Consider the following 50,681-nt stretch of genomic DNA (forward strand, 5'->3'; position numbering starts at 1 on the left):
TGGTCGTCCGCGGTGCGGGGGGGGGGCGCGGGGCGCCGGCGGGGCCGCCCGGCCCGACCCCGACCCGGCGGCCGCTGGCCCCGAGGGTCGGCCGGCGGAGCCCGACCGGGGTACGCCGAGGCCGGACGCCGCCGCCGACCGGGCGCCCCGGGTGCCGGCGCAGCCCGGCCCGGCATCGACCGAGGTGCCCGCCGGCTGAGCCGGATACGCCTTCACGTGCGCCGACGGCGGGTGCGACGCCGCTGCGGGGCCGGGGAGGTGTTACCGTGGAATCCCGTGGATCGCGTGATCACTTGGCTGATCGGCACGGCGGTTCGCACGACCGCTACGGACGACACGGGAGCAGGCCTTGGCCCCTTCAGCACGGACGACCAGGCACATTTTCGTCACCGGGGGCGTCGCCTCCTCGCTGGGTAAGGGCCTCACCGCCTCCAGCCTCGGCAATCTGCTCAGCGCGCGCGGGCTGCGCGTGGTGATGCAGAAGCTCGACCCGTACCTCAACGTCGACCCCGGGACGATGAACCCGTTCCAGCACGGCGAGGTCTTCGTCACCGAGGACGGTGCCGAGACCGACCTCGACGTCGGCCACTACGAGCGGTTCCTCGACCGGGACCTGTCCGGCAAGGCGAACGTCACCACCGGGCAGATCTACTCGGCGGTGATCGCCAAGGAGCGGCGCGGCGAATACCTGGGCGACACCGTTCAGGTCATCCCGCACATCACCAACGAGATCAAGGCCCGGATCCTCGGCATGGCCGACCCGGACGCGGACGGCCAGGTCCCCGACGTGGTGATCACCGAGGTCGGCGGCACGGTCGGCGACATCGAGTCGCTGCCGTTCCTGGAGGCGATCCGCCAGGTCCGGCACGACCTGGGCCGGGACAACTGCTTCTACCTGCACGTGTCGCTGGTGCCTTACCTGGCGCCGTCCGGCGAGCTGAAGACCAAGCCGACCCAGCACTCGGTGGCCCAGCTGCGCAGCATCGGCATCCAGCCGGACGCCCTGGTGCTGCGCTGCGACCGGGAGATCCCGGACAAGGTCAAGGAGAAGCTCTCGCTCTACTGCGACGTCGACCGGGAGGCGGTCACCGCCGCGCCGGACGCGCCGAGCATCTACGACATCCCCAAGGTGCTGCACCGCGAGGGCCTCGACGCGTACGTGGTGCGCCGGCTCGGCCTCTCCTTCCGGGACGTGGACTGGACCCGCTGGGACGACCTGCTCGACCGGGTGCACCAGCCCCGCCATACGGTGACCGTGGCGCTGGTCGGCAAGTACGTCGACCTCCCCGACGCCTACCTGTCGGTGAGCGAGGCGATCCGGGCCGCCGGCTTCGGCCACCGGGCCCGGGTGCAGCTGCGCTGGGTGCCCAGCGACGACTGCGTCACCCCGGCCGGCGCGGCGGCGGCCCTGGCCGGCGTCGACGGCATCGTGATCCCCGGCGGCTTCGGCGTCCGTGGCATCGAGGGCAAGATCGGCACCGCCCGGTACGCCCGGGAGAACGGCATCCCGCTGCTCGGGCTCTGCCTCGGCCTCCAGTGCATGACCATCGAGGTGGCCCGCCACCTGGCCAACCTGGACGGGGCGAACTCGCTGGAGTTCGACGAGGAGGCCACCCACCCGGTCATCGCCACCATGGCCGACCAGGAGGACATCGTCGCCGGCAAGGGCGACCTGGGCGGCACCATGCGGCTCGGCGCGTACCCGGCGAAGCTGGCCGAGGGCTCGCTGGTCGCCGAGGCGTACGGCAGCACCGAGGTCAGCGAGCGGCACCGGCACCGGTACGAGGTGAACAACGCGTACCGCGACCAGCTCACCAAGGCCGGCCTGACCATCTCCGGCACCTCGCCGGACGGCCGGCTGGTCGAGTTCGTCGAGCTGGACCGGAACCTGCACCCGTTCTTCGTGGCCACCCAGGCGCACCCGGAGCTGAAGAGCCGGCCGACCCGGCCGCACCCGCTCTTCGCCGCGTTCGTGAAGGCCGCCGTGGCGTACTCCGAGTCCGACCAGCTCCCGGTCGACCTGGACGCCCCGGCGGAGGCCGCGGCGGCGAAGAAGGCGGCCCGCAACGGCGGCGCGGCGGCGGCGAAGGCCGCGGCCGCCTCATGAGCGCGGTCGAGCACCGGTACGAGGTGACCGGGCACCGGGAGATCTGGTCCGGCCGGATCTTCTCGGTGGTCAGCGACGACGTCACCATGCCCGGCGGGGGCACCGCCACCCGCGACTACGTGACGCACGTCGGCGCGGTGGCCGTGGTGGCCCTCGACGACGCGGGCCAGGTGGTGCTGATCCGGCAGTACCGGCACCCGGTGGGCCGGCACCTGTGGGAGCTGCCGGCCGGGCTGATGGACGTCCGGGGCGAGGACCTGGCCGCCGCGGCGGCCCGCGAGCTGGCCGAGGAGGCCGACCTCACCGCCGGCCGCATCGACGTCCTGGTCGACCTGCACAGCTCGCCCGGGTTCAGCAACGAGGTGCTCCGGATCTTCCTGGCCCGCGACCTGGCCGACGTGCCCGCCGAGCTGCGCCACGACCGGCGCGACGAGGAGGCCGACCTCCAGGTGGTCCGGGTCGACCTCGACGAGGCGGTCCGGATGGTCCTCGCCGGCGAGATCACCAACGCCTCCTGCGTGGCCGGGCTGCTCGCGGCCGCCCGCGCCCGGGAGACCGGCTTCGCCGAGGTGCGCCGCCCCGAGGCGCCGCTGCCCCGCTAGCCGGAAGGAACGATGAAGGGGCCGCGCGGTGCGTACACCGCGCGGCCCCTTTCCGCTGTTGTCGGCGCTCAGTCGCGCAGCGGGCGCCCCTGCCCGTCGACCCCGCCGTTGACGAGGATCAGGATGCCGTCGATGAGGCCCCAGATGCCGCCGAGGCCGCAGGTCACCAGGCTCACCACGAGCTGGAGCACGCCGGTCTTGGTGTCACCCATGTAGAACCGGCCGGCACCGAAGGTGCCGAGCAGGATGCCGAGGATGCCCGCGATGGTCTTGCTCTTGTCCGAGACGCCCTGCGGGTACTGCTGGTAAGGAGGAGTGGTCATGAGCGGACACCTTAGTGATCCACTGCCGTCCTGTCCGCACCGCAGCCCTCACGGTGGGAGGATATTTACCGAACATTGTCCTGACGGCTGAGGCGGTCTCCACCGCTCAGCCCGCTCGATGCCTGACACACCGTCAGCACGACCGGGCACCGGATGTCACTGTGTTGGCCTCCGTGGGGTTCCCACGCGCCTAGACTGCCGCCGGCGGGACCGGTGGACCGCGTCGGCAAAGGGGCCGTCGCGGCGCCGCGCGTCGGGGGTGAGCTGCCCCGGAGGAAGGTGTCTGCATCGTGAAGGTCGGAATCCCACGCGAGGTCAAGAACCACGAGTACCGCGTGGCGATCACGCCCGCGGGCGTCAACGAGTTCACCCGCCACGGCCACGAGGTCTTCGTCGAGTCCGGCGCGGGCGTGGGCTCCAGCATCACCGACGACGAGTTCGCCGCCGCCGGCGCGAAGATCCTGGCCACCGCCGACGAGGTCTGGGACACCGCCGAGCTGGTGCTCAAGGTCAAGGAGCCGGTCGCCGAGGAGTACCACCGGATGCGCGAGGGACAGGTGCTCTTCACCTACCTGCACCTGGCCGCCTCGAAGGAGTGCACCGACGCGCTGCTGGACCGGAAGGTCACCGGCATCGCCTACGAGACCGTCGAGCTGCCGGACCGCTCGCTGCCGCTGCTCGCCCCGATGTCCGAGGTGGCCGGCCGGCTCGCCCCGCAGGTGGGCGCCTTCTACATGATGCGCACCGGCGGTGGCCGGGGCGTGCTGCCCGGCGGCGTCTCCGGCGTGTACGCGGCCAAGACCGTGGTCATCGGCGCCGGCGTCTCCGGGCTGAACGCCGCCGCCATCGCGCTCGGCCTGCAGTCCGAGGTGCTGCTGCTGGACAAGAACGTCGCCCGGCTGCGCCAGGCCGACGCCATCTACCGGGGCCACCTGCAGACCGTCGCCTCCAACGCGTACGAGATCGAGCGCGCCGTCGTCGACGCCGACCTGGTCATCGGCGCGGTGCTGGTGCCCGGCGCGAAGGCCCCGAAGCTCATCTCCAACGAGCTGGTCTCCCGGATGAAGCCGGGCAGCGTGCTCGTCGACATCGCCATCGACCAGGGCGGCTGCTTCGAGGACTCGCGCCCGACCACGCACGCCGACCCGGTCTACAAGGTGCACGACTCGATCTTCTACTGCGTGGCGAACATGCCCGGCGCGGTGCCGAACACGAGCACCTACGCGCTGACCAACGTCACCCTGCCGTACGCCCTCGAACTGGCGAACCAGGGCTGGCGCGGGGCGCTGCGCAACGACCCGGCGCTCGCCCTCGGCCTGAACACCCACGCCGGCCAGGTCGTCTACGGCCCGGTCGCCGAGGCGCACGGCATGGACGTGCTGCCGCTGGCCGAGGTGCTGGCCTGAGTTCAACCACGGAACGGGCCGGTGCGGGCGTGGAGCCCGCGCCGGCCCTGCGCCGTGCCGTCCGGGGCTACCTGGACCACCTCACCGTCGAGCGGGGACTGTCCGCGAACACCCTCGCCTCCTACCGTCGGGACCTGGACCGCTACCTGTCCACCCTGGCCGCCGCCGGGGTGACCGACCTGTCCGCCGTCGGCGCCACCGAGGTCGAGGCGCACCTGGCCCGCCTGCGCGCCGGCGACGCCGACCACCCGCCGCTCGCCGTCTCCTCCGCCGCCCGCGCGGCCAGCGCCGTACGCGGCCTGCACCGCTTCGCGCTCCGCGAGGGGATGGCCGGTGCCGACCCCAGCCGCGACGTCCGCCCACCCACCCCGTCGCGCCGGCTGCCCCGGGCGCTGCCGGTCGACGCCGTGGTCCGGCTGCTGGAGACCGCCGGCCCGGTCACCACCACCGGCGAGGCAGCGCCCCGCGCGCTGCGCGACCGGGCGCTGCTGGAGTTCCTGTACGGCACCGGGGCGCGCATCTCCGAGGCGATCGGCGCCGCCGTGGACGACCTCGACCTCGACGCCGGGACCGTGCTGCTGCACGGCAAGGGCGGCAAGACCCGGCTCGTGCCGGTCGGCGGGTACGCGGCCGAGGCGCTGCGCGCCTGGCTGGTCCGGGGCCGCCCGGCGCTGCTCGCCGCCGGCCGGGGCACCCCGGCGGTCTTCGTCAACGCCCGTGGCGGCGCGCTTACCCGGCAGGGCGCCTGGACCGTGCTGCGCGCCGCCGCCGAGCGGGCCGGCCTGCCGGTCGACGGGGCCGACGCGGTCTCCCCGCACACCCTGCGCCACTCGTACGCCACCCATCTGCTCGACGGCGGCGCCGACGTGCGGGTGGTGCAGGAACTGCTCGGCCACGCCTCGGTGACCACCACCCAGGTGTACACGTTGGTCACCGTGGAACGGCTGCGGGAGGTCTACGCGACCGCCCACCCCCGGGCCCACGGGTGAGCGCGAGGAGTGAGCCGGGGTTGCGAGCCCCGCAGTCGCGAACGAAACAGCGTCTCGGCTGAGCACCCGCTCCGACACGCCGACCCGCTACCGAACGCGCTGCTGGCGCGTGGCGTACAGTCGGCATCGGCGCGGGCCTCCAGGGGTGACGGACCGGGGGTGCGCAGCGGCGCCGCGAGGGACGTCGGACGGCTCCGACGCCGGGTGGTCGTCGGGAGGGGGCAACGAGGACATGGCAGGAAACGGTGACCGTGCCGAGACCTGGACGTCGGAGCTCCGCGAGCAGCAGGCGACGCTCGGCGCCGATCTCGGCCCCGCCGACCCGGCCGCATACACCATGCGCAAGCCGATCCCGGAGCCGATGCCGACCGACCGGCACGGCCCGGCGCGGATCATCGCGATGGCCAACCAGAAGGGTGGCGTCGGCAAGACCACGACCACCATCAACCTGGGCGCCGCGCTCGCCGAGTACGGCCGCAAGGTGCTGCTGGTCGACTTCGACCCGCAGGGCGCCCTCTCCGTCGGCCTCGGCGTCAACCCGCACAACCTCGACCTGTCGGTCTACAACCTGCTCATGCAGGACGACGTCACCGCCGAGGACGTGCTGATCAAGACCGACGTGGCCGGGCTGCACCTGCTGCCGGCCAACATCGACCTCTCCGCCGCCGAGATCCAGCTGGTCAACGAGGTCGCCCGGGAGATGGCCCTGGCCCGGGTGCTCCGCACGATCCGCAAGGAGTACGACTTCATCCTGATCGACTGCCAGCCCTCGCTGGGCCTGTTGGCGATCAACGCGCTGACCGTGGCGCACGGCGTGCTCATCCCGCTGGAGTGCGAGTTCTTCAGCCTGCGCGGTGTCGCGCTGCTGCTGGACACCATCGACAAGGTGCGCGAGCGGCTCAACTTCGACCTGGAGCTCGAGGGCATCCTCGCCACCATGTACGACAGCCGCACCACCCACTGCCGCCAGGTGCTCCAGCGGGTGGTGGAGGCGTTCGGCGACAAGGTCTACCAGACGGTGATCACCAAGACCGTGAAGTTCCCCGAGTCGACGGTGGCCGGCGCCCCGATCACCACCCTCGACCCGGCCTCCTCCGGCGCGCGCAACTACCGCCAGCTCGCCCGCGAGGTGATCGCCGCCCAGGCGGAGCGGTAGGCCGCACGCCGGGTGTCCCCGTCGTGGACTACGGTTTGCCGGTGACCGCACCGCCCCTCGACCCGCCGCACGGCGCCGCCGACCCGGTGGCCGCCGCCGAGCTGGCCGCCGAGGTCGACGGCGTGGTGCCGGCCGACCCGGCCACCGTCGAGGAGACCAGCGGCTTCACCGTCCGGCTGGACAACTTCACCGGCCCGTTCGACCTGCTGCTCCAGCTCATCAGCAAGCACAAGCTCGACGTCACCGAGGTGGCCCTGCACAAGGTCACCGACGAGTTCATCGCCTACCTGCGGGCCATGGGCGACCAGTGGGACCTGGACGAGACCAGCGAGTTCCTGCTGGTCGCCGCGACGCTGCTGGACCTCAAGGCGGCCCGGCTGCTGCCCGCCGCCGAGGTGGAGGACGAGGAGGACCTGGCCCTCCTGGAGGCCCGGGACCTGCTCTTCGCCCGGCTGTTGCAGTACAAGGCGTACAAGGAGGCGGCGGCGCACATCGCCGAGCTGGAGTCGGTCGGCGGCCGGCGCTACCCGCGGGCGGTCACCCTGGAACCCCGGTACGCCGAGGCGCTGCCCGACCTGGTGCTCGGGATCGGCCCGGAGCGGCTGCTCAAGCTGGCGCTCAAGGCGATGACCCCGAAGCCGGTGCCCGAGGTGTCCATCGCGCACGTGCACATGGTCCGGGTCAGCGTCCGCGAGCACGCCGAGATCATCTCCGAGCGGCTGCGCCGCGCCGGCATCGCCAGCTTCTCGCTGCTCTGCGCCGACTGCGAGATGACCCTGGAGGTGGTGGCCCGCTTCCTCGCGCTGCTGGAGCTCTACCGGCAGGGGCTGGTGGCCTTCGTTCAGGAGCAGGCGCTGGAGGAGTTGACCGTGCGCTGGACCGGCTCCGCCGACGGTGGCACCGAGCTGACCATCGACGAGTACGCCGGCAACCCCGAGCCGGCCACCCCGCCCGCGGACGCCCCTTCCGCTGCGGCGGACGACGTCGCGCCGACCCAGGAGTGACCCGATGAGCGACGAGGAACGCCGCGACTCGCTGGCCGACCAGGCCGCCGCCTGGATCCCCCCGTGGGAGCGCCCCGCCCCGCCGCCGTCGGCGACGGAGCCCGAGCCCGCCACCGACGCCGAGGCCGCCGCTCCCGCCGGCTCCGCCCCGGACGCCGAACCCGTCAGCGCGCCGTCCGAAGACGCGGCGCCGGAGCCCTCGGCAGATCTTGGAAAGGAATGGCCCCCGGAGGGGCCGGATCCTTCCAAGATCTCCCCACCGAGGCTGGAGGCTGGCCCCGATCTTGGTACGGGCGTGCCCCCTGAGGGGCCGGACCGTACCAAGATCTCCGAGGAGACCGCGGTCGGTGGCGACGGCCGACCCGGCGAGCCGGAGGGGGAGGGCGGCGCGGGCGGCGTACCCGGGAAGCGGGGGCGGCGGGCGGCGCCGCCGCCGGAGTCCGCGCCCGTCCTGGCCGACGCGGAGCTGCGCGGCGCGCTGGAGGCCATCCTGCTGGTGGTGGACCAGCCGGTCAGCGAGCTGACCCTGGCCCAGGTGCTGGAGCAGTCCCCGGAGCGGATCGGCCCGATGCTGGACGAGATCGCGGCCGGCTACACGGCCGCGGGGCACGGCTTCGAGCTGCGCCGGGCCGCGGGTGGCTGGCGTCTCTACACCCGCCCGGAATACGCGACCTACGTCGAGCGGTTCGTCTTGGAGGGCCAGTCGGTCCGGCTGACCCAGGCCGCGCTGGAGACCCTCGCGGTGATCGCCTACAAGCAGCCGGTGACCCGGTCGCGGATCTCCGCCATCCGGGGTGTCAACTGCGACGGGGTGATCCGTACGCTGGTGTCCCGGGGCCTGGTCGAGGAGTGCGGCACCGAAGCGGACAGCGGTGCGTTCCTCTACCGGACCACCACGATGTTCCTGGAGAAGCTGGGGCTGAACTCGGTGGACGACCTGCCGCCCCTGGCCCCCTTCCTCCCCGACGACGTAGAAGAGCTTGCCGATGCGACGTGATGACCGTGCCCCGAAGCCCGACGCCCCCGTCTATGAAGGTGCCGAGCGCCTCCAGAAGGTGCTCGCCGCCGCGGGGGTGGGTTCGCGGCGCGCCTGCGAGGACCTGATCTTCCGACGCCGGGTCACCGTCAACGGCCGGGTGGCCCAGCTCGGCGACAAGGCCGACCCGGCGCGCGACGTCATCCACGTCGACGGCGAGCGGCTCCAGGCCGACGTCCGCCTGGTCTACGTGGCGATGAACAAGCCGCGCGGGGTGGTCACCACCATGGCCGACGAGAAGGGCCGCACCGAGCTCGCCGACTTCATCGGCGCGCGGCTGGAGCAGCGGGTCTACCACGTCGGGCGGCTCGACGCCGACAGCGAGGGCCTGCTCCTGCTCACCAACGACGGCACCCTTGCCCACAAGCTCATGCACCCGTCGTACGAGGTGCTCAAGACCTACCTCGCCGAGGTGGCCGGGCCGATCCCGCGCAACCTGGGCAAGCGGCTGACGGCCGGCGTCGAGCTGGAGGACGGGCCGGTGAAGGTCGACTCCTTCAGAGTGGTGGGCACCCTGGGCAAAACCGCCCAGGTGGAGCTGACCCTGCACGAGGGGCGCAAGCACATCGTCCGGCGCCTGATGGGCGAGGTGGGACACCCGGTGTCCCGGCTGATCCGTACCTCGATCGGTCCGATCAAGCTCGGCGACCTGCGCACCGGGCGGCTGCGCCGGCTGACCAACGCGGAGGTCGCCGCCCTGTTCAAGGCCGTGGGTGACTGACCCCGACGATCGGGGTACGGCTCCCGGTAGGCTTCGACGCGGCCCGCGGGCGCCTTCGGTGGCATGGCGCGCGGCCGACCCGCGCGGCGCGGGATGATTGACGAGGAAAGACAACCGCTCAACGGCGCCGGAGATCACGGCGACCCGCGAGGTACGGGCTGAGGAGGACAACGGTGGAGCAAAACGTACGGGCCGGGCGCTGCGTGGTCGCTGTGGACGGGCCGTCCGGTTCGGGTAAGTCCACCGTGTCGCGGCGGCTCGCGGTCAGCCTCGGCGCCCGCTACCTCGACACCGGCGCCATGTACCGGGCGCTCACCTGGGCGGTGCTGCGCTCCGGGGTCGACCTGACCGACACCGAGTCGGTGGCCAAGGTCGCCGGCGAGGTCGACCTGCGCATCGGCACCGACCCCCAGGGGTACGGCGTGACCGCCGACGGCGTCGACGTGGCCAAGGAGATCCGCGGTCCCGAGGTGACCGGCGCGGTCTCCGCGGTGGCCGCCGTGGGCGCGGTCCGCGAGCTGCTGGTCGCCCGGCAGCGGCAGGTGATCGCCGACGCCGGCCGGATCGTGGTCGAAGGCCGCGACATCGGCTCGGTGGTGGCGCCCGACGCCGACCTGAAGGTCTACCTGACCGCCTCGGAGGCGGCCCGCGCCCAGCGGCGCAGCGCCGAGGACGCCGCCGACGTCGTGGCGACCGCCGCCGACCTGGCCCGCCGGGACAAGCTCGACTCGACCCGCAAGGTCAACCCGCTCCAGCAGGCCGCCGACGCGGTCGTGCTGGACACCACCGAGCTGGGCATCGACGAGGTCGTCGCCCGGCTGCGCGCGCTGCTCAGCGAGCGGGGTGTGGCATGAGCGAGGACTTCGGCGGCTGGGTCGAGCTGCGCGAGCCGGAGGTCGAGCCCGGTGAGCCGACCGGCCCGCAGCCGGTGGTGGCCGTGGTCGGCCGCCCCAACGTGGGCAAGTCCACGCTGGTCAACCGGATCATCGGCCGCCGGCAGGCGGTCGTCGAGGACATCCCCGGGGTGACCCGGGACCGGGTGCCCTACGACGCGCAGTGGAACGGCCGCGCGTTCACCGTGGTGGACACCGGCGGTTGGGAGCCGGACGCCAAGGACCGGGCTGCGGCCATCGCCGCCCAGGCCGAGACGGCCGTCGTCACCGCCGACGTGGTGCTCTTCGTGGTCGACGCCATGGTCGGCTCGACCGATGTGGACGAGGCCGCCGTGAAGATGCTGCGGCGCAGCGCCAAGCCGGTGATCCTGGTCGCGAACAAGGCCGACAACACCGCCATCGAGATGGAGTCGACCGCGCTCTGGTCGCTCGGCCTCGGCGAGCCGTACCCGGTCTCCGCCCTGCACGGCCGCGGCTCCGGCGACCTGCTCGACGCCATCATGGAGGCGCTGCCCGAGGCGCCGAAGATCGTGGAGAATCGCCCGCGCGGCCCGCGCCGCGTAGCCCTGGTCGGTCGTCCCAACGTCGGCAAGTCCAGCCTGCTCAACCGCTTCTCCGGTGAGGAGCGGGCGGTGGTCGACGCGGTCGCCGGCACGACCGTCGACCCAGTGGACAGCCTGGTGGAGATCGGCGGGGAGACCTGGCAGCTGGTCGACACCGCCGGCCTGCGCAAGCGGGTCGGCAAGGCCAGCGGCACGGAATATTACGCCAGCCTGCGCACCGCCTCGGCCATCGAGGCGGCCGAGGTGGCCGTGGTGCTGCTCGACTCCAGCGAGGTGATCAGCGAGCAGGACCAGCGCATCCTCACCATGGTGGTGGAGGCCGGCCGGGCCCTGGTCATCGCCTTCAACAAGTGGGACCTCGTCGACGGCGAGCGCCGCTACTACCTGGACAAGGAGATCGACCGGGAGCTGCGCCGCATCCCCTGGGCGATCCGGCTGAACCTGTCGGCGAAGACCGGCCGGGCGGTCGACAAGCTCGCCCCGGCGCTGCGCAAGGCCCTGGCGAGCTGGGAGACCCGCATCCCGACCGCCCAGCTCAACCAGTGGCTCACCGCGCTGGTCCAGGCCACCCCGCACCCGGTACGCGGCGGCCGCGCCCCCCGAATCCTCTTCGCCACCCAGGCGGGCGTGTCCCCGCCGCGCTTCGTGCTCTTCACCACGGGCCCGCTCGACGCCGGCTACCAGCGGTTCGTGGAGCGCAAGCTTCGCGAGGAGTTCGGCTTCGAGGGCAGCCCCATCGACATCTCGGTTCGCCCCCGCAAGAAGCTCGGCCCGGGCGGCCGCGGCAAGGCCCACGGCTGACCCATCCGCAGAGAAGCCGCCGGGGACCCGTCCCCGGCGGCTTCTTTCCTAGGACGCTCTAGGGGGAGTGGCATGCGGCGCTGGTGGGGCCTGTGCGCGGGTCTGAAGATCTTGCGCTAAGCTGTACCGGCTGCCGCGGGGAACACCGCGCGGGGGCATCGGGACGTGGCGCAGTTTGGTAGCGCACTTGACTGGGGGTCAAGGGGTCGTCGGTTCGAATCCGGCCGTCCCGACAGCATAAAACAGCAGGTCAAAGGGCTGGTCCGAGACATCGGGCCGGCCTTTCTGGCTTCCTGGGGACCACGCCGGTCAAGAACACGGATGGTCCATCGTTACCCTGCCACCGGCCGGTGATCGGTTGCCCACCGGAACGGCACTCCACTCCGGCACGGGCGCTGGCCTGGCGCAGAGCGGCAGCTCGCGGCACCGCGTCAGGCCGGGATTCGCTTCGATCAACCGGACAGGCAGCGCCACCGTACCGTCGGCGGCTGTAACCAGGGCGCCCTCAGCGGTGTGTATATCTGTGACGGCCATGGAGAGGGACGGTGCGGATGGGTGCGGCCGACGACTTTGACGCCTTTTACACAGCGACCTCGGCGCGCGTTGTGCACCAGGTGTATGCCGTCTGCGGCGACCTCGGCGAGGCCCAGGACGCCGTGCAGGAGGCGTACGCCCGCGCCTGGATACGGTGGTCGTGGCTGTCGGGCTACGAGGACCCGGAGGCGTGGGTACGGACCGTGGCGTGGCGGGTGGCGGCCAACTGATGGCGCAGTGTCCGGCGCTGGCTGGCCGCGCGGGCCAGGCTCGGCCCGCCCGTGACGGCTGCCGAACCGACGCCGGACCGGATCGCGGTGATGGCGGCGCTACGCCGGCTGCCGGAGGCGCAACGGCGGGTCGTGGTCCTGCACTATCTCTGCGACCTTCCGATCGCCGAGATTGCCGAGACCACCCGCATGCCCGCCGGCACCGTCAAGGTCTACCTGGCCCGCGCGCGGGCGGCGCTCGCTCCGCTGCTCGGTACCGACGACGAAGGGAAGGTTTCCGATGTCAGCACACATCCGTGAGGCAATCGCGGGCCTCAAGCACGACACCGCCGCCCTGAAGCTGGCGCCACCAGCGCAGGTTCGCGCCCGCGGAGAGACCTTGCGCCGGAAGCGTGTGGCTGGCGGCGTGGCGGCGGCCACCGTCCTCACCGCCGTTGGGGTGTTCGCTGCCGTCTCGGCCACGGCCGACCGCGGGACGAACCCATCCCCGCCACCCGTGGGTGCGAACGCGGCGGGGAAGTCGGCGGCTGAGTTGGACTGCGGCAGCCACCTGCTGCGCCAGTCCGAAGGCCTGCCGGATGCGGCGATCACCTGCTTCCTCGACGCGGTGGAGGCACGCCGGCCCGCCCGCCTCGCCGAGACCCGGCCGACGACCGAAGGTGACCCGATCCGCACCGCCTACGTCGCCGATGCCGCAGGTGCCGTGCAGGTCACCATCGATAGCCGGCAGGACAGGTTCGGTAGCCGGGGTATCACCCGGCAGACGTGCACCGGGCCCGTCGTCGACCACAGGCACATCGGCTTCACGCAGTGCTCTTCGCCGGAAGCCGTCTGACCTGCCGGATGAGGCGCGCCATATCGTCGGTTCGAATCCGGCCGTCCCGACGCAGCTCAGAGGGCGCATTCAATCGATGGATGTGCCCTCTTGTCGTAGCTGGGTGAAGCTGTCGCAGTTCGCGATGAGTCCAGTCGCGCGGGTCAAGGCCCGCTTTGGCGACGACCGGGCGGAAGGCCCGCAGCACCGTTGTGCCGATCGCGGGGGAGTCGGACAGCCGGCCGCCGGCGAGGTCTGCTCTCAGGACCTGCGTGACAGCTTGGAGGTAGCTGGGCGATCAATCACGATGAACGAGTGATCGAGCGGGGGATCGAGCAGCGACCGATGAACATCGTGCGTCGGCGGGTGATGGCAGTCGTGCTCACCGGGCTGGTCGTCGTTGCTGTGTCAGCCGTGCTCGTTGCCTGGCGCAATCCGTGGCACTACGTACACCTCATGCCGTTCGGCCGCTCGTCAGTCGTGGCGGCTGTGCTGTTCGCCGCATCGGTGCTGCTCGGCATCGCGGGGTGGCTTGTTCTGCGGCCCGCACTGGCGCGGGCGGCGGTTGTGGTCGCGACCGTGTTGGCGTTGATGGCGGCTTGTAGTGGCGTCGAGTTCTTGGGGCCGCCGCTCTACGGCGCGGAGCCAGACGGGGATGAGGTGGTAGCCCTTTCCCCAGGCGGTTCGTTCGAGGTGGTCCTGCTGCACTACCCCGAATTCATGGCGGGCTTCGATGTCTTACGTATCCGGTCCCGGGAGGGGCTGAGGAGGCGGGAGGCCAACCAGGACCTCGCATGCTTCGCCACGCCATTCGATGGGCTTGGCCCCGAGGGCACCTTCGGTACCGCTCGATTCCTGAGCGACCACGAGATCGAGGTCCGCACCGAGGCAGGCCAGCCCTGGACGACCCGGTTCGACCCGCGCACTCTCCTGGCCGTCTCCACCCTGTCCCACGGCTGCCAGTAGGCGGATCAGGCGGCGGCGCTCCCCAAGAGGGGTTTGGGTCAGCCGGGGGCGAGGAGGCAGAACTCGTTGCCTTCCGGGTCGGCGAGGACCGTCCACGGGACATCGAGGTCGATGTCGGTGGCGCCCAGCGTCCGCAGTCTGGCCGCCTCGGCCTGCAGGTCGTCACCTGGGTATGGGCGAAGGTCGAGATGGACGCGGTTCCACACGGTCTTCACGTCGGGTGTGCGGGTGAACTGCAGATAGGGGCCGACGCCCTTGGCGGAGCGCAGTAGCGCGTTGTGGTCGGTCACCTCGTGCAGGGTCCAGTCCATGGCTCTGCCCCAGAAGCGGGCCATGGTTCGCGGATCCGCGCAGTCGACCATTACCGCGGCGATCGGTCCGGTGTCTCGGATCGGGTCGTGCCAGTCCAGCACGCAGAACTCGTTGCCCTCCGGGTCGGCCATGACCGTCCATGGGACGTCGCCCTGGCCTACGTCGGCGGGTGTTGCGCCGAGATCCTTCAGGCGCGTGACCAGCTCCGCGTGATGGGCCGCCGAGGTGGTGGCGAGGTCGACGTGCACACGGTTCTTCACCGTCTTGGGTTCCGGGGAGGCGATGAGGTCGAGGCAGACGGCGGCGGGATCGGGGTAGACGAAGCCCTCAGGTTCGAGGTTGGTCACGCCGGGTCCCTCGCTGGAAACTTCCCAGCCAAGCGCCTCCGCCCAGAAATTACCCAGCGCGGAGTCGTCCCGAGCCTTCATGTTGATTTGCACAAGCCGCGTTGCCATGCCGACGATGCTAAGGCTTGTCGCTTCCTGAGAATCAGGCCGGACCTCGGGCGGCGCCGGTCAGGACAGGGCAGCCAGCTACCGCTCGGCGTCGAGAGCGGCGCAGCCGGTGCCGGCGGTGGCGATGGCCTGTCGGTAGGTGTGGCCGAGGTGAGCCGCCCGCCGGATGGGAACAGGCGGGCGGCAACGAGGGCGAGGTCAGGCGGTGGGGCGTAGCTCGGTGAGGAGCTTCTCCACGCGGGTGCGGATCTCGTCGCGGATGGGCCGGACGGCGTCTACGCCCTTGCCGGCGGGGTCTTCTAGCTTCCAGTCCTCGTAGCGCTTGCCGGGGAAGACGGGGCATGCGTCGCCGCAGCCCATGGTGACGATGACGTCGGAGGACTCCGCGGTCTCGTACTCCAGGAGCTTGGGGGTCTGGTCGGTGATGTCGATGCCGACCTCGCGCATGGCCTCGACGGCGGCGGGGTTGACCTGGTCGGCGGGCGCGGAGCCGGCGGAGCGGACCTCGACGGTGTCGCCGGCGAGGTGGCGCAGCCAACCGGCGGCCATCTGGGAGCGGCCGGCGTTGTGGACGCAGACGAACAGGACGCTGGGCTTGTCGCTCATCGGGTGCCTTCCGTGCGGTGCGAGGGCCGGTTGACCGGCTTGTCGGAGGGGGTCGGGGAACAGGTGGACCGGGTCGCTGGTGCCGTGTGGGCGCGGTGTTGTCACGAGCGGCGGCCGACGGCGGCGTCCTCGTCCGTGGGGACGACGACCTGGTCGGCGGCGGCGCCCGCGTCGGGGTAGAGGGCCGCGAGCAGGCCGACGCCGACGACAAGGCCCACAAACTGGGCCAGGACGAAGCCGGGCACCGAGGTCGGGGCGATGCCGGCGAAGGTGTCGGTGAACGCGCGGCCGATGGTGACCGCCGGGTTGGCGAACGAGGTCGACGAGGTGAACCAGTAGGCGGCGCCGATGTAGGCGCCGACGGCGGCGGGTGCGACCGCGGCGCGGCCGGAGCGGGCGAGGGCGAAGATCAGCAGGATCAGGCCGGTGGTGGCAACGACCTCACCGAGCCAGAGGTGACCGGCGGCGCGGTCCTTGCCGGAGAAGTCGACGGCGGCGAGGTCGAACATCAGGTTCGCCAGCACTGATCCGGCGATCGCACCCAGCACCTGCGCCACGACGTAGCCGCCCAGGTCTCGGGCGGTGAGGCCGGTGCCGGCGCGGCGGCCGAGAAACCAGTCAGCGGCGGAGACGACCGGGTTGAAGTGCGCGCCGGAGACCGGGCCGAAGATCAGGATCAGCGCGCCGAGGGCGAACGCGGTGGCGGTGGAGTTCTCCAGCAGTTGGAGGCCGACGTCGCCGGGGGAGAGCGTGGTGGCCATGATGCCGGAGCCGACCACGGCCGTGACCAGCAGCGCGGTGCCGATGAACTCGGCCAGCAGGCGCCGCCGAAGTGCGATGGTCATCAGTCTGTCTCTCCCATGGTGTTGCTGTCCCGGATCGTCGGGCAGGTTGGGTTAGCGGGTGGCGGGGACGTTCAGCTCGTCGAGCAGGCGACGGACGTGGCGCTCGATCTCGTCGCGAATCGGCCGCACGTCGGCCAGGTCGAGCCCGGCGGGGTCGTCCACGGTCCAGTTCTCGTAGCGGGTGCCGGGAAAGACGGGGCAGGCGTCGCCGCAGCCCATCGTGACCACGACGTCGGCGGCGCGGACCACCTCGTCCGTCCACGGCTTGGGGAACTCTTCCGAGATGTCGATTCCACGTTCGGCCATCGCCGCGGTCGCGGAGGGGTTGATCTCGATGCCGGGCTCGCTGCCACCGGACCAGGCGAGCGCGTGGTCGCCGGCCAGGTGGGTGAAGAATCCCAAGGCCATCTGGGAGCGGCCGGCGTTGTGGGTGCACAGAAACAGCACCACCGGGCGGCCGTCACGGTGGTGTCCCTCGACCCGGGCGAGGGCCCGCAGTCGCTGGCGGGCGAAGCGCTCGGCGAGCAGCGGCAGGTAGTTCGCGATGCTGGCGGCGGTGGCGAACTGGTCGTAGCTGGTCTGCAGGAACCGCTCGATGGTCTCGGTGCCGTAGATGCCGTCGAACTCCTCAGCAAGTCGGGTCGCGGCGGTGTGCAGGGCGACCTGCTGGTCGAGGGTGATCTCCTGGGGATGGGCGGTGGTGTCGGTCATCGGGGACCTCCGGGCAGGATGGCGGGCGCGAGCCGGTCGACGCGGTCGGCCAGGTCGGCGTAGGCGGCCTCGAACGCCTCGTCGGTGTCCACGCGCACCGGGTCCGGGACCGACCAGTGCAGGCGGGGGCGGATCGGGCCGGTCAGTTCCTCGTGGGCGTTGTCACAGACGGCGATCACCAGGTCGTCGCGACGGACGACGTCGGTGACGTGGGCGGTGGCGGTCGGGTCGAGGTCGAGGTGGTGGCGGTGGGCAACGGCTACCGCGCGGGGGTGCACCCGGGTGGCGGGCTTCGTGCCGGCGGAGGCGACATCGCCGTGGGCGCGCTGCTTCCACAGCGCGGCGGCCAGCTGCGAGCGGGCCGAGTTGTGGGTGCACACGAACACCACCCGGCCCACACCGGCCAGCCGGGGAGTGGCGAGAGCGGCCAGCGTCTCGGGGCGTAGCCGCAGGTAGGTGCGGCGCCGGTCGCCCTCCGAGCGGCCCTTGATGACCAGGCCGGCGTCGGTGAGGACCTTGACGTGGTGGGCGACCAGGTTGGTCGGCAGGTCGAGGGTGTGAGCGATCTCCCCGGGGGAGGCGTCGCCCAGGGTGAGCGCGTCCACGATCGCCAGGCGCACCGGATCGCCGAGGGCGGCGTGGATCCGGGCCCGCGCGGCGAGGGAAGAATGCTCAACGTTCATTGAGTCAACTATCGCTGACTCATTCTGCCGAGTCAAGCCGGTCTCGAGAAGACCTTGATCTCACCGGTGCCGGTATGGGTGCCGGCTGGTCAGCAGCAGGTCGCCAGGTAGGACTGCAGATCCGTCAAGGCGGCGAGGGCGCCCTCGCGGTCAGCCCGGTAGAACACCGTCTTGCCGTCGCGCCGCGAGGCGACCACACCGCCGCGCCGCAGCAGCGTCAACTGCTGCGACGCCGTGGCCTGGCTGACGCCGACCCGCTCGGCCACCTCGCCCACGGACATCTCGGCGCCGCGAGCGAATAGCATCATGATCCGCTGGCGGGTAGGGCTCCCGAGGGCCTTGAGGAACTCCTGCGTCTGCGGCGCGAGCCCCGAAGCGGCGCTCTGCGGCCCGCCCGGCTGGTCGGCGGCGGTCTGACTCATGGTCACACCCTTCCCTGCCGTCATCATATTGTCATTCAATGAAACGACGATATGATCGTGTCGTGAACGATCAAGTCGATCCCGTGATCATCATTGGCGGCGGTCAGTCCGGCCTTGCCGCGGCCCGCGCCGCACTGCACGCTGGCCTGCGACCCGTGGTCGTGCACTCCGGCGCCGAAGCGGTGGGCGCCTGGCCTGGCTACTACGACAGCCTCACGCTGTTCTCGCCGGCCCGCTACAGCACCCTGCCCGGCATGCCCTTCGACGGCGACCCGGACCGTTACCCCCACCGCGGGGAGGTGGTCGCCTACCTCCGCCGCTACGCCGACGCCCTGGACGTCGAGATCCGCACCCGCACGCGAGTCGTCGCCGTGCGTCCCGAGCGCAGCGGGGGATACCTCGTCGGCACCGACACCGGAGACGAGCTGCCTGCTGCCGGGGTCGTTGCCGCTACCGGCTCGTTCGGCAACCCGTACCTGCCGACCCTGCCCGGGCAGGGCGAGTATGCCGGGGACCTGCGGCACGTCGCCCGATACCGCCGCCCTGAGGCCTACGACGGCAAGCGTGTCGTGGTCGTGGGGGCCGGCAACTCCGCCGTCCAGGTCGCCTATGAACTCACCGCACACGCCCGGGTGACGCTGGCGACCCGCGAACCGGTCCGGTTCCTGCCGCAGCGCATCCGCGGTCGGGACCTGCACCACTGGCTGCGCATCACCGGCGCTGACCGACTCCCGCGCTCGGTCGTCACCCGGCTCATCCGGCACGCCACGGTGCTCGACACCGGCCGCTACCACGACGCCATCACCTCAGGTGAGCTGCCCCGGCGCGAGATGTTCACCCGCTTCACCGCTGATGGCGTCGTCTGGGGCGACGGCACGACAGAAGCCGTCGACGCCGTCATCTTCGCCACCGGCTACCGCCCGGACCTCGACTACCTCGCCCCACTCGGCGCACTGGACCAGGGTGCGCCCCGACAGGTGGGCGGCATCTCCACCATCCATCCCGGCCTGCTCTACCTGGGGCTGGAATTCCAGCGATCCTTCGCCTCGAACACCCTGCGCGGCGTGGGACGCGACGCCGCGCACGTCATGGCCGTCCTCGCCGCACGCGTGGCCCGGCGTCCGCGTTTCTTCCGTCAGGTGCCTCCCACGGCATCCGGTGCCCAGCGGTCGACGTCGCCCCCGCACAGGGATGGGGCCACGGACGGCGCCGGCGGCTGACGGCGATGGGGGAGCGAGGTCAGGCCCTGGCCGCGGCCGCCGGCTCGATCGACAGCAGTGCGGCGAGCTGGCGCAGGATCTGCGGCCGGGCCCGGTAGTAGACCCACGTGCCTCGCCGCTCGGCGTCGACCAGGCCCGCCTCGCGCAGCGTCTTGAGGTGGTGGGAGATCGTCGGCCCGGTCAGGTCGAACGCCGGCGTCAGGTCGCACACGCACGCCTCGCCGTCCTCGGCGGAGGCGATCATCGACATCAGCTGCAGCCGCACCGGGTCACCAAGGGCTTTGAACGCGGGAGCGAGGACCGCGGCCGTCTCGGCCGGTACCCGACGCTGGGCCAGCGGAGGGCAGCACGGCGTATCGGCGTTGAGGTCGACGACGGGGAACGACACCTGTTGCTTTGACATACCTCTAGGTTGACATCTCTCTAATCAGCGTGCAAGTCTTTGATTCGACGGACGTCAAGACAGGCGTTCCGAGGAAGTGAGGACGAGCATGTTCGGCTCCACCCGCCGCTCGCGCAGCCCCCTGCCCGGTGTCCGCTTCTGCGACTCCTGCGCCCAGCTGTCCACCCCCGCGCAGCGCGCCGAGCGCCGCTACGACACCACCCGCACCGCCGTCTACACGCTGATCAGCCCCCGTTGAGGAGAGGACCCGGCATGAGCGAGAACACCGCCGGCGGTTTCACCGGCGACCCCGCCGCGGCCCTGCAGATCACCGGCTCCGGCGCCTGCTGCGGCAGCCCCGCCCAGGCCGTCGGCGGCATCCTCCCGCCGGCCGGCGAAGCCGCCAGCGGTGACCCGTGCTGCGGTACGCGGCAGGCCGTCCAGGCGGCCGAGTCGTGCTGTGGCACCGAGGCGAAGGCCGACGCCATCGCCACCGGACCGGGATGCTGCTCATGACCAGCCCAAGCAATCTCGCTGACCTGCTCGAGCAGGTCAGCGCCGACCGGATGACCGCCACCATCGCCACCCTCGCCTCCGACCCACTGGCCGGACGGCGTGTCGGCTCGACCGGCGGGGCGGCCGCCCGCGCCTGGCTCGTCGACCAGCTCACCGCCCTCGGTGCCGACGTCCGCACCGAGGAGTTCCCGGTCCGCGCCGTGCCGCAGGTGTATGAGGCGCCGACGGTCACCTGGGGCGATCGGGGCGGCACCGAGGAGCTGGCGTTCGGGCGGCAGGTCGCGATTCACCCGGCCTCCGCCGACACGTCCGACATCCGTCGCGGCGCCCTCGGCGTCGCCGGCAAGGACGACCCGGTGGGGCGGTGGTTGGTCGTGCCGGCCGACATGAGCCTGTTCGACGCCTACCGCGACACCCAGGGCGCCACCGGGTTGCTGGTCCGCCGCCCGGTCGACGCCGAGGGCTGGCAGTTCACCATGCTCGCCGGCCCGGACCCGGGGCCGCTGCCGGTGCTGACCCTCGACCCGGACACCCACCACGCCGTGCTCACCGCCGCCACCTCAGCGGACAGTTGGCTGGCCGGCGCCACGCCGCTGCGCCGCGACGACGTCACCGGCACCAACATCCACGCCTGCCTCCGGCAGCGTGTCCCCGCCGGCGCCGACCTGCTGCTGACCGCGCATTACGACGGCGTTGGCGATCACCCCGGGCTTCGCCTGCCCGGCGCCTCGGACAACGCCACCGGCGTCGCCGTGGTCCTTGAAGCCGCCCGCATTCTCACCGCCACACTGCCCGTCGGCGCCGGACTGTCCGTCGCCCTGCTCGACGGGGAGGAGGTCGGCGCACTCGGCTCCGCCCACCACGCCGGTCAGCTCGGCGCCGCCGGTGTTGCGCCGTCGGTCATCAACGTCGACGGCGCCGGCCGCCTGGAGGGGGCGGCCGCGGTTGAGGCCGGCGGCCCCGCCCACCGCCTCCTCGCCCTGCTCGATCAGGCCGGACGCCACACCGGCATCCCCTTGTCGGCGGGTCCGGTGGCGTCGGACAACCGCCGCTACGGCGCTGCCGGTTTCGCCGCCGTCGGCATCGGTGCCGGCATGGGCGGCTACCACAGCCCCGCCGACACCCCCGACAAGGTCGAACCCGCCACTCTCGGCGCGGTCGCGCGTCTCGTCGTCGCGACCGCCCACCTCGCGGCGGCGGCGTCCACTACACTTTCATCGTCAATCGGCGATAGGCGATAGAGCGAGTGGTGGTGGGCGGACGCCGCCGCACAACTGCACCTTCTTGATTTGACAATTTTCAACACAGAGGAGTTCCGATGAGTGTCCTGGACGAGCTGCCCGTCGTGGTGATCGGCGCGGGCCCGGTGGGTCTGGCCGCCGCCGCCCACCTGCACGAGCGGGGCCTACCCTTCCGTGTTCTCGAGGCCGGCGACACCGCTGGCGCGGCGGTGCGGCAGTGGGGGCACGTGCGGGTGTTCTCCCCGTGGCGCTACAACGTCGACCCGGCCGCGCGCCGGCTGCTCGACGACGCCGGCTGGGTCGCCCCGGCCGAGGACGCGCTGCCCACCGGCGCGGAGCTGGTCGCGGACTACCTCCAGCCCCTCGCGGAGCTGCCGCAGCTCAAACCCCACCTGCGCTACGGCGCGCGGGTGGAGGCGATCAGCCGGCTCGGCCTGGACCGGCTGCGCACCGCCGGCCGCGAGCAGACGCCGTTCGTGATCCGCCTGGCCGACGGCGACGAGCTGCTGGCCCGCGCGGTCGTCGACGCCTCCGGCACCTGGGGCACCCCCAACGTCCTCGGCGCCTCCGGCCTGCCCGCCTCCGGCGAGAAGGACGCGGCAGCGTTCCTCGAGCACGCCCTGCCCGACGTGCTCGGCGAGGACCGGCGCCGCTTCGCCGGCCGGCACACCCTCGTCGTCGGTGCCGGCCACTCCGCCGCCAACACCCTGCTCTCCCTGGCCGAGCTGGCCGCCGCCGAGCCGGACACAGCGGTGACCTGGGCGATCCGCTCGGCCAGCCCGGCCCGCACCTACGGCGGTGGCGACGCCGACGCCCTGCCCGCTCGCGGTGCGCTCGGCTCCCGGCTGCGCGAACACGTCGACGCCGGCCGAATCCGGCTGCTCACCGGCTTCTCCGTGCACGCCCTCACCCCGACCGACGGCCGCGTCGCCGTGGTCGTCCGCCATGCCGACGGCACCGACGAGTCCGTCACCGTGGACCGGATCGTCGCCGCCACCGGCTTCCGCCCCGACCACACCATCGCCGCCGAGCTGCGCCTGGACCTCGACCCGGTCATGGGCGCCACCCGCGCCCTCGCCCCGCTGATCGACCCGAACGAGCACTCCTGCGGCACCGTCCCCCCGCACGGCGCCGACGAGCTCGCACACCCCGAAGTCGGCTACTACGCCGTCGGCATGAAGAGCTACGGCCGCGCGCCGACGTTCCTCATGGCCACCGGCTACGAGCAGGTCCGCTCCGTCGTCGCCGCCCTCGCCGGCGACTGGGACGCCGCCCGCGACGTCCAGCTCGACCTGCCCGAAACCGGCGTCTGCAACAGCAACCCCGCCGACTCCACCGGCACCGACAGCTGCTGCGGTCCCGCCCCTGCAGCCCAGCCGGCCGGCAAGGGGCTGGCGACCGGGATCTCCGGCGGCCTGCTGTCCGCGCCGCTGAACCTCATCAGCCTCGACACCCCGACCAGCGGCCAGACCGGCGGCTGCTGCGCCAGCTGATGACCACCACGACGGCGCCCGCCGACCCCACCGTCGGCGGGCGCCGCGGGTGGCGCATCGTCACCGCCCTCGCCGTCACCTCCACCATCGGCTACGGCACCCTCTACTACGCCTACTCGGTCCTCCTCGGTCCCATGGCCGCCAGCCTCGACGCCTCCACCACCGCGGTCACCGGCGCCCTGACCGCCAGCGTCCTCGCCGGCGCTCTCATGGCCATCCCGGTCGGCAGGTGGCTCGACCGGCACGGCGGACGAGCCCTCATGACCGCAGGCTCGATCACCGCCACCGCCCTTCTGGTCGCCTGGTCCCAGGTCCAGACCATCGGGCAGCTCTACGCCGTCATGATCGGCATCGGCAGCACCGGCGCGATGATCCTCTACGAACCCGCCTTCGCCGTCATCGTCTCCTGGTTCACCCCCGACCGACGACCCACCGCCCTGCTCGCGGTCACCGTCGTCGCCGGGTTCGCCAGCACCATCTTCATGCCTCTCACCGGCATGCTGGTCGCCCACCTCGGTTGGCGCGACGCACTACTCACCCTTGCCGCCATCCACGGCACGGTGACCATCCCCCTGCACGCCCTCACCATCCGCACACCGCCGCACGTCACACCACCCACCCCCGCGGCGCCACCTGCCCACGCCCCGCGACAGGCGGCGGCCCGCGCCGCGATGCGCGACCCCCGCTTCTGGATCCTCGCCGCCGCCCTCATCGCCCACGGCGTCGCCACCAGCACCATCGGCGTCCACCTCGTCGGCTACCTCACCAGCCGTGGCCACCCCGCCACCTTCGCCGCCACCACCGCCGGCCTCCTCGGCGTCCTCTCCGTCACCGGACGACTCGTCCTCACCAGCGCCCGTCGCCGCCTCCCGGTCACCACCATCGTGGCCACGGTCTTCGCCATCCAGGCGATCGCCGTCCTCGCCATGCCCCTCACCGCAGGAAGCCGGGTGGGCGCCGTCATCACCGTCACCGGATTCGGACTCGGCTTCGGCATCGCCAGCCTCGCCACCCCAGCTCTCCTCGCCGACCGCTACGGCACCACCGCGTACGCCACCATCGCCGGACGACTCACCGCCCCCGTCACCACCGCCAAAGCCGCCGCACCCCTGCTTGCCGCCGCGCTCCTACCGCACGGCGGCTACCACCTACTGCTCGCCGCCGTCACCACCGCATGCCTTCTGGCCGCCGTCGGAATGCGCGCCGTGGGGGAGAGCAGAAGTGACCGGGACCGGTACGACGACAAGCCCGGCTGACCGCCCTGAGGTTCGCCCCGCGCGCGACACGCTTGGCGCTACCCTGACCCCGACCGGGGATGCGTCCTCACCGATGAACCAGGGAGCTGCCAATGAAGGGCGCTGCGGGCTCGGAGGTGGAGGTGCTGGTGGTCGGCGCGGGGCCGACCGGCCTCACCATGGCGGGGCAGCTCGCCCGGCACGGCGTACGGGTGCTTCTGGTCGACCGGGCGTTGGACCGGGTGCACGAGTCGCGGGCGCTGGCGGTCCAGCCGCGCACGTTGGAGGTTCTCGCCGGGTTCGGGTTGGCCGACGAGATGGTGGCGGCCGGGAACCCGGCGGTCCGGTTGACCCTGCACGCGGGGCGGCGGGAGCGTTCGGTGCGGCTGTTCGACCTGGGCCTGCCCGACACCGCGTACCCGTATCTGTTGTTTCTGTCGCAGGCGGAGACCGAACGGCTGCTCGGCGAGTACCTCGCGACCGTCGGGGTGTCCGTCGAACGCGGCGTCGAACTGGTCGGGCTGGACCGTACCGATGGGACCGTGGTCGGGACGCTGCGCGACCGCGATGGCCGCGAGGAGCGGGTGTCGGCCCGATACGTGGTGGGTTGCGACGGCGCGCACAGCGCGGTGCGGCAGTTCGCCGGGATCGGCTTCGAGGGCGGCGCTTACCCGCAGACGTTCGTGTTGGCCGACCTGGAGGTCGACGGTGTCGAGCCGGGCGCGGCGCACGCCTTCCTGGCCGGGCGGGGGCTGCTGTTCCTCTTCCCGCTCGGACGCCCGGCCAGTTGGCGGATGGTGGCGATGCGACCCACCGGCGACCGGACCCCGCCGGGCGCGCCGGTCCAGCTCGCCGAGCTGCAGGCGCTGGCCGACGCATACGCAGGCGGCGCGCTGCGCTTGCGCGACCCGGTCTGGGCGACGAACTTCCGGCTGCACCACCGGGCCGCCACCGCCTACCGGGCCGGACCGGTGTTCCTGGCCGGGGATGCCGCGCACATCCACAGCCCGGCCGGCGCGCAGGGCATGAACACCGGCATCCAGGACGCGGTGAACCTCGGCTGGAAACTCGCTCAGGCGGTGCACGGCGACGCCGATCCGGCCCTGCTGGACAGCTACCACGCGGAGCGGGCGCCGGTCGGCCGGATGGTGCTCCGGTTCAGCGACCGGGCCTTCACCGTCGCCACGACCACCAACCCGCTGGTCCGCTTCGCCCGTACTCGGATCGCGCCCGCCCTCCTGCCGGCGGTCCTGGCACCCCGGTTCGTGCGGGCCACCGCGTTCCGCACGGTCGCCGAGCTTGCCATCCGCTACCGGCGCAGCCCGCTGTCCACCGACGGCACGCGGGCGCCGCGGACCGGTCCGCGAGCCGGGGACCGGCTGCCCGACGCCCCTCTTGCCGATGGTGGTTCGCTGCACCGGCTCACCGCCGCGCCCGGCTGGCACCTGCTGCTCTGCGGGGCAGCCGAGGGCTGGCCCGCGCACGAGATCGACGACCTGACCCGCCGTCACCGCGGCCGGCTCACCGCACATCACCTCGCCGGCCCGGTCGGGGCGGCGCCCGAGGCTGGCGCGCAGGTGCTGCGCCGGCTCGGCGTCACTCCCGGCGCGCAGGCCGCTTACCTGGTGCGGCCGGACGGGCACGTCGGTTACCGCGCGGGCGGCACCGACCTGACCGGCCTGCGTGCCTACCTGCGCCGCTGGTTCGGACCCTAGCCGCACGTCGCAGCGGAACTCAGATCATGCGTCGTAGCGCGGTCTCCACGGCATCGATCAGCGGATCACCCTCGGTCCGTGGGTGCCGTGCGAGACCGAGTTCGACGTCCGGCAGGGTGGGCAGGGCGTCCGGGTCGTGGCAGGCCATGGCCGGTTCGAGGTTCGTGGGCATGAGGGCCGCGACGCCGAGCCCGGCCCGTACCGCGGCGAGCACGCCGACCAGGCTGTTGCTCTCGAACGCCGCCCGCCAGCGCCGATCGGCGCCGTCCAGCGTTTCCAGCACCGCCGTACGCCAGGCGCACGTGTTCGAGAACAACACCACCGGCAGCGGGTCGGCAGCGACGTCCACACCCTGGCCGATCGCCCAGACCAACGGCCGGCGTACCGTCCAGCGTGGCGGCCCGGGGAGGTCCGGCACCTCGTCGAGCACCAGTTGGACGCGGCCCGCGTCGTAGGCCTCCCGCATCGCGGCGGTGGAGAGGCTGAGCACCTCCAGCGTCGCGCCGGGGTGCAGGCGGGCGAGGTCGGCGAGGGCCTGCGGAAGCTGGGACGCGGCGAGGTCTTCGAGCAGGCCGACGCCGCAGCGGCCGGTAAGCGCGCGCCCGGTCTCGGTGAGTGCCTGTGCCGAGAGCGAGAGAATCCGCTCGGCGTACGGCAGAAGCTCCTGACCCGCGCGGGTCGGCGAGACGCCGGACGGCGACCGGTACAGCAGCGGACGGCCGACGACACTCTCGAGCTTGCGCAACTGCTGGCTGAGCGCGGGCTGGGTTTGTCCGAGCGTGGTCGCGGCGCGGCTGATGCTGCCCGCGCGTACGGCCGTGACGAACGACCGCAGCAGCGCGGTCTCAAGATCTCTCGCCATAAGAATCCATTATGCCTGCTCCAACAAATTAAGCACTTCCTATGGCATCGCGGACGATCTAGCGTCATGCGGTGACGAGATACCGAGAAGTGCTCGCCGTGCGAGGGATGGCGTCGCTGCTGGGCGTTTCGCTGCTCGCCCGTGCCGCGATCACGGCTGACGTGATGGCGCTGACGATGTATGTCGTGCTGGGGCTGGACATGAGCTACGCCGCAGCGGGCGGTGTCGCGGCGACTCTGACCGCGGGGGTGGCGCTGGGCGGGCCGCTGCTCGGCCGCATGATCGACCGGCGGGGCCTGCGTACCGTCCTGCTGGCAACTGTCGTACTGCAGGTCGTGTTCTGGCTGAGCGTGCCGATCCTGCCGTACGGGGTCCTGCTGGGCGCCGCCTTCGTGGCGGGTCTGCTGATGGTGCCGGCCCAGGCGGTGACCAGGCAGGCGATCGCCGCGATGACGACGGCGGGACACCGCCGCGCCGCGTTCGCGCTGGAGTCGGTGCAGGGCGAGTTGTCGTACATCGTGGGCCCGGCGGTGGTGATCCTGGGCGCGGCGATGATGTCCCCCGGTGTGGTGGCGTGGGGGGTCGGCGCCGCGATCGCGGCCGGCGGAGCCGGGATCGCCTGGCTCAACCCGCCGCTGCGTGCCGAGGGCGAGGCGGATGCCGGCGCCGGACGGCCCCCGCGCCGCGAGTGGCTGGGCACCGGCATGATCGCCGCACTGACGATGGCGTTCGGCACCACGACCCTGCTCAGTGGCGTCGACCTCGCCATCATCGCCACGCTCGAAGAAGCGGGTCAGGTGTCCTGGGCAGCCGTGGTCGTAGCCGTGTTCGGCGTCGCGTCCGTCGCCGGCGGACTGATCTATGGCGCGCTGCCCCGGCCGCTGCCCACGTGGCTGCTGCTCGGCTTGCTCGGACTCGTGACGATCCCCGCCGGGCTCGCCCACGACTGGCCCTGGTTGTGCGCGGCCGTCGTCGGCGCCGGGCTCCTCACCGCGCCGACCCTTTCCACGGTGGCCGATGCGGTGAGTCGGCTGGCGCCGGCGAGCGTGCGGGGTGAGGCGACAGGTCTGCAATCCTCGGCGCAGAGCGCGGGTTTCGCGCTCGGATCCCCGATCGTCGGGGTGGCGATCGACGCCTCCGTGCCGGCGGGCGGCTTCGCGGCGGCCGGGCTGGCCGGCCTCGCCGCCGCGCTGACCGGATGCCTGCTGTCTCGCCGCTCGCCCGCCCGAACGCGGTCTCCGCTCAGCGACCTCGCTCCCGGCCTGGCACCTGAGTAGGCACCTCGCAGGCAAGGGCCTCGCCGCCAGCGACCCCTTACGTCGATGATCTATCGAGGCTGTCCCACCAGCGAATATCCAACTCAACGAATTGACTCAGCTGCCGCTCTGCATCACGTCAGGGATACGCGCGGCGTCTTCGACCAGCAAAATTGCATACGGCAGGAGTTATTCGACCCGATGACCGTTTTGCCCCCGTCTAATAACGACTGTCCGTTGAGCCGAGCCCTGGCCTCGCCCGCGCGACGTCGAATGAAACCCGTCGATGCCTCAAGTGGAGGATTCCCGCCTGCGCCTTGCCGTACGCGCCCGCCCGAGCCGTGCGGCGTGCGGGGCCGGCTCCGAACGCCTGACTGCGGGGTCAAGCACCTCGGGGTCGTCAGGGGCGAAGAGCGGCTGGCCCGCCAATCAGCCGAAAGTCGGAGATTCGAAGTCCGGTACATGGGCATTAGGGAGCTTTGCTACCTTCATTGGCATTGCGGGTAGTACGCCAGATATCCCCTCTGTGTATGCATCCGCATGGGCTTTCCCCGGCGGCTTTCTCCGTGCCACGTCCTGGTTGACGTGCCGGCTCCCGCACGGTGGTCGCTGCCTGGCAACAGGTGGGTTCGGATGGTTGGCGCAGGAGGTTCGCGTTTCCGTGAAGCAGGTCGAGCACAACGGTGTGTCCACGTCACCTGCGCGAGTCGAGCGTCTTCCGGACGCGGAAGTGCGCGTCGTCGTCGGCTCGCCGGCCGTCGATCCGGCGGCCAGTCCAGGCGACGAAGGCGGCGTCACGAGAACGAGGCGTCTGCACCACGTGTTCGAATCCGCGTGCGACCGGCATCCGTCGGCCGTCGCACTCGAGTGCGGCAGCGAGCGGCTGACCTACCGGGAGCTGGACGAGCGGGCCAACCGGCTGGCCCATCACCTGCGCGCCCTCGGTGTCGCGGGCGGCTCCCGGGTGGCCATCCTGCTGCAGCGCTCGGTCGAGACGTATGTGGCGTTGCTGGGCGTGGGGAAGGCGGGGGCGGCCTTCGTGCCGATCGACCCCGAGTCTCCGGCCGACCGGGTGGCGTACATCGCCGAGGATTCCGAGGTCGACCTGGTGTTGACCTCCTCGACCCTCGCCGACCGGGTGGGTGACCGACGGGCTGTCGTGGTCGACGAGTGCGCCGCCGAACTCGCCGGGGCGCCGACCGACCGCCCGGATCTCGACCACGACGGTGTCCCGGATCCCAGCGCGTACGTGATCTACACGTCGGGGTCCAGCGGTCGTCCCAAGGGTGTCGAGGTCGGACAGTCGAGCATCTGCAACTTCCTGGACGTGGTGCCGGGTGCGTACGACGTGCGTCCGGACGATCGGGTCTATCAGGGCATGACGATCGCGTTCGACTTCGCGATCGAGGAGATCTGGCCGACGTGGTCGGTCGGCGCGACGTTGGTGGCTGGCCCGACGGATTCCGGTCGTCTCGGGGCGGAGCTGGCGGACTTCCTGGACGAGACGGGCATCACGGTCTTCTACTGCGTGCCCACCCTGCTGGCCACCATTCCCCGCGACCTGCCGCGGATCCGGAACCTGCTGGTCGGTGGTGAGGCGTGTCCGGGTCAGCTCGTCGAGCGGTGGAGCCGGCCGGGCCGGCGGATTCTCAACACCTACGGGCCGACCGAGGCCACCGTCACCGCGATCTATGGTGAGCTGTTGCCCGGGCGGCCGGTCACCATCGGTCGGCCGTTGCCGACCTACACCGCGGTGCTGCTGGACGAGCAGCGCCAGCCGGTCGCCGACGGCGAGGTCGGCGAGATCTGCATCGGCGGTCCGGGGGTGGCGCGAGGGTATGTCGGGCGACCTGACCTGACCGCGGACCGCTTCATCGAGCATCCGTTGGCGCCGCCGGGAAGTCGGCTGTATCGCACCGGGGATCTGGGTCGGCTCACCGAGGACGGGGAGATCGAGTACCTCGGCCGGGCGGATTCCGAGGTCAAGATCCGTGGTCACCGGGTGGATCTCGGTGAGATCGAGAGCGTGCTGCTGGAGGACGAGGGTGTGGCCGAGGCCGTGGCGGCGCTCGTTCCGGTCGCCGACGCTCCGGACGCCCCCCACGAACTGGCCGCCTACCTCGTACCGCACGACAGCGACGAGGGCGGCTGGGAGGAACTGATCGGCCGGCTGTGCGAGACCCTGCAGACCCGGCTGCCCGGCTACATGGTGCCCTCCTTCCTGGACGTCGTCGCCGCGCTGCCGACCATGCCCAGCGGAAAGGTCGACCGGAAGCGGCTGCCCGCGCCGAGCCGCCGGCTCACCCGAACGGCCGGCCCGCTCGTGGCCGCCGAGGGCGAGCTGGAGGAGCAGGTACGCGCGGCGTGGGCGGAGGCGTTCGGCCTCGAGCCCGAGTCGCTCTCGGTCGAGGCGAACTTCTTCACCGACCTCGGCGGACACTCACTGCTCGCCGCACGCGTCGTGTCACTGCTGCGCACCCGCGAGGTCGGCGTGAACCCGGCGGTACGGGACCTCTACGCCCACCCGACCGTACGCGGCATGGCCGCTCACCTCGGCACCGCCGACCGGATCGGCGGGTCGACCGCTCCGCCCCGCCGCACCCCGCTGCGGCACAGCAGCCGCCGGATCGCGCTGGCCGGGGCCGGCCAGGGAGCGGTGATCTACCTGCTGCTGCTGGCCGTCACGCTGCCCGTCTCCTTCGTCTACACCCGGAACGACGGTTTCGTGTCCGTCCGCGTCCTCATGGAACTCATGGTCGCGATCCTGCTCAGCTACCTCGGCGTGCGCTGGGTGCTGCCGGTGCTGCTGGCCCGGCCGCTGGCCGCGGGCATCCGACCCGGCCGGTACCGCCTGTGGGGGCCGACCTACGTCCGGCTCTGGGCGCTGAACGCGCTGCTCGCGATCGGACCGCTGCCCGTGCTCAGCGGTTCTCCACTGATCGCCACCTACCTGCGGCTCCTCGGTGCCCGCGTCGGCCGCCGGAGCATCATCGCGACCAGCGCGATCAGCCTGCCCAGCATGATCTCCATCGGGCGGGACGCCTCGGTGGGGTACGGCGTCTCGCTGCGTCCGTGGCGGGCGGAGGACGGCTGGGTCGTCGTGGGGCCGATCACGATCGGGCCCGGTGCCTTCGTCGGCGCGAACGCGGTCCTCGAGCCGGGCGCGTCGGTCGGGGCGTACGCCGGCGTCGGCGAGCAGTCCGTCCTCGTCCACGGCGAGGCGGTGCCACCCGGGGAGCGCTGGGCCGGTTCACCGCCGGCTCCGACCCCCCGGCTCGCCCCCACCGTCGAAGCCATCCTCAGCTACCGACCGCTGCGCAACGGCTGGCGCCCGCACCACATCGCCGCCGCCCTGGTCGGCCTGGTCAGCCTGGAACTCGGCGCGATCGCGATGGTCCTGCCCAGCGTGGCGCTGGTCTGGTGGGTGCTGCTGACCCGAGGTCTGCTCGCCGGCCTCGTCGCGACCATCCCGGCCGGCATCGTCTACGTGCTCACCGTCTGCGCGGTGGTCGCCGCCGGCAAACGCCTCGTGCTGCCGCGGGTGCCGATCGGCGTCCACCACCGGGTGCACTCGATGCTCGGCGTGCGCAAGTGGATCGCGGACAAGCTGCTCGAGTTCAGCCTGATGTTCACGAACTCGCTCTACGCGACCCTCTACACCGGGCCCTGGTTGCGGCTGCTCGGCGCCAAGGTGGGCCGCGGCGCGGAGGTCTCCACGGCCGCGCACCTGGACCCGGACCTGCTCACGCTGGGATCGGAGAGCTTCGTCGCGGACATGGCCAGCCTCGGCGCCGCGACGTTCGCCAACGGTCGCGTGGCATTCCTGCCCACCACGGTCGGCAGCCGGGCCTTCGTCGGCAACGCCGCGTTCGTGCCGGCCGGCACGGTGCTGGGCGACGGTTCCCTGCTCGGCGTCAGCACGCTGCCACCCGACGACGGTGTCCCGGAGGGCACGTCCTGGTTGGGCTCACCGGCGATCCACCTTCCGGTGCGCCAGAGCAGCGGCTCCTTCTCCGAGGAGCTGACCTTCCGCCCGTCGCGGGCGATGGTGGCCCGCCGGCTGTTCGTCGAGTTCTTCCGCGCCACCCTGCCCGCATCGGTGCTCGGCGCCAGCTTCTACCTCTACCTCCTGGCGCTCTCCTGGCTCGCCAACGGCCGGGACCTGCTCGTGCCGGCGCTGGTGTCGCCGTTCGTCGCGATGGCGTCGAGCGTAGGGGTGATCTTGTTCTGCGCGGCGACCAAGCGCAACGTCGTCGGCACCTACCGACCCCGGGTGGAACCGCTCTGGAGTGATTTCGTCCGGCGCTCGGAGTTCGTCACGGGACTCTATGAGGCCGCGGCGGTCCCCGTCGGGGTCGGGCTCCTGGTCGGCACGCCGTTCCTGCCGCCGGTGCTGCGCTGGTTCGGGGTCCGCGTCGGCAGACGCACCTGGATCGGGACGACCTACCTGACGGAGTTCGACCTGGTCGAGATCGGTGACGACGCCACGGTGGGCACCGAGGTGTCGCTGCAGACGCACCTGTTCGAGGACCGGGTGATGAAGATGTCCGTCGTCACCGTCGGCGCCGGCGCGACCATCGGCACCCGCGCCATCGTCCTCTACGACGCCGTCGTCGGCGACGACGTCAGCCTGGAATCGCTCTCGCTCCTGATGAAGGGCGAACACCTCACCCACGGGACCCGATGGCGGGGGATCCCCGCGCAGGGTGTGCTCACCCGTGAATCGCTCGAACCGCAGGCGGCCTGATGCCGCGCCGTGACGCTGCGGCTGCCACCGCACCGCAGCAAGCAGATTCCGTCCATCCACCACTTCACAAGAGGGACAACCGCTCAATGAACAACGCACTACTGGTTTCCGACGCCGCTCACTTCCGGGTCGATTACGAGATCAACCCGTACATGCACACCGACGTGCAGCCTGACCACGCGGCGGCGGTGAGCGAGCACGAGGCGATCGTGGCGGCGCACCGGACGGCGGGCCGGCGCATCGAGTACGTGGCTTCGGCGCCGGAGTGTCCGGACATGGTGTTCACCGCGAACGCGGCACTGGTGCGGGGCGGTCGCGCCGTGTTGGGAGCGCCGCCGCCGGAGCGCAAGGCCGAGCTGCCGTACTTCCAGGAGTGGTTGATCAACAACGACTTCGACGTGCTGGAGGCGCCGTACCCGTTCAGCGGCCAGGGTGACGCGTTGGCCTGCGGTGACCTGCTGTTGGCGGGCCACGGCCAACGGACGGACCGGCGGATGCATGCGGTGCTCGGGCGGGCGTTGGGCTACGAGGTGGTACCGCTGCAGACGGTGAGCCACCGGTGGTACGACCTCGACCTGGCGGTCGCGGTGGTCGAACCGGGCCGCACGCTCGCCTACTGTCCGCAGGCCCTCGATGGGCCGAGCTGCCGGCGGCTGCGTGGACTCGGCATGGACCTGATCGAGGTGAACGTCGAGGAGGCGGCCCGGTTCGCGCTCAACCTGATCAGTGACGGTGTCACCGTGACCATGACCAAGGGTGCGCCGCAGCTGGCGGCAGCGTTGCGGGAACGGGGCCTGCGGGTCGTCGAACTGGACACGACCGAGCTGGCCAAGGGTGGTGGTGGGGTGCGCTGCACCGCGTTGACACTGGACAATCCGTTGCCGGCGGCGTCGTGATGACCTCGGGAACGTTCGGCCGGTTGTTCGCCGCCGGCGGGCGGGCACTGACCGGCCGTGGCCTGACGGTCCGCTCGCCCCTACCGCAGGGGACGCCACCACCCGTGGCGCTGGTCTACCGGGGGCCGGCGACGCTGCCCGGCTGCCCGGAGGCGGTGGCGGCGCTGCTGAAGTCCAGCCGGTGGGGTTTCGATGTCCGCTACGTCGGCCCGGACGAGAACCTGCCACTGAGCCGTCCGGCCCTGGCCGGGGCGGCGCTGTACGCCCAGCCCGGCGGCGGCACCCTCAAGCGCGGCTACCGCCACCTGAAGCGTCACCGCGACGAGATCCGCGAGTTCGTCCACAACGGCGGGAGATACCTGGGGATCTGCCTCGGCGGCTACCTCGCCGGGGCCACCCCCGGCTTCGACCTGCTGCCCGGTGACACCGACCAGTACATCGCCTCCGCCGACGCCACCGTCGACTCGGAGGAGAACACCGTCGTCCAGGTCTCCTGGCGCGGGCGGCGGCGGACCCTCTTCTTCCAGGACGGGCCCTACTTCTGGCTGCGCCCGAACGCCGACGCCGACATCCTCGCCAGCTACCCGAACGGCAGGATCGCCGCACTGGTCACTCCCTTCGGCGCCGGCCGGGTCGGCGTCGTCGGCCCGCACCCCGAAGCCACCGACGACTGGTACCTCGACGCCGGGCTGCGCACCACGGAACGGCTCGGTGTGGACCTCGGCTGCGATCTGATCGACGCGGTGATGAGGCCATGACGCAGACCGTGGACCTCAACTGGCAGGATCTCGAGCGCGCAGCCGAGGCGAACAGGCCAGACCCCGTCGCCGGGGGCGCCGACGGTCCGCCCGCGACGACGGACCCGCCGGTCGGACGATTCCGGCTGCTCGGCGTGGACGCCGCCCGGGGAGTGGCGCTGCTCGGCATGATCGCCGTGCATTCGTTGCCCAACTCCGACGCCGCGGGGCGACCGACCTGGTGGTACACGATCTTCGGGGGACGGGCGGCGGCACTGTTCGCGGTGCTGGCCGGGGTCGGAATCGCGTTCCTGACCGATCGACGGCGGGTTCGCCTGACCGACCGCTCAGGCGCGGTGACGGCGCTGATCGTCCGGGCCCTGGCCATCGGCGCGATCGGCCTGGCACTGGGCTACACCGACGCGTCGCTCGCGATGGTGATCCTGCCCTACTACGCGGTGATGTTCCTGTTGGCGATCCCGCTGGTGTTCCTGCCGACCTGGTTGGTGGCGTTCACCGGGGTGGTCGTGGCCGCCGGTGCTCCGGTTCTCCGCCAGATCCTGCTGCCGCAGTTGCCGGAACGTACCTTCGACAACCCGGCATTCGCGCAACTCGTCCACGACCCCGCCGCGCTGCTCAGCGGGCTGTCACTCACCGGGGAGTATCCGGCGGTGGCGTGGCTGGCGTACCTGTGTGCCGGCCTGGTGATCGGGCGGTTGACCCTGACCAGGATGAGAGTGGTCGTCGGGCTGCTCGTCACCGGAGTCGCGTTCGCGACCGCGGCGCCGGTGGCATCCTGGATCCTGCTGAGCCGGTACGAGGGCCTGCGGCAGATCTGGTTCACCCAGCCGAAGAGCGGGCTGAACGCGGCCGAGACAACGGCACTCCTCACCTTCGGCGGGGACGGCAGCACGCCCACCTCGACGTGGTGGTGGCTCGCGGTCGACGCACCGCACACCAGCACGCCGCTCGACCTGCTCGGCACGACCGGGAGCGCGATCGGCCTGCTCGCCGTCATGCTGCTCGCGAGTCGCGTCGCACGACCCCTCCCGCGGCGGGTGCTCGCCCTGCTGCTGGTGCCCCTCGCCGCGGCCGGTGGCATGACGCTGACGTTCTACACCACCCACATCATGTTCATCAATTCCGACCTCGACTCCTTCGCCCCCGTGTCCGGATACCTCGCGCAGGTCCTGGCTATCGTGTTGGTCGGGACCGCATGGTGGGCCACCGCGGGCCGTGGCCCGCTGGAAGGGCTCGTGACGGCGCTTTCCCGCGCCGCTCGTCGGCTGGTCAGGCGGACAAGCGGACGAAGGAACGGCCGGGCCGGCATGTCGATGTACGCACCAGAGGCGCCGGGAGCGGGCGAATACCCGGTCGGCCGGCCAGCGACGGGCTGACGCGGCGGTCGAGCGGAAGGAGAGCGACATGAAACTGATCAGGTCGGCTCTGCCGCTCGGCGCGCCGCCCAGGATCAGCCGGCGGCGTCTTCTGGTCGGCGTCGGTGCCGCCGGCGCCCTGGCCGCTCTGGGGTGGGCCGGGATGTCGGCGGTCTCCGGGGACGGGCCGCTGGCCCTCGTCTACCGGGGGCCGGCGGCCTGCTCCGGCTGCGCGGAGGCGGTGGCAGCCCTGCTTCGCAGCTCACCGGCGGGGTTCCGCACCGAGTACTGCGGTCCGGATGAGCAGCGGCGGATCTCGTCGGACGCCTTGGCCGAAGCGGCGGTGTACGCGCAGCCCGGCGGCGGCGAGGTCAGGCCGGCCTGGCGCAAGCTGCGGGACCACGCCGAGTTGATCCGCGACTACGTCGCTGAGGGCGGGCACTACCTCGGCTTCTGTCTGGGGGCCTATCTGGCCGCCGCCGAGCCCGGGTTCGGGCTGATCGACGGAAAGGTGGACCAGTACATCAGCACCGGCGGGGCGAGCGTCGACAGCACCGACGACACGATCATCCCGGTCCGCTGGCGCGACCGTGTCCGGCACATGTACTTCCAGGACGGGCCGACGTTCCAACTGCGACCCGGGGCGCCGGGAACCGTTCTGGCCACCTACGACACCGGCGCCGCCGCCGCCGTCGTCGCCACCTTCGGGGCCGGACGAGTGGGGCTCGTGGGACCACACCCCGAAGCCGACCGGTCGTGGTACGCCGACGCGGGGCTCACCAACCCGGACGGCATCCGCTTCGATCTGGGCCATGACCTGATCAAGAGCACGATGCAGGGCGACGGCCGGGCCGCCGGTAGGAGCTGACCCCCCGATCGCGGTCCCGTCGTCCGGCGGGAAGGCCCGGGCGGTGTGAGATCCATCGCCGGCGGGAAGGTCCGGGGCAGCCCGAGATGTTGTGCGGCACATGCCGGAGACGGATGTCGTGGTTGTCGGGGCCGGACAGGCGGGCCTGTCCAGCGCGTACCACCTGCGCTCCTCCGGTCTTGACTTCGCCGTCCTGGACGCCGACCGGGCGCCCGGCGGGGCCTGGCAGCACCGCTGGCCGACCCTGCGGATGGCGACCGTGCACGGGATCTTCGACCTGCCGGGAATGCACTTCACGCCACCACCGCCGGACGAGCCGGCGGCCGACGCGGTGCCGGCCTATTTCGCCGACTTCGAGAGTGAGTTCGGCATCGACGTGCAGCGGCCGGTCGCCGTCACGGCCGTCCGGGACGCCGGCGACGGACGACTCCTCGTCGAAACCGACAAGGGCGCCTGGACCGCCCGGGGCCTGATCAACGCAACGGGCACGTGGACCAGGCCGTTCGTGCCGTACTACCCGGGACAGGAGACGTTCCGCGGGCGGCAGCTGCACACCGCCCAGTACCGGGGACCGGCGGAATTCGCCGGGAAGCGGGTGGTTGTCGTCGGGGGCGGAGCGTCGGCCGTGCAGCTTCTGATCGAGATCGCCGACGTCGCGGCGACGACGACCTGGGTCACCCGCCGGCCGCCGGTTTTCCGGGACGGGCCGTTCACGCCGGACTACGGACGCGAGGTGGTCGCCAAGGTCGACGCGCGGGTACGCGCCGGCCTGCCCCCGGGAAGCATCGCCAGCGCGACCGAGTTGGCGTTGACGCCGCAGCTGATCGAGGCCCGGGAACGCGGTCTCCTCGTACGCCGGCCGATGTTCGACCGGATCGTGCCCGACGGCGTCCGGTGGCCCGACGGCGCGGCACAGGACGTGGACGTCATCTTCTGGTGCACCGGCTTCCGACCGGCGCTCGACCACCTGGCCCCGCTGCGGCTGCGCGGACCCCGTGGCGGCATCGTCGTGGACGGCACCCGGGTGGTCGCCGATCCCCGGATCCATCTGGTCGGCTACGGGCCGTCCGCGAGCACGGTCGGCGCGAACCGCGCCGGCCGGGCCGCCGTCCGCGAACTGCGGGCGCTTCTGGCGGCGCCGGTGAACCCACACGACCTCGCCGCGTAGATCGGGCAGAGCCGCAGACGGCCCTGGCTGTGCCCGCTCAACGGGCCTTCTTCGCCGCGCGCTTTCGCGGCGGCGTCAGTGACTCGGCGATCGCGGCGATCGCGGACGGCACCAGGCGGTAGTACGCCCAGACGCCCCGCTTCTCGCGCTCGAGCAGACCGGCCTCGGTGAGGATCCGCAGGTGATGGCTGACGGTCGGCTGGGAGAGACCGAGCGGCGCGGTGAGGTCACTGACGGACGCCTCGCCCTCGGGAGCGGACTGGATCAGACTGAGCAGTCGCAGCCGGGCCGGGTCGGCGAACGCCTTCAGCACTCCCGCGAGCCGTTCGGCATCGGCACGCTTGATCGGTTCGCCGGCCAGCGGCGAGATGGCAGGTGTAGCGGTTTTCGGAGTTCCCACATCGTCCATCGTTCCACCAACCACATCGACAGGCCGGTGGAACGAGGACGATGACCCACACTGCCGGACTGTCTCACGGGCGCGCGACACGCTCGCCGGAGCGGGTTCCGGTCGGGCTCAGAGCCAGGGCGGCGGGCCCTCGAAGGTGAGGGCGTGAACGTCGAACAGCACCGCCGCCTCGACGCCCAGCGCCGGCCCGCCCTGACGGGCCGCCCAGGTCAGGAACGGCCCGGGTTCAGGTCCGGCCACACCCAGGCCCGTGGTGTATTCGGCGTGCGCGGCCAGCGAGGCGATGCCGCGCCGCAACGGTTCACCGGTGATGTCCACGCCGTGCGTGGGGCGGTCGGCGCCGGCGAAGCAGACGTAGCGCACACCGCCCCAGGGCGGCAGCCCCTCGTCCACCAGTTCCGGGAAGATCCACCGGTTGCCCGCGTCGCGGGCGGCGTCCAGCGTCGCCAGTCCCACCGCCCGGTGGTCGGCCTGGTTGGTCATGCCGCCCACCATGCGGACGGTGAAAGCGCCCGAGACGATGACGTCGGGCCGGTGGCGGCGGATCGCCCGCACGATGTCGCGGCGCAGGTCCGGACCGTACTCGACGACGCCGTCGCGGTGGTCGAGGAACTCCACGACGTCCACGCCGACCTCGCCGGCGCCGGCGCGCTCCTCCTGCTCGCGCAACGGCCCGGCCTGGTCCGGGTGCATCGCGTCGATTCCCGCCTCGCCCCGGGTGGCCAACAGATAGGTGACCTGCTTGCCCTGCGCGGTCCAGCGGGCGATCGCCGAGGCCGCACCGTATTCGATGTCGTCAGGGTGCGCGGCCACCGCGAGACAGCGGTCCCAGTCCTCCGGGAGTGCCGGTAGAAGCTCGTCCACGGTCCAGACCGTAGCGGCCTCTTCGCCCGTCCGGCACCGCCGTGTCGGCAACACTGACATCCGCCGGGCGAGCGATACTGACCGGGTGGACCCCGGCCGGCTCCACCCGCAGGCGCGGGCGGCGATGCGAGTCCAGCAGCGTGTCCCGCTCACCCGGGCGACCCTGCCGGCGGCACGGCTCAGCATGGTCCAGGCGACTCCCGCCGAGGTGGGCAGCGGGCCGGCGATCCGGTCCGTGGTGACCGTCGACGCCGGCGGCGTGCCCGCCCGCCTCTATCGCGACGGCGACGAGGACGCGATGCCGGTGGTCCTCTACGCCCACGGCGGAGGCTGGGTGATGGGCGGCGTGGGCACCCACGACGGGCTCTGCCGGCACCTGGCGGCCGCGTCCGGCTGGGCCGTTCTCTCCGTGGACTACCGGCTCGCCCCCGAGCACCCGTACCCGGCCCCGCTGGACGACATGGTGCGCGCGCTCACGTGGCTGCGCGGGCCGGAGGCGCCTCGGCACGGCCTCGACCCGGGCCGGACAGCGGTGGCCGGTGACTCCTCGGGAGGGCACCTGGCGGCGGCGACCGCTCGGCGTGCCCGGGATGCGGGGACCCGTCTTGCGGGACAGATCCTCGTCTGCCCGGTCATCGACCCCGCGGCCGACTACCCGGCGCTGGACGAGTACGGCCTGGACCGGGAGGAGATGCGGTTCTTCTGGGATGCGTTCGCCCCACCCGGCGTGGACCGCACGCAGCCCGATCTGGACCTGCTTCGGGCCGACCTCACCGGCCTGCCGCCCGCCGTGGTCATCACCGCCGAGCTCGACCTGCTGTCCGTCGAGGGTGAACGGTACGCCGCCGCGCTGCTGGCGGCGGGCGTCCCCGTCACCGCGGTTCGCTACCAGGGGCTCATCCACAATTTTCCGCGGAAGCTGGCCCTGTTCGACGCAGCCCATGTCGCCCTGGCCCAGTTGGCCGCTGTGCTGCACGGTTGGCGAAACGGTCACATCCGTCACGGGAGGGAAGCATGAGCAGCACCGCGATGTCGACCTCAAGATCGTTTCGGCCCACCTGACAGCTGGTCGTCCGCCAATTCGCTTCCCTCACGGACACCGGCCGCGCTTCGGGGCGGCGGGGGGCCTGGCTGTGGCCGGCGCGCTCGGCGGTCGGCGGGTCGTCGGTGGCTCGGGACGCCGGCGCGGGGCGCGTTCAGACGGATCCGGCCAGGCCGCGTACGCCGACGAGACCGGGGACCGGGATGCTGCCGAGTCTCCGGCCGGTTGCGGCATCGTGCCAGCTCACCGCGTCCCGCTGGCCGACGTAGAGGCGGCTGCCGTCGCGGCTGGGCACGAGGCCGGAGACCGGTTCGCGTACCTGCCAGTCCACCGTGCCGGTCAGGCGGGCGAGATCGAGCGCCCGGACCGTCGTACCGGCGGCGAGGAAGAGGCGGTCGGCCGTGGCGGCGGCGTGTGCGGCGCCCGTGCCGCGGGCCTGCGGGACCGTCCGGCCCACCGCCAGTTCCTCGGTGGAGATGTCGGCGACGGTGCCCGACGAGACGTCGGCGACGAGGAGCCGACGTCCGTCGGGGCTGATCGCCATGGCGTGACCGGCTGCGGCCGCCTCGCCGAACGGGTGTGGCAGGTCGACGCAGTATGCCCAGCGCTCCCGCAGGTTGAGGGTGTGGACGAACGCGTGCGCGTTGCCGGGTCGGCCGCTGACCAGGTCGCGGGTGTGCTGGTGGCCGGGCTGGTGGGTGTAGAGCGTGTAGAGGACGGTGCGGTCGGGGGCGAGCACCGCCTGGCGCCCGTCGCCGCGCATCTCCTCCTCGGCGCCGGGTGGGACCGCCGTCTTGTTGCGAGTGGACAGCGGGCCGGGCGTGCCGGTGGCGAGGTCGACGACCCGGACCCGGTAGCGATCCGGCGCGGTCGCCGGGAGCCATTCGAGGACGAACAGCCCGGTGCGGTCCGCGGTGAACGCCTCCGGAACGACGTTGCCTCGCAGGTTCAGGCGGTGGCGCACCCCACCGGCGTCGGCGACCAGCACCGGCGTCACCTCCCGCCCCGTCGGGCGACCGCCGTTCACGGTCACCCCGGTCGTGGTGAGCGCCACCCCCGTACCGTCCGCCGAGACCGCCTGGGGTACCCACCGCCCGGGCAGCACCGTTCTCGTGGAGGTGTGGCCGGTCGCGGTGTCGATCCGCCAGCAGGCGGTGTCGGGGCCCTCGGGGGCGGTCGCGAACACCCACGTCCCGTCCGCGGTGGCCACGGCGCGGGGGATCGTCCGCCGGTCGGACCCGCGCAGGAGGCCCAGACCTTCGTCGACCTGGACGAGCAACGGATCGGGAACGGCGACGGCCGGAGCCGACGCCCGGCCCCGGGCCGGCTCGCAGCCGGCCAGCGCGGCGGCGCCGGCACCGGCGAGCAGGGTCAGCATGCTGCGACGCGAGATGGTGACGGTCATACCCGGGTGACACCCTCGAAGCCGCCGAAGTTCCGTGCCGCGGAGGTGGAACCCGGACGGTGCGGCCGGTGTCAATGAGGGTGATCGAAGCGGAGGTCTCCACTGGACGACGACGAGCTAGTCACCCGTGCTCGCGCCGGTGACCTGGAGGGGTACGAACTCCTGGTCGCCCGGCACACCGCGTCCGCGTTCCGGACGGCGGTGCTGCTCGGTGCCGGCTCGGACGCGGAGGACGTCATCCAGGAGGCGTTCGTGAAGGGGTTCCGCAACCTGTCCCGCTACCGCGGCGAGTCGTCCTTCCGGTCGTGGCTGCTCGCGATCGTCGCCAACGAGACCCGCAACCTGCACCGGTCCCGCAGCCGGCGGGACGGGCTCGCCCTGCGGGCCGCGGCGGCGCAGGACGGGTCGGAGGTGGGCGAGGACGCCGCGGTCGGCGGGGTCCTCGCCGCGGAGCGCCGGGCCGCGCTGGTGGCGGCGCTGCGTCAGCTGCCGGTGAAGGACCGTGAGGTGATCGTGTGCCGGTTCCTTCTCGACCTGACCGAGGAGGAGACCGTGACGACGCTCGGCTGGCCCCGGGGCACGGTGAAGTCACGGACGTACCGGGCCCTGGCCAAGCTGCGCAGCCTGCTCGACCGCGAGGCGGTGCACCGTGGATGACCTCGAGCGCGAGCTGCGGGACCTCGCCGTGTGGCTGGAGACACCGGAGGTCCCCGACGTGACGGCCCGGGTACGCGCCCGGCTGGCCACGCCGGCACGCCCGCGACGCCGCTGGCGCTACTGGCTCGCCGCGGCGTTGGCCGCCCTGCTCGTCGCCCTCCTGCCGCCGGGGCGGGCCGCCATCGCGGACGCCGTGTCGGGACTGCTGCGCTTCTCGGGGATCGTCATCGACACCACCCCGACGCCGATGGGACCCACCGGCATGCCGTCGCCGTTGCCGGCGCAGACGCCCGCCTCCCGCGACGAGGCGCAGCGGCACCTGCGCTTCCCGATCCGCGTACCGGCCGAGCTGGGTGCCCCGCAGCAGGTCCTGGTCGCCGACCCGGACGGCACCGGCACGTACCGGGTGGTGACCCTGCTCTACCGGGGTGGTGCGTTGCGCCTCGACGCCTTCGACGGTGGCCTCGACCCGGTCTTCCACAAGCAGATCGGCGGGCCGGGCATGGAATGGGTCCAGGTCGACGGCGGCTTCGCCGTCTGGATCGGCGGCCCGCACGAGCTGGCCTACGTCGACCGCACCGGCAGGGTACGGGTGGAGACCGCGCGACTGGCCGCTGCCACGCTGATCTGGGAGGACGCCGGTGTCAGCTATCGGCTGGAGGGCGATCTCACCCGCGACGAGGCGATCAGGATCGCCTCGTCCCTGGACTAGGCGCGCGCCGCGCCACGCGACAGCGGTCCACCGCCAGGCGAGGAACCTGCGCTGCGCGGCCGGTGTCGTCAGGACAGGGGTGCCGCCGACCGGCACCGACATCGGTCCGGAGGTGCGAGATGAGTTCATGGGGCAGGGTCCTGCTGGGGTCGGTGGTCCTGCTGGCGGGCTGCACCACCGCTGGCCGCTCGGCCACGCCGGCCACGCCGGCGGGCGCGCCGATCGGCTGTGCGGCCCGGGTCGAGACGGGCCGGCTGCCCGACTGGGCGGACGCCGGGTTCAGCGGGGACGCCCGGGTCCCGCATGTGTTCGGCGCGAAGGGCGAGATCGTCGGCGTGCTGTTCGGCCAGCCGCTGACGGTCGGCCGGACGGAGGGGCCCAACAACAAGATCCTGTGGGTTGCCCGGCCGGCGGCCACGCCGTCGCCCGATCCCAGCGCGCCGGCCACCCTCGTCATCACCGCGACCCTGGACGGCACCACGACCCGGGCGACCCGGGAGGTCGCCGGTGGCCCCGGCCCTTCCATCATCGACCTGCCGCAGGCCGGCTGCTGGCACCTCGATCTCCGCTGGTCCGGGCGCACCGACACCATGGACCTCGTCTACGTCCGCGGCTGAGGGTGGGCACGTCTCCTGCCGGTCAACCTGTGCCGCCCCGCGGCGCGCAGGTGGCACGGTGGCACGTGCACGGTCGCAGCGGCCGGATGGGGGAGTTCGGTGCCACTGACCGGTCGGGGCTTCGCGACGGCGTGCCGGGCAGCCGCGCCGGTCAGTCCCAGAAGTTGAACAGCAGTTCGCCCACGGTCTCCGGCCGCCAGTAGCGGATCTGCCGGTGCTCCTCGGCCCGCAGCGCCGCCAGGTCGACGGCGGAGAGCGGCGTGCGCAGCGCCTCGACGGTGAGCACCCGTAGGTCGGACACCTCGCCGACGGCGACCGCGAGGTCGGGATGGTCGAGGAAGGCCAGTTTCGTGTCACCGGCGGGGAGCGGCTGGGCGAAGGCCACCATCGGGACCGTCGCGTGTCCCAGCGCGGTGATCGGCCCGCCCGGGTGGTCGATGAGGACGGTGTGGAAGCTCGGCGTCACGCCCGCCGGCGTGGCCCGGGTGACGGTGCCGCCGACACGGCGGGCGGCGTGGTGGCAGACCGCGAGGAACGCAGGCAGATCGGCGCCGGGAAGCCCCGCACCGAACCCGGTGGCGGACGGCGGCAACCGCATGATCTGGCTCCCTTGCGGACATGGCACGGGCCTGCGGGACCCGATCACCAGCAGCCGGTCGATACGCGACCCACGGCACGTTACGCCGGACCGGCCACGACGGCGACGGGACCGGGTGGTCGGCGCGGTCGGTGTTCGAGCTGGAGGCGGGGGAGGAGCTGGTCCGGTTCGCCGCCGACCTCACCCAGCTGGTGACTCCGCCTCCGGCGGGGTGGGTGGGACGGCCAGGGCGATGGTGAGGGCGAGGACCGTGGCCGGTTCGTGGAGCCGGTCGCCGTACAGCTCGCGGAGCTTGCCCATCCGGTAGCGGACGGTCTGCGGGTGGACGAACAGATCGGCCGCCACGTCGTCGCGGCGGCCCTGGTGCAGCAGCCAGGAGCGCAGCGTCTCGGCGAGCCGGTGCGCGGTGGCCGGCGGCAGCTCGGCGAGCGGTGCGAGGGCCTGGGCGCGCAGGTCGGCCAGCGCCTCCGGGTCCATGCTGAGCAGCAGCTCGGCCAGGTGGTGTTCGGTGTCGACCGGCCCGGCGTCGGGTTCGCCGAGCCCGAGGGCGAGCGCCCGGGTGGCCCGCTGGTAGGAGGCGGCGACCCGGTGCCACGGCCGGGCCGGCCCGAGCACCGCCCGGTGCCCGTGCAGCAGCCGGGTGAGCTGGCGCCGCCGGGCGCCGTGGGTGTCCGGCACCAGCAGGACCGCCAGTTCCTCGGCGGGGTCCATGCCGGGCAGGTCCTCGCCGCTCTCCAGGGTGTGCGGGCCGAGTAGGGCGAGCACCGCGCGTAGGTTGCGGCGGGGCAGGAGGACGACGGTGAGCGTCTGCGGCAGCGGCCAGTCGGCCCGTTCGGCGCTGCGCCGCAGGGTCTCCTCGGGCTCCCCGGCGAGCAGTTGCCGGGTGAGGCGTTCCGTGTTGCGGCGGCGGGCCCGGCCGACGCTGGCCAGCTCGTCGGCGTGCCCGGCCACGCTGGCCGCGGAGAGCTCGTCGATGTACGCGAACATCAGCTCGGCGAACTCGGCCACGGTCTCGGCGGCCAGCCCGCTGCGCACCGTGGTGGCCGAGACCTCCCGCCAGGCCACCCGCGCCCCCACCCGGTACGCGGCCAGCAGCGCGTCCATGCTCCGCCCGGAGCGGGCCTCGCCGCTGCCCAGCGCGTACGCGGCCTCCAGGGCCGGGGCCAGCGGCGTGCTCGGGTCGGTCAGCTGCGCCCCCTCGATGAGCTGGAGGAACGTGCCGAGCGCGATGCGTACGGCGTTCTCGATCTTCTGCCGCATGGTCCCGGTGAGGGCGCCGGAGTAGTCGGGGACCTCGGCGGTGATCGCGCTGACCGTCCGCTCGGCCACCACGGGCAGCCGGTCGCGCAGCCGGGCCGACACGCGCTCGTCGAGTTCGAGATGGGCGGCGCGATAGTTGTTCCCGGACTCGTCCGACATCTTGTTCTCCCCGAACAAAAACCTACGGCTGTTTCACCTTTGCCGGTCAAGATGTTATGCGATCACGCAGTCACCCTGGTGATATGACCACAACTGCCCCCCGCCGCTCCCAGAAGGTGACCTTCCGGGACAGACTGCTGCGGCTGGCCGGCGCGGTCACCACCCCGCTGCTGCCCGGCGACTACCTCGACCTCGTGGCGCCGCTGCGCGCCGGCGCCCCGCTGCGCGGCCGGATCCTCGCCGTCCGCCCGGAGACCCGGGACGCCGCGACCGTGGTCATCCAGCCGGGCCGCGGCTGGCAGGGGCACCTGCCGGGACAGTACGTGCGCCTCGGCGTGGACGTCGACGGGGTGCGCCAGTGGCGGGCGTACTCGGTCACCTCGGTGCCGGGCGCCGCGGACGGCCGGATCACCGTCACCGTGAAGGCCATCCCGGACGGCAAGGTCAGCAACCACCTGGTCCGCCGGGTCCGGCCCGGCACGATCGTCCAGCTCGACCAGGCACAGGGCGACTTCGTGGTGCCCGAGGCGACCCCCGGACGGGTCCTCTTCCTCACCGCCGGCAGCGGCATCACCCCGGTCATGGGGATGCTCCGCGCGGGCCTGCCCGACCGGGCCGACGTGGTGGTGGTGCACTCGGCGCCGGCCCGCGACGACGTCATCTTCGGCGCGGAGCTGCGGGCGCTCGCCGAAGCCGGCGCGCTGCGGCTGGTCGAGCGGCACACCGACACCGACGGCCTGCTGGGCGTCGACGAGCTGGCCGGCCTGGTGCCCGACCATCTCGACCGGCAGACCTGGGCCTGCGGGCCGATCGGCATGCTCGACGCCGTTGAGGGGTACTGGGAGTCGCACGGGCTCGCCGACCGGCTGCACACCGAGCGGTTCCGGCCCACCGTGATCTCGCCGGGGGAGGGCGGCACCGTGACGTTCACCGGGGCCGGTGTGACCGTCGAGGCCGACGGGGCCACCCCGATCCTCGACGCCGGCGAGCAGGCCGGGGTGCTGATGCCGTCCGGCTGCCGGATGGGCATCTGCTTCGGCTGCGTCGTCCCGCTGCGCGAGGGCGCGGTGCGCGACCTGCGCAACGGCGACGTCACCACCGCCGTCCCCGGGGACGGCGTGCTCGTCCAGACCTGCGTGTCGGCGGCCGCCGGTACCTGCGACATCGAACTCTGACAGGAGGCCCTCCGACGTGACCGTGATCCAGAAGAAGGCGGACAACCAGATCGCCCACCTCAGCGCCGAGGACATCGAGATCATCGGCAAGGAGCTGGACGCGATCCGGGACCGGGTGATCGCCGACCGGGGTGAGCGGGACGCCCGCTACATCCGCAAGGTGATCAAGACCCAACGGACCCTGGAGATCAGCAGTCGCGCGGTGCTGCTCTTCTCGCTGTTCCCGCCGGCCTGGATCGTCGGCACGGCCGGCCTCGCGGTCGCCAAGATCCTCGACAACATGGAGATCGGGCACAACGTCCTGCACGGGCAGTGGGACTGGATGCGCGACCCGAAGATCCACTCCACCACCTGGGACTGGGACCACGTCTCCCCGCCCGACCAGTGGAAGCACTCCCACAACGAGCTGCACCACCGCTACACCAACGTGCTCGGCAAGGACAACGACCTCGGCTACGGCATCATGCGGGTCGACGAGGACCAGCCCTGGCACCCGATGCACCTGGGGCAGCCGTTCTACAACCTCGTCAACGCCTGCTTCTTCGAGTACGGCATCGCCGCGTACGACCTGGAGCTGGGGGACAACCTGAAGAACGGCCGGCACAAGGACCCGGCGTTCCGGGCCCGGGCGAAGGCGGTCGGCCGCAAGATCCGCCGCCAGGTGCTGAAGGACTACGTGCTGCACCCGCTGCTGTCCGGCCCGTCGTTCCTGTCCACGCTCGCCGCCACGTTCACCGCGAACCTGATCCGCAACCTGTGGAGCCACTCGGTGATCATGTGCGGGCACTTCCCGAACGGCGTGGAGACCTTCGAGAAGACCTCCATCGAGGGCGAGACCCGCGGCGAGTGGTACCTGCGGCAGATGCTCGGCTCGGCCAACATCAGCGGCAGCCGGCTGCTGCACATCATGACCGGCAACCTGTCGTACCAGATCGAGCACCACCTCTTCCCCGACCTGCCGAGCAACCGCTACCAGGAGATCGCCCCGCAGGTCCGGGCGCTGTTCGACCGGTACGGGCTGAAGTACACCACCGGCCCGCTGCCCAAGCAGGTCGCCTCCGCCTGGTGGAAGGTGATCCGGCTCTCGCTGCCGAACCGGCGCTCCGACCGCCGGCAGCCGGTGGCCCCGGCCCCGCTCGTCTCCTCCGGCACGGCCTGACCCGTGGCACCGCCGGCCCGATGCCGGGCCGGCGGGCTCGATCTCACGAGTTGACGAAGTCGCGTACCTGGCCGTAGATGGTGGCGTCGTTCTGCAGGCTGGTGTGGAAGACGCAGGCGGTGCGGGTGTTGGTCGCGCCGGCCAGGACGGTGCTGTCCACCGGGTTGATCACGCCGTCGCACGGGGAGCGCCAGGTGCCGTAGCCGAAGGCGCCCGGCGTCTCGTCGCCGGTGTTGAGATCGGCGAGGAAGGTCGAGCCGACCCGCATCTCCAGGCAGGCGGTGCTGGAGCAGGTGTTTGCCGAGCTGGTGCCGTGGTTCGGGCCGCCGAGGGAGACCCAGCGGTCCACCTTGCCGCTGCTGGCCAGGTTCTTGAGATAGAAGCGCGAGGAGAGCGCCCCCATCGAGTGGGTGACGATGTCGACCTTCGTCGCCCCGGTCGCGGCGAGCAGGTTGTCGACCTCCTGGGCCACCACCTGAGCAGTCAGGGCATTGGACTGGCTGGTGTTGTACGAGAAGGCCCGCAGGTGGCTCGACGGCCAGCCGTCGGCCCGGAACCGGCCGAGCATCGTGTTCCAGGTCGACGCGCTGCTGTTCCAGCCGTGCACGAAGAGGATCGGGTTGCTCGACGGCGTCCAGGTGGCCGCGTGGGCCGGGGAGGGGAGCCCGACCAGCGTCGCCGCGGCGACGGCGAGGGCCAGCAGGGCACGGGTCATGAGCGATTTCACGGGGGCGGTTCCTTCCGGAGGTGACGAGCCGTCCACGTGCCTGTTCGGCGCCTCGGTGGGGGATCGGGCCCGGGTACGGGGGTGGCCCGGGCCGTCCGAGGTGCCGGAATGTTACCGACGGGTTGCCTTCACATGTCAATACGTCGATTCATCGAGCTGACCGGACCCGCCGGCCGCGTGACAGCCGGGTAATCCGGTGGCCGGTGACCCCGCCGATCGGCTACCGTCATACGCATGGAATTCAGGCGCAGCACCACCGCCGCGGCCGCGCGAGCTTCCCGCTCGCCGGTTGCCGCCGCCTGACCTGCCCTTTCACCGCCGGCGACCGGAAACGGTCCGCCGGCGTCGTCGTGTCACGCCACCGCCCGCGCGGCGGACCGTCCGGTCGTCCCCATCCGGAAGGCCCGTGCCATGACACCCGAGCAGATCGTCCGCACCTTCGTCGACCACTACCACCGCCGCGGCCACCGGGACGCGCCGGAGAGTTCGCTGATCCCGTCACCCGGTGATCCGGTGCTCTTCACCACCTCCGGCATGCACCCGCTCACCCCGTACCTGCTGGGGAGCCCGCACCCCGGCGGCCGGCGGCTGGTCAACGTGCAGCGCTGCCTGCGCACCACCGACCTGGACGAGGTCGGTGACCGGATCCACCTGACCGTCTTCGACATGCTCGGCTCCTGGTCGCTCGGCGACTACGACATCGCGACCAGCCTGCGCTGGGGCTACGAGCTGCTCACCGAGGGCTTCGGCATCGACCCGGGGCGGCTGCACGCCACCGTCTTCGGCGGCGACGACCAGGTCGGTCCGGACGAGACCGCGTTCGCCACCTGGACCGGGCTGGGCGTGCCGGTCGAGCCGAACGGCGCGGAGAACTGGTGGTCCAACGGCCCGACCGGCCCGTGCGGGCCGGACTCGGAGATCTTCGTGTGGACCGGGGACGGCCCGCCGGTCGGCACCCCGGGCACCGACGAGCGCTGGATGGAGGTCTGGAACCACGTCCAGATGCGCCACCACCGGCATCCCGACGGCCGGCTGACGCCGCTGCCGATGTCCAGCATCGACACCGGGATGGGCCTGGAACGCCTGGAGATGGTGCTGCGCGGCGGCCGGTCGGTCTTCGAGGGCGCGGGCCTGACCCCGTGGGTGGGCGCGGTCCGCGACCGGTGGGACCTGCGCGGCGAGGACCTGCGGGTGGTCGCCGACCACCTGCGCTCCGCGGTGGTCGTGCTCGGCGACGGGGTACGCCCCGGCAACACCGGCCGCGGCTACGTGCTGCGCCGGCTGGTCCGGCGGGCGCTCACCGTGCTGTGGCGCGACGACCCGGCGCGCGGCCTGACCGACCTGCCGCTCGACGCGTACCGCGACACGCTGCGCCGGTTCCGGCAGGAGGCGGAGGTCGGTCCGCTGCGCGAGCAGCTGCTGGACGAGGAGCGGCGGTTCCGCGGCCTGCTGGACCGGGGCCGGCCGCTGGTCGACCGGGTACGCGCGCGCGGGCCGCTGACCGAGCGCGACTACCACTGGCTGCACGACACCCACGGGCTGCCCCGGGACCTGGTCGACGGCCTGCTCGCCGAGGCGGCCTGACCCGCGCCGGTGGCCGCCGCGGTGCCCCGGTGTCAGACTCGGCAGCGGAGACCGCCGCAGCGAGGGATGTGGTCGCATGACCGGGTACGAGGTCCGGCCGGACGTGGAGACGGTGACGCTGCTCGGCGCCCGGGTGACCGTCACCGACGCCACGGCGCTGCTGGCCGCAGCCCAGGGCGGGCCGGTGGAGCTGCTGGCCGGCGGCGACTTCCCCGCGCCGGTGCGGGAGGTCCGCTGCACCGTGCGCGCCGACAGCCGGGACGGGCGGCCGGTGCACCGCTTCGAGGCCTACCTGCGGGCGGACGCCGCGCTGCCCGGCGCCGGCCTGCTCGCCCTCGGCCTGGCCGGACCGGTCGGCCTGCTGCTCGCGCAGCGGCTCGCCGCGAAGGGCGGCGACGGGCCGGCCGCCGCCGTCGGGCGGG

48 protein-coding genes, 1 tRNA gene and 3 pseudogenes are annotated in these 50,681 nt (G+C 72.4%); 36 read left to right on the top strand and 16 right to left on the bottom strand.

Annotated elements, in window-relative coordinates; all coding sequences use genetic code 11:
- The first annotated feature begins 349 nt into the window (after positions 1–349).
- Complete coding sequence (locus ABZV78_RS15885) at positions 350–2,107, top strand: CTP synthase (protein WP_355639140.1); 1,758 nt, start codon at positions 350–352, stop codon at positions 2,105–2,107.
- Positions 2,104–2,709 (top strand): NUDIX hydrolase, encoded by a 606-nt coding sequence (locus ABZV78_RS15890; protein ID WP_355639142.1) that lies wholly within the window; start codon positions 2,104–2,106, stop codon positions 2,707–2,709. Before ABZV78_RS15885 ends, ABZV78_RS15890 begins: the two co-directional genes overlap by 4 nt.
- Positions 2,710–2,777: 68 nt before the next feature.
- Here the strand turns inward: ABZV78_RS15890 and ABZV78_RS15895 are convergent, their stop codons facing one another.
- Complete coding sequence (locus ABZV78_RS15895) at positions 2,778–3,032, bottom strand: TM2 domain-containing protein (protein WP_244167786.1); 255 nt, start codon at positions 3,030–3,032, stop codon at positions 2,778–2,780.
- 290 nt (positions 3,033–3,322) lie between these two features.
- On the opposite strand from ABZV78_RS15895, the gene ald reads away from it, so the two are divergent.
- From ald to ABZV78_RS15950, 11 genes and pseudogenes are all read left to right on the top strand, one after another.
- The gene (gene ald / locus ABZV78_RS15900) at positions 3,323–4,438 is read left to right on the top strand and encodes an alanine dehydrogenase (protein ID WP_355639144.1); all 1,116 of its coding nucleotides are present in this window, start codon (positions 3,323–3,325) and stop codon (positions 4,436–4,438) included.
- A complete protein-coding gene (locus ABZV78_RS15905) occupies positions 4,435–5,427 on the top strand; it encodes a site-specific tyrosine recombinase XerD (protein ID WP_355639219.1) in 993 nt (330 codons plus the stop codon). The genes ald and ABZV78_RS15905 overlap by 4 nt, the downstream gene beginning before the upstream one ends.
- A 232-nt stretch (positions 5,428–5,659) precedes the next feature.
- Positions 5,660–6,583: an AAA family ATPase gene (locus ABZV78_RS15910; RefSeq protein WP_091266519.1), complete on the top strand. Its 924-nt coding sequence runs from the start codon at positions 5,660–5,662 to the stop codon at positions 6,581–6,583.
- 41 nt (positions 6,584–6,624) lie between these two features.
- Positions 6,625–7,587: a ScpA family protein gene (locus tag ABZV78_RS15915; protein WP_355639146.1), complete on the top strand. Its 963-nt coding sequence runs from the start codon at positions 6,625–6,627 to the stop codon at positions 7,585–7,587.
- Between the two features lie 4 nt (positions 7,588–7,591).
- Complete coding sequence (gene scpB, locus ABZV78_RS15920; protein ID WP_355639147.1) at positions 7,592–8,584, top strand: SMC-Scp complex subunit ScpB; 993 nt, start codon at positions 7,592–7,594, stop codon at positions 8,582–8,584.
- Complete coding sequence (locus ABZV78_RS15925) at positions 8,574–9,344, top strand: pseudouridine synthase (protein ID WP_355639149.1); 771 nt, start codon at positions 8,574–8,576, stop codon at positions 9,342–9,344. The genes scpB and ABZV78_RS15925 overlap by 11 nt, the downstream gene beginning before the upstream one ends.
- A 173-nt stretch (positions 9,345–9,517) precedes the next feature.
- The gene (cmk, locus tag ABZV78_RS15930) at positions 9,518–10,198 is read left to right on the top strand and encodes a (d)CMP kinase (RefSeq protein ID WP_355639151.1); all 681 of its coding nucleotides are present in this window, start codon (positions 9,518–9,520) and stop codon (positions 10,196–10,198) included.
- Entirely contained in the window at positions 10,195–11,601 is a 1,407-nt protein-coding gene (gene der, locus ABZV78_RS15935) for a ribosome biogenesis GTPase Der (RefSeq protein ID WP_355639153.1), read from the top strand. Before cmk ends, der begins: the two co-directional genes overlap by 4 nt.
- A gap of 159 nt (positions 11,602–11,760) precedes the next feature.
- Positions 11,761–11,834 (top strand) — tRNA-Pro (locus tag ABZV78_RS15940).
- 318 nt (positions 11,835–12,152) lie between these two features.
- Positions 12,153–12,665 (top strand): annotated as a pseudogene (locus ABZV78_RS15945) (SigE family RNA polymerase sigma factor).
- On the top strand, positions 12,646–13,200 hold the full coding sequence (locus ABZV78_RS15950; RefSeq protein WP_355639155.1) for a DUF4362 domain-containing protein: 555 nt from the start codon (positions 12,646–12,648) through the stop codon (positions 13,198–13,200). Before ABZV78_RS15945 ends, ABZV78_RS15950 begins: the two are co-directional and overlap by 20 nt.
- 112 nt (positions 13,201–13,312) lie before the next feature.
- On the opposite strand, the pseudogene ABZV78_RS15955 reads toward ABZV78_RS15950, so the two are convergent.
- Positions 13,313–13,387, bottom strand: a pseudogene (locus ABZV78_RS15955) (site-specific integrase); the annotation flags it as partial.
- A 107-nt stretch (positions 13,388–13,494) separates the two neighbouring features.
- Between ABZV78_RS15955 and ABZV78_RS15960 the strand changes: the two are divergent.
- Positions 13,495–14,145 carry a hypothetical protein gene (locus tag ABZV78_RS15960; protein WP_355639157.1) on the top strand — a complete coding sequence of 217 codons (651 nt, stop codon included), beginning with the start codon at positions 13,495–13,497 and terminating at the stop codon, positions 14,143–14,145.
- 38 nt (positions 14,146–14,183) lie between these two features.
- On the opposite strand, the gene ABZV78_RS15965 is transcribed toward ABZV78_RS15960, so the two are convergent.
- The 6 genes from ABZV78_RS15965 to ABZV78_RS15990 all read right to left on the bottom strand — a co-directional run bounded on the left by ABZV78_RS15965 (position 14,184) and on the right by ABZV78_RS15990 (position 18,179).
- On the bottom strand, positions 14,184–14,912 hold the full coding sequence (locus ABZV78_RS15965) for a VOC family protein (protein ID WP_355639159.1): 729 nt from the start codon (positions 14,910–14,912) through the stop codon (positions 14,184–14,186).
- Positions 14,913–15,110: 198 nt separating this feature from the next.
- Complete coding sequence (locus tag ABZV78_RS15970) at positions 15,111–15,518, bottom strand: arsenate reductase ArsC (protein WP_355639160.1); 408 nt, start codon at positions 15,516–15,518, stop codon at positions 15,111–15,113.
- A gap of 101 nt (positions 15,519–15,619) precedes the next feature.
- Positions 15,620–16,363, bottom strand: coding sequence for an MIP/aquaporin family protein (locus ABZV78_RS15975; RefSeq protein ID WP_355639162.1), 744 nt, complete (start codon positions 16,361–16,363; stop codon positions 15,620–15,622).
- 51 nt (positions 16,364–16,414) lie between these two features.
- Entirely contained in the window at positions 16,415–17,074 is a 660-nt protein-coding gene (locus ABZV78_RS15980) for an arsenate reductase ArsC (protein ID WP_355639163.1), read from the bottom strand.
- On the bottom strand, positions 17,071–17,757 hold the full coding sequence (locus ABZV78_RS15985) for a helix-turn-helix domain-containing protein (protein WP_355639165.1): 687 nt from the start codon (positions 17,755–17,757) through the stop codon (positions 17,071–17,073). Before ABZV78_RS15985 ends, ABZV78_RS15980 begins: the two co-directional genes overlap by 4 nt.
- An 89-nt stretch (positions 17,758–17,846) precedes the next feature.
- On the bottom strand, positions 17,847–18,179 hold the full coding sequence (locus ABZV78_RS15990; protein WP_355639167.1) for a metalloregulator ArsR/SmtB family transcription factor: 333 nt from the start codon (positions 18,177–18,179) through the stop codon (positions 17,847–17,849).
- 62 nt (positions 18,180–18,241) lie between these two features.
- On the opposite strand from ABZV78_RS15990, the gene ABZV78_RS15995 reads away from it, so the two are divergent.
- The gene (locus tag ABZV78_RS15995) at positions 18,242–19,399 is read left to right on the top strand and encodes an NAD(P)-binding domain-containing protein (RefSeq protein WP_355639169.1); all 1,158 of its coding nucleotides are present in this window, start codon (positions 18,242–18,244) and stop codon (positions 19,397–19,399) included.
- Positions 19,400–19,418: 19 nt separating this feature from the next.
- On the opposite strand, the gene ABZV78_RS16000 is transcribed toward ABZV78_RS15995, so the two are convergent.
- Complete coding sequence (locus tag ABZV78_RS16000) at positions 19,419–19,802, bottom strand: metalloregulator ArsR/SmtB family transcription factor (RefSeq protein ID WP_355639171.1); 384 nt, start codon at positions 19,800–19,802, stop codon at positions 19,419–19,421.
- 88 nt (positions 19,803–19,890) lie between these two features.
- On the opposite strand from ABZV78_RS16000, the gene ABZV78_RS16005 reads away from it, so the two are divergent.
- The 6 genes from ABZV78_RS16005 (at position 19,891) to ABZV78_RS16030 (ending at position 25,981) form a co-directional block, all read left to right on the top strand.
- Complete coding sequence (locus ABZV78_RS16005) at positions 19,891–20,040, top strand: hypothetical protein (protein ID WP_355639173.1); 150 nt, start codon at positions 19,891–19,893, stop codon at positions 20,038–20,040.
- A 14-nt stretch (positions 20,041–20,054) separates the two neighbouring features.
- Entirely contained in the window at positions 20,055–20,297 is a 243-nt protein-coding gene (locus ABZV78_RS16010; protein WP_355639175.1) for a hypothetical protein, read from the top strand.
- Complete coding sequence (locus tag ABZV78_RS16015) at positions 20,294–21,538, top strand: M28 family peptidase (RefSeq protein ID WP_355639176.1); 1,245 nt, start codon at positions 20,294–20,296, stop codon at positions 21,536–21,538. The genes ABZV78_RS16010 and ABZV78_RS16015 overlap by 4 nt, the downstream gene beginning before the upstream one ends.
- 77 nt (positions 21,539–21,615) lie before the next feature.
- Positions 21,616–23,031 (top strand): FAD-dependent oxidoreductase, encoded by a 1,416-nt coding sequence (locus ABZV78_RS16020; RefSeq protein WP_355639178.1) that lies wholly within the window; start codon positions 21,616–21,618, stop codon positions 23,029–23,031.
- Complete coding sequence (locus tag ABZV78_RS16025) at positions 23,031–24,287, top strand: MFS transporter (protein ID WP_355639180.1); 1,257 nt, start codon at positions 23,031–23,033, stop codon at positions 24,285–24,287. Before ABZV78_RS16020 ends, ABZV78_RS16025 begins: the two co-directional genes overlap by 1 nt.
- A gap of 92 nt (positions 24,288–24,379) precedes the next feature.
- Entirely contained in the window at positions 24,380–25,981 is a 1,602-nt protein-coding gene (locus tag ABZV78_RS16030) for an FAD-dependent monooxygenase (RefSeq protein ID WP_355639182.1), read from the top strand.
- A gap of 19 nt (positions 25,982–26,000) precedes the next feature.
- Here the strand turns inward: ABZV78_RS16030 and ABZV78_RS16035 are convergent, their stop codons facing one another.
- Positions 26,001–26,843: a LysR family transcriptional regulator gene (locus ABZV78_RS16035; RefSeq protein ID WP_355639184.1), complete on the bottom strand. Its 843-nt coding sequence runs from the start codon at positions 26,841–26,843 to the stop codon at positions 26,001–26,003.
- A gap of 107 nt (positions 26,844–26,950) precedes the next feature.
- Between ABZV78_RS16035 and ABZV78_RS16040 the strand changes: the two genes are divergently transcribed.
- The 7 genes from ABZV78_RS16040 to ABZV78_RS16070 all read left to right on the top strand — a co-directional run bounded on the left by ABZV78_RS16040 (position 26,951) and on the right by ABZV78_RS16070 (position 37,891).
- On the top strand, positions 26,951–28,120 hold the full coding sequence (locus ABZV78_RS16040; RefSeq protein ID WP_355639186.1) for an MFS transporter: 1,170 nt from the start codon (positions 26,951–26,953) through the stop codon (positions 28,118–28,120).
- A 799-nt stretch (positions 28,121–28,919) separates the two neighbouring features.
- Positions 28,920–32,846: a Pls/PosA family non-ribosomal peptide synthetase gene (locus ABZV78_RS16045; RefSeq protein ID WP_355639188.1), complete on the top strand. Its 3,927-nt coding sequence runs from the start codon at positions 28,920–28,922 to the stop codon at positions 32,844–32,846.
- On the top strand, positions 32,846–33,742 hold the full coding sequence (locus ABZV78_RS16050) for an arginine deiminase-related protein (protein WP_355639190.1): 897 nt from the start codon (positions 32,846–32,848) through the stop codon (positions 33,740–33,742). The genes ABZV78_RS16045 and ABZV78_RS16050 overlap by 1 nt, the downstream gene beginning before the upstream one ends.
- Positions 33,742–34,500 carry a BPL-N domain-containing protein gene (locus ABZV78_RS16055; protein ID WP_355639192.1) on the top strand — a complete coding sequence of 253 codons (759 nt, stop codon included), beginning with the start codon at positions 33,742–33,744 and terminating at the stop codon, positions 34,498–34,500. The genes ABZV78_RS16050 and ABZV78_RS16055 overlap by 1 nt, the downstream gene beginning before the upstream one ends.
- On the top strand, positions 34,497–35,876 hold the full coding sequence (locus ABZV78_RS16060; RefSeq protein ID WP_355639194.1) for a heparan-alpha-glucosaminide N-acetyltransferase domain-containing protein: 1,380 nt from the start codon (positions 34,497–34,499) through the stop codon (positions 35,874–35,876). Before ABZV78_RS16055 ends, ABZV78_RS16060 begins: the two co-directional genes overlap by 4 nt.
- Before the next feature lie 28 nt (positions 35,877–35,904).
- Positions 35,905–36,723 (top strand): BPL-N domain-containing protein, encoded by an 819-nt coding sequence (locus tag ABZV78_RS16065; protein WP_355639196.1) that lies wholly within the window; start codon positions 35,905–35,907, stop codon positions 36,721–36,723.
- A 100-nt stretch (positions 36,724–36,823) separates the two neighbouring features.
- Entirely contained in the window at positions 36,824–37,891 is a 1,068-nt protein-coding gene (locus ABZV78_RS16070) for an FAD-dependent oxidoreductase (protein WP_355639198.1), read from the top strand.
- 37 nt (positions 37,892–37,928) lie between these two features.
- Here the strand turns inward: ABZV78_RS16070 and ABZV78_RS16075 are convergent, their stop codons facing one another.
- Both ABZV78_RS16075 and ABZV78_RS16080 read right to left on the bottom strand, forming a co-directional pair.
- A complete protein-coding gene (locus tag ABZV78_RS16075) occupies positions 37,929–38,300 on the bottom strand; it encodes a metalloregulator ArsR/SmtB family transcription factor (RefSeq protein ID WP_355639200.1) in 372 nt (123 codons plus the stop codon).
- Between the two features lie 108 nt (positions 38,301–38,408).
- A complete protein-coding gene (locus ABZV78_RS16080; RefSeq protein WP_355639202.1) occupies positions 38,409–39,164 on the bottom strand; it encodes a PIG-L deacetylase family protein in 756 nt (251 codons plus the stop codon).
- An 85-nt stretch (positions 39,165–39,249) separates the two neighbouring features.
- Here ABZV78_RS16080 and ABZV78_RS16085 point away from each other — a divergent pair, with 85 nt between their 5' ends.
- Complete coding sequence (locus tag ABZV78_RS16085; RefSeq protein WP_355639203.1) at positions 39,250–40,182, top strand: alpha/beta hydrolase; 933 nt, start codon at positions 39,250–39,252, stop codon at positions 40,180–40,182.
- A 178-nt stretch (positions 40,183–40,360) separates the two neighbouring features.
- On the opposite strand, the gene ABZV78_RS16090 is transcribed toward ABZV78_RS16085, so the two are convergent.
- Positions 40,361–41,611: a hypothetical protein gene (locus ABZV78_RS16090; RefSeq protein WP_355639205.1), complete on the bottom strand. Its 1,251-nt coding sequence runs from the start codon at positions 41,609–41,611 to the stop codon at positions 40,361–40,363.
- Between the two features lie 162 nt (positions 41,612–41,773).
- Here ABZV78_RS16090 and ABZV78_RS16095 point away from each other — a divergent pair, with 162 nt between their 5' ends.
- From ABZV78_RS16095 to ABZV78_RS16105, 3 genes are all read left to right on the top strand, one after another.
- The gene (locus tag ABZV78_RS16095; RefSeq protein ID WP_355639221.1) at positions 41,774–42,268 is read left to right on the top strand and encodes a sigma-70 family RNA polymerase sigma factor; all 495 of its coding nucleotides are present in this window, start codon (positions 41,774–41,776) and stop codon (positions 42,266–42,268) included.
- Entirely contained in the window at positions 42,261–42,980 is a 720-nt protein-coding gene (locus ABZV78_RS16100) for a DUF4367 domain-containing protein (RefSeq protein WP_355639207.1), read from the top strand. Before ABZV78_RS16095 ends, ABZV78_RS16100 begins: the two co-directional genes overlap by 8 nt.
- A gap of 119 nt (positions 42,981–43,099) precedes the next feature.
- Positions 43,100–43,597, top strand: a complete 498-nt coding sequence (locus ABZV78_RS16105; protein WP_355639208.1) for a hypothetical protein — start codon at positions 43,100–43,102, stop codon at positions 43,595–43,597.
- A 151-nt stretch (positions 43,598–43,748) separates the two neighbouring features.
- On the opposite strand, the gene ABZV78_RS16110 is transcribed toward ABZV78_RS16105, so the two are convergent.
- Both ABZV78_RS16110 and ABZV78_RS16115 read right to left on the bottom strand, forming a co-directional pair.
- Positions 43,749–44,195, bottom strand: a complete 447-nt coding sequence (locus tag ABZV78_RS16110) for a hypothetical protein (protein WP_355639210.1) — start codon at positions 44,193–44,195, stop codon at positions 43,749–43,751.
- 180 nt (positions 44,196–44,375) lie between these two features.
- Complete coding sequence (locus ABZV78_RS16115) at positions 44,376–45,614, bottom strand: helix-turn-helix domain-containing protein (RefSeq protein WP_355639212.1); 1,239 nt, start codon at positions 45,612–45,614, stop codon at positions 44,376–44,378.
- An 83-nt stretch (positions 45,615–45,697) separates the two neighbouring features.
- On the opposite strand from ABZV78_RS16115, the gene ABZV78_RS16120 reads away from it, so the two are divergent.
- Both ABZV78_RS16120 and ABZV78_RS16125 read left to right on the top strand, forming a co-directional pair.
- The gene (locus ABZV78_RS16120; protein ID WP_355639214.1) at positions 45,698–46,789 is read left to right on the top strand and encodes a ferredoxin reductase; all 1,092 of its coding nucleotides are present in this window, start codon (positions 45,698–45,700) and stop codon (positions 46,787–46,789) included.
- A 16-nt stretch (positions 46,790–46,805) separates the two neighbouring features.
- Positions 46,806–47,948 (top strand): acyl-CoA desaturase, encoded by a 1,143-nt coding sequence (locus ABZV78_RS16125; RefSeq protein WP_355639216.1) that lies wholly within the window; start codon positions 46,806–46,808, stop codon positions 47,946–47,948.
- 43 nt (positions 47,949–47,991) lie between these two features.
- On the opposite strand, the gene ABZV78_RS16130 is transcribed toward ABZV78_RS16125, so the two are convergent.
- Complete coding sequence (locus ABZV78_RS16130; RefSeq protein ID WP_355639217.1) at positions 47,992–48,675, bottom strand: triacylglycerol lipase; 684 nt, start codon at positions 48,673–48,675, stop codon at positions 47,992–47,994.
- A 411-nt stretch (positions 48,676–49,086) separates the two neighbouring features.
- Here ABZV78_RS16130 and ABZV78_RS16135 point away from each other — a divergent pair, with 411 nt between their 5' ends.
- On the top strand, positions 49,087–50,259 hold the full coding sequence (locus tag ABZV78_RS16135; RefSeq protein WP_355639218.1) for an alanine--tRNA ligase-related protein: 1,173 nt from the start codon (positions 49,087–49,089) through the stop codon (positions 50,257–50,259).
- Between the two features lie 76 nt (positions 50,260–50,335).
- A pseudogene (locus ABZV78_RS16140) lies at positions 50,336–50,681 on the top strand (ATP-binding protein); the annotation flags it as partial.

The sequence above is a fragment of the Micromonospora sp. NPDC004540 genome (assembly GCF_040610095.1).
Taxonomy (GTDB): Bacteria; Actinomycetota; Actinomycetes; order Mycobacteriales; family Micromonosporaceae; genus Micromonospora.

What these genes read in the sequence shown, in the direction of transcription:
- ABZV78_RS15890 (WP_355639142.1), top strand. Translation starts at nt 2,104, where the DNA reads ATGAGCGCGGTCGAGCACCGGTACGAGGTGACCGGGCACCGGGAGATC.
- ABZV78_RS15895 (WP_244167786.1), bottom strand. Translation starts at nt 3,032, where the DNA reads ATGACCACTCCTCCTTACCAGCAGTACCCGCAGGGCGTCTCGGACAAG.
- ABZV78_RS15910 (WP_091266519.1), top strand. Translation starts at nt 5,660, where the DNA reads ATGGCAGGAAACGGTGACCGTGCCGAGACCTGGACGTCGGAGCTCCGC.
- scpB (WP_355639147.1), top strand. Translation starts at nt 7,592, where the DNA reads ATGAGCGACGAGGAACGCCGCGACTCGCTGGCCGACCAGGCCGCCGCC.
- ABZV78_RS15925 (WP_355639149.1), top strand. Translation starts at nt 8,574, where the DNA reads ATGCGACGTGATGACCGTGCCCCGAAGCCCGACGCCCCCGTCTATGAA.
- der (WP_355639153.1), top strand. Translation starts at nt 10,195, where the DNA reads ATGAGCGAGGACTTCGGCGGCTGGGTCGAGCTGCGCGAGCCGGAGGTC.
- ABZV78_RS15950 (WP_355639155.1), top strand. Translation starts at nt 12,646, where the DNA reads ATGTCAGCACACATCCGTGAGGCAATCGCGGGCCTCAAGCACGACACC.
- ABZV78_RS15965 (WP_355639159.1), bottom strand. Translation starts at nt 14,912, where the DNA reads ATGGCAACGCGGCTTGTGCAAATCAACATGAAGGCTCGGGACGACTCC.
- ABZV78_RS15970 (WP_355639160.1), bottom strand. Translation starts at nt 15,518, where the DNA reads ATGAGCGACAAGCCCAGCGTCCTGTTCGTCTGCGTCCACAACGCCGGC.
- ABZV78_RS15975 (WP_355639162.1), bottom strand. Translation starts at nt 16,363, where the DNA reads ATGACCATCGCACTTCGGCGGCGCCTGCTGGCCGAGTTCATCGGCACC.
- ABZV78_RS15980 (WP_355639163.1), bottom strand. Translation starts at nt 17,074, where the DNA reads ATGACCGACACCACCGCCCATCCCCAGGAGATCACCCTCGACCAGCAG.
- ABZV78_RS15985 (WP_355639165.1), bottom strand. Translation starts at nt 17,757, where the DNA reads ATGAACGTTGAGCATTCTTCCCTCGCCGCGCGGGCCCGGATCCACGCC.
- ABZV78_RS15990 (WP_355639167.1), bottom strand. Translation starts at nt 18,179, where the DNA reads ATGAGTCAGACCGCCGCCGACCAGCCGGGCGGGCCGCAGAGCGCCGCT.
- ABZV78_RS16000 (WP_355639171.1), bottom strand. Translation starts at nt 19,802, where the DNA reads ATGTCAAAGCAACAGGTGTCGTTCCCCGTCGTCGACCTCAACGCCGAT.
- ABZV78_RS16005 (WP_355639173.1), top strand. Translation starts at nt 19,891, where the DNA reads ATGTTCGGCTCCACCCGCCGCTCGCGCAGCCCCCTGCCCGGTGTCCGC.
- ABZV78_RS16010 (WP_355639175.1), top strand. Translation starts at nt 20,055, where the DNA reads ATGAGCGAGAACACCGCCGGCGGTTTCACCGGCGACCCCGCCGCGGCC.
- ABZV78_RS16015 (WP_355639176.1), top strand. Translation starts at nt 20,294, where the DNA reads ATGACCAGCCCAAGCAATCTCGCTGACCTGCTCGAGCAGGTCAGCGCC.
- ABZV78_RS16020 (WP_355639178.1), top strand. Translation starts at nt 21,616, where the DNA reads ATGAGTGTCCTGGACGAGCTGCCCGTCGTGGTGATCGGCGCGGGCCCG.
- ABZV78_RS16025 (WP_355639180.1), top strand. Translation starts at nt 23,031, where the DNA reads ATGACCACCACGACGGCGCCCGCCGACCCCACCGTCGGCGGGCGCCGC.
- ABZV78_RS16030 (WP_355639182.1), top strand. Translation starts at nt 24,380, where the DNA reads ATGAAGGGCGCTGCGGGCTCGGAGGTGGAGGTGCTGGTGGTCGGCGCG.
- ABZV78_RS16035 (WP_355639184.1), bottom strand. Translation starts at nt 26,843, where the DNA reads ATGGCGAGAGATCTTGAGACCGCGCTGCTGCGGTCGTTCGTCACGGCC.
- ABZV78_RS16040 (WP_355639186.1), top strand. Translation starts at nt 26,951, where the DNA reads ATGGCGTCGCTGCTGGGCGTTTCGCTGCTCGCCCGTGCCGCGATCACG.
- ABZV78_RS16050 (WP_355639190.1), top strand. Translation starts at nt 32,846, where the DNA reads ATGCCGCGCCGTGACGCTGCGGCTGCCACCGCACCGCAGCAAGCAGAT.
- ABZV78_RS16055 (WP_355639192.1), top strand. Translation starts at nt 33,742, where the DNA reads ATGACCTCGGGAACGTTCGGCCGGTTGTTCGCCGCCGGCGGGCGGGCA.
- ABZV78_RS16060 (WP_355639194.1), top strand. Translation starts at nt 34,497, where the DNA reads ATGACGCAGACCGTGGACCTCAACTGGCAGGATCTCGAGCGCGCAGCC.
- ABZV78_RS16065 (WP_355639196.1), top strand. Translation starts at nt 35,905, where the DNA reads ATGAAACTGATCAGGTCGGCTCTGCCGCTCGGCGCGCCGCCCAGGATC.
- ABZV78_RS16070 (WP_355639198.1), top strand. Translation starts at nt 36,824, where the DNA reads ATGCCGGAGACGGATGTCGTGGTTGTCGGGGCCGGACAGGCGGGCCTG.
- ABZV78_RS16075 (WP_355639200.1), bottom strand. Translation starts at nt 38,300, where the DNA reads ATGGACGATGTGGGAACTCCGAAAACCGCTACACCTGCCATCTCGCCG.
- ABZV78_RS16090 (WP_355639205.1), bottom strand. Translation starts at nt 41,611, where the DNA reads ATGACCGTCACCATCTCGCGTCGCAGCATGCTGACCCTGCTCGCCGGT.
- ABZV78_RS16105 (WP_355639208.1), top strand. Translation starts at nt 43,100, where the DNA reads ATGAGTTCATGGGGCAGGGTCCTGCTGGGGTCGGTGGTCCTGCTGGCG.
- ABZV78_RS16110 (WP_355639210.1), bottom strand. Translation starts at nt 44,195, where the DNA reads ATGCGGTTGCCGCCGTCCGCCACCGGGTTCGGTGCGGGGCTTCCCGGC.
- ABZV78_RS16115 (WP_355639212.1), bottom strand. Translation starts at nt 45,614, where the DNA reads ATGTCGGACGAGTCCGGGAACAACTATCGCGCCGCCCATCTCGAACTC.
- ABZV78_RS16120 (WP_355639214.1), top strand. Translation starts at nt 45,698, where the DNA reads ATGACCACAACTGCCCCCCGCCGCTCCCAGAAGGTGACCTTCCGGGAC.
- ABZV78_RS16135 (WP_355639218.1), top strand. Translation starts at nt 49,087, where the DNA reads ATGACACCCGAGCAGATCGTCCGCACCTTCGTCGACCACTACCACCGC.